General features: G+C 44.6%; 46 protein-coding genes (1 of these 46 cut by a window edge). 21 read left to right on the forward strand and 25 right to left on the reverse strand.

Features of this window, described 5'->3' with window-relative positions; all coding sequences use genetic code 11:
* Positions 1-53: the final stretch of a glutaredoxin domain-containing protein gene (locus tag AB6E85_RS12335; RefSeq protein ID WP_050620585.1), read on the forward strand. 565 nt of this gene lie to the left of the window's left edge; the window shows 53 of its 618 coding nt (coding positions 566-618); its start codon lies beyond the left edge, outside the window; it ends in the stop codon at positions 51-53.
* A 153-nt stretch (positions 54-206) separates the two neighbouring features.
* Here AB6E85_RS12335 and AB6E85_RS12340 read toward each other — a convergent pair whose 3' ends face one another.
* The 3 genes from AB6E85_RS12340 to AB6E85_RS12350 form a co-directional block, all read right to left on the reverse strand.
* Positions 207-341, reverse strand: a complete 135-nt coding sequence (locus tag AB6E85_RS12340) for a hypothetical protein (RefSeq protein WP_010431176.1) — start codon at positions 339-341, stop codon at positions 207-209.
* 285 nt (positions 342-626) lie between these two features.
* The gene (locus tag AB6E85_RS12345; RefSeq protein WP_017057980.1) at positions 627-977 is read right to left on the reverse strand and encodes a hypothetical protein; all 351 of its coding nucleotides are present in this window, start codon (positions 975-977) and stop codon (positions 627-629) included.
* A gap of 100 nt (positions 978-1,077) precedes the next feature.
* Entirely contained in the window at positions 1,078-2,283 is a 1,206-nt protein-coding gene (locus AB6E85_RS12350; RefSeq protein ID WP_372142850.1) for a multidrug effflux MFS transporter, read from the reverse strand.
* 108 nt (positions 2,284-2,391) lie between these two features.
* Between AB6E85_RS12350 and AB6E85_RS12355 the strand changes: the two genes are divergently transcribed.
* Both AB6E85_RS12355 and AB6E85_RS12360 read left to right on the forward strand, forming a co-directional pair.
* The gene (locus AB6E85_RS12355) at positions 2,392-3,288 is read left to right on the forward strand and encodes a LysR family transcriptional regulator (protein WP_017062741.1); all 897 of its coding nucleotides are present in this window, start codon (positions 2,392-2,394) and stop codon (positions 3,286-3,288) included.
* A 142-nt stretch (positions 3,289-3,430) separates the two neighbouring features.
* Positions 3,431-5,275 (forward strand): bifunctional diguanylate cyclase/phosphodiesterase, encoded by a 1,845-nt coding sequence (locus tag AB6E85_RS12360; RefSeq protein ID WP_248402047.1) that lies wholly within the window; start codon positions 3,431-3,433, stop codon positions 5,273-5,275.
* A gap of 132 nt (positions 5,276-5,407) precedes the next feature.
* Here AB6E85_RS12360 and AB6E85_RS12365 read toward each other — a convergent pair whose 3' ends face one another.
* The 3 genes from AB6E85_RS12365 to AB6E85_RS12375 all read right to left on the reverse strand — a co-directional run bounded on the left by AB6E85_RS12365 (position 5,408) and on the right by AB6E85_RS12375 (position 8,050).
* Complete coding sequence (locus AB6E85_RS12365; protein ID WP_372142852.1) at positions 5,408-6,697, reverse strand: peptidoglycan DD-metalloendopeptidase family protein; 1,290 nt, start codon at positions 6,695-6,697, stop codon at positions 5,408-5,410.
* Between the two features lie 275 nt (positions 6,698-6,972).
* Positions 6,973-7,272, reverse strand: coding sequence for an isoamylase early set domain-containing protein (locus tag AB6E85_RS12370; protein WP_009845720.1), 300 nt, complete (start codon positions 7,270-7,272; stop codon positions 6,973-6,975).
* 124 nt (positions 7,273-7,396) lie between these two features.
* Complete coding sequence (locus tag AB6E85_RS12375) at positions 7,397-8,050, reverse strand: hypothetical protein (protein WP_372142854.1); 654 nt, start codon at positions 8,048-8,050, stop codon at positions 7,397-7,399.
* Positions 8,051-8,082: 32 nt separating this feature from the next.
* Here AB6E85_RS12375 and AB6E85_RS12380 point away from each other — a divergent pair, with 32 nt between their 5' ends.
* The 4 genes from AB6E85_RS12380 (at position 8,083) to AB6E85_RS12395 (ending at position 13,321) form a co-directional block, all read left to right on the forward strand.
* Positions 8,083-8,565 carry a GFA family protein gene (locus tag AB6E85_RS12380; RefSeq protein WP_248365719.1) on the forward strand — a complete coding sequence of 161 codons (483 nt, stop codon included), beginning with the start codon at positions 8,083-8,085 and terminating at the stop codon, positions 8,563-8,565.
* A gap of 175 nt (positions 8,566-8,740) precedes the next feature.
* Positions 8,741-9,415: a YoaK family protein gene (locus tag AB6E85_RS12385; RefSeq protein ID WP_048610715.1), complete on the forward strand. Its 675-nt coding sequence runs from the start codon at positions 8,741-8,743 to the stop codon at positions 9,413-9,415.
* A 228-nt stretch (positions 9,416-9,643) separates the two neighbouring features.
* Positions 9,644-11,014, forward strand: a complete 1,371-nt coding sequence (locus AB6E85_RS12390; protein ID WP_048609722.1) for a YjiH family protein — start codon at positions 9,644-9,646, stop codon at positions 11,012-11,014.
* Between the two features lie 435 nt (positions 11,015-11,449).
* Entirely contained in the window at positions 11,450-13,321 is a 1,872-nt protein-coding gene (locus AB6E85_RS12395; RefSeq protein WP_372142856.1) for a methyl-accepting chemotaxis protein, read from the forward strand.
* Positions 13,322-13,446: 125 nt separating this feature from the next.
* Here AB6E85_RS12395 and AB6E85_RS12400 read toward each other — a convergent pair whose 3' ends face one another.
* The gene (locus AB6E85_RS12400; protein ID WP_372142858.1) at positions 13,447-14,853 is read right to left on the reverse strand and encodes an alpha-amylase family glycosyl hydrolase; all 1,407 of its coding nucleotides are present in this window, start codon (positions 14,851-14,853) and stop codon (positions 13,447-13,449) included.
* Positions 14,854-15,136: 283 nt separating this feature from the next.
* Positions 15,137-15,418: a peptidylprolyl isomerase PpiC gene (gene ppiC, locus AB6E85_RS12405; RefSeq protein ID WP_258185064.1), complete on the reverse strand. Its 282-nt coding sequence runs from the start codon at positions 15,416-15,418 to the stop codon at positions 15,137-15,139.
* Between the two features lie 280 nt (positions 15,419-15,698).
* Here ppiC and AB6E85_RS12410 point away from each other — a divergent pair, with 280 nt between their 5' ends.
* A complete protein-coding gene (locus AB6E85_RS12410) occupies positions 15,699-16,613 on the forward strand; it encodes a chemotaxis protein (protein ID WP_050632894.1) in 915 nt (304 codons plus the stop codon).
* Between the two features lie 93 nt (positions 16,614-16,706).
* On the opposite strand, the gene AB6E85_RS12415 is transcribed toward AB6E85_RS12410, so the two are convergent.
* The 4 genes from AB6E85_RS12415 to hutW all read right to left on the reverse strand — a co-directional run bounded on the left by AB6E85_RS12415 (position 16,707) and on the right by hutW (position 20,055).
* Positions 16,707-17,267 (reverse strand): ATP:cob(I)alamin adenosyltransferase, encoded by a 561-nt coding sequence (locus tag AB6E85_RS12415; RefSeq protein WP_372142859.1) that lies wholly within the window; start codon positions 17,265-17,267, stop codon positions 16,707-16,709.
* Between the two features lie 113 nt (positions 17,268-17,380).
* Positions 17,381-17,911 carry a heme utilization protein HutZ gene (gene hutZ / locus AB6E85_RS12420; protein ID WP_004731858.1) on the reverse strand — a complete coding sequence of 177 codons (531 nt, stop codon included), beginning with the start codon at positions 17,909-17,911 and terminating at the stop codon, positions 17,381-17,383.
* Between the two features lie 155 nt (positions 17,912-18,066).
* Positions 18,067-18,588, reverse strand: coding sequence for a heme utilization cystosolic carrier protein HutX (hutX, locus tag AB6E85_RS12425; protein ID WP_016784265.1), 522 nt, complete (start codon positions 18,586-18,588; stop codon positions 18,067-18,069).
* 57 nt (positions 18,589-18,645) lie between these two features.
* Positions 18,646-20,055 carry a heme anaerobic degradation radical SAM methyltransferase ChuW/HutW gene (gene hutW, locus AB6E85_RS12430; RefSeq protein ID WP_372142860.1) on the reverse strand — a complete coding sequence of 470 codons (1,410 nt, stop codon included), beginning with the start codon at positions 20,053-20,055 and terminating at the stop codon, positions 18,646-18,648.
* 161 nt (positions 20,056-20,216) lie between these two features.
* Here hutW and AB6E85_RS12435 point away from each other — a divergent pair, with 161 nt between their 5' ends.
* The 6 genes from AB6E85_RS12435 to AB6E85_RS12460 all read left to right on the forward strand — a co-directional run bounded on the left by AB6E85_RS12435 (position 20,217) and on the right by AB6E85_RS12460 (position 25,132).
* A complete protein-coding gene (locus tag AB6E85_RS12435; RefSeq protein ID WP_372142862.1) occupies positions 20,217-21,020 on the forward strand; it encodes a TonB family protein in 804 nt (267 codons plus the stop codon).
* A gap of 2 nt (positions 21,021-21,022) precedes the next feature.
* The gene (locus AB6E85_RS12440; RefSeq protein WP_017062755.1) at positions 21,023-21,724 is read left to right on the forward strand and encodes a MotA/TolQ/ExbB proton channel family protein; all 702 of its coding nucleotides are present in this window, start codon (positions 21,023-21,025) and stop codon (positions 21,722-21,724) included.
* Complete coding sequence (locus AB6E85_RS12445) at positions 21,721-22,134, forward strand: biopolymer transporter ExbD (RefSeq protein WP_017062756.1); 414 nt, start codon at positions 21,721-21,723, stop codon at positions 22,132-22,134. The genes AB6E85_RS12440 and AB6E85_RS12445 overlap by 4 nt, the downstream gene beginning before the upstream one ends.
* Positions 22,135-22,299: 165 nt before the next feature.
* The gene (locus AB6E85_RS12450; protein WP_061038026.1) at positions 22,300-23,187 is read left to right on the forward strand and encodes a hemin ABC transporter substrate-binding protein; all 888 of its coding nucleotides are present in this window, start codon (positions 22,300-22,302) and stop codon (positions 23,185-23,187) included.
* A gap of 125 nt (positions 23,188-23,312) precedes the next feature.
* Entirely contained in the window at positions 23,313-24,350 is a 1,038-nt protein-coding gene (locus AB6E85_RS12455) for an iron ABC transporter permease (protein ID WP_048609731.1), read from the forward strand.
* Complete coding sequence (locus tag AB6E85_RS12460) at positions 24,350-25,132, forward strand: heme ABC transporter ATP-binding protein (protein ID WP_050620596.1); 783 nt, start codon at positions 24,350-24,352, stop codon at positions 25,130-25,132. The genes AB6E85_RS12455 and AB6E85_RS12460 overlap by 1 nt, the downstream gene beginning before the upstream one ends.
* 384 nt (positions 25,133-25,516) lie before the next feature.
* Here the strand turns inward: AB6E85_RS12460 and AB6E85_RS12465 are convergent, their stop codons facing one another.
* The gene (locus AB6E85_RS12465) at positions 25,517-25,978 is read right to left on the reverse strand and encodes a TetR/AcrR family transcriptional regulator (protein WP_004731875.1); all 462 of its coding nucleotides are present in this window, start codon (positions 25,976-25,978) and stop codon (positions 25,517-25,519) included.
* Positions 25,979-26,510: 532 nt separating this feature from the next.
* Between AB6E85_RS12465 and AB6E85_RS12470 the strand changes: the two genes are divergently transcribed.
* Positions 26,511-26,810: a YfcZ/YiiS family protein gene (locus AB6E85_RS12470; RefSeq protein WP_372142864.1), complete on the forward strand. Its 300-nt coding sequence runs from the start codon at positions 26,511-26,513 to the stop codon at positions 26,808-26,810.
* Positions 26,811-26,846: 36 nt separating this feature from the next.
* On the opposite strand, the gene AB6E85_RS12475 is transcribed toward AB6E85_RS12470, so the two are convergent.
* Positions 26,847-27,143 (reverse strand): YnjH family protein, encoded by a 297-nt coding sequence (locus AB6E85_RS12475; RefSeq protein ID WP_050643300.1) that lies wholly within the window; start codon positions 27,141-27,143, stop codon positions 26,847-26,849.
* Between the two features lie 103 nt (positions 27,144-27,246).
* Here AB6E85_RS12475 and AB6E85_RS12480 point away from each other — a divergent pair, with 103 nt between their 5' ends.
* Positions 27,247-27,846 carry a hypothetical protein gene (locus AB6E85_RS12480; RefSeq protein WP_050643301.1) on the forward strand — a complete coding sequence of 200 codons (600 nt, stop codon included), beginning with the start codon at positions 27,247-27,249 and terminating at the stop codon, positions 27,844-27,846.
* A 173-nt stretch (positions 27,847-28,019) separates the two neighbouring features.
* Here AB6E85_RS12480 and AB6E85_RS12485 read toward each other — a convergent pair whose 3' ends face one another.
* Positions 28,020-29,126 (reverse strand): 1-acyl-sn-glycerol-3-phosphate acyltransferase, encoded by a 1,107-nt coding sequence (locus AB6E85_RS12485; RefSeq protein ID WP_017067956.1) that lies wholly within the window; start codon positions 29,124-29,126, stop codon positions 28,020-28,022.
* Between the two features lie 175 nt (positions 29,127-29,301).
* On the opposite strand from AB6E85_RS12485, the gene AB6E85_RS12490 reads away from it, so the two are divergent.
* The gene (locus tag AB6E85_RS12490) at positions 29,302-29,928 is read left to right on the forward strand and encodes a hypothetical protein (RefSeq protein ID WP_017067957.1); all 627 of its coding nucleotides are present in this window, start codon (positions 29,302-29,304) and stop codon (positions 29,926-29,928) included.
* Between the two features lie 133 nt (positions 29,929-30,061).
* Here AB6E85_RS12490 and AB6E85_RS12495 read toward each other — a convergent pair whose 3' ends face one another.
* Together AB6E85_RS12495 and AB6E85_RS12500 are read right to left on the reverse strand one after the other, a co-directional pair.
* Complete coding sequence (locus AB6E85_RS12495; protein WP_048609737.1) at positions 30,062-30,547, reverse strand: hypothetical protein; 486 nt, start codon at positions 30,545-30,547, stop codon at positions 30,062-30,064.
* A gap of 27 nt (positions 30,548-30,574) precedes the next feature.
* Positions 30,575-31,096, reverse strand: a complete 522-nt coding sequence (locus AB6E85_RS12500) for a nicotinate-nicotinamide nucleotide adenylyltransferase (protein ID WP_017067428.1) — start codon at positions 31,094-31,096, stop codon at positions 30,575-30,577.
* Between the two features lie 109 nt (positions 31,097-31,205).
* Here AB6E85_RS12500 and nadE point away from each other — a divergent pair, with 109 nt between their 5' ends.
* On the forward strand, positions 31,206-32,036 hold the full coding sequence (gene nadE, locus AB6E85_RS12505) for an ammonia-dependent NAD(+) synthetase (RefSeq protein ID WP_372142867.1): 831 nt from the start codon (positions 31,206-31,208) through the stop codon (positions 32,034-32,036).
* Positions 32,037-32,136: 100 nt separating this feature from the next.
* Here the strand turns inward: nadE and AB6E85_RS12510 are convergent, their stop codons facing one another.
* Entirely contained in the window at positions 32,137-33,993 is a 1,857-nt protein-coding gene (locus AB6E85_RS12510; RefSeq protein ID WP_372142869.1) for an MOSC N-terminal beta barrel domain-containing protein, read from the reverse strand.
* A gap of 218 nt (positions 33,994-34,211) precedes the next feature.
* Here AB6E85_RS12510 and AB6E85_RS12515 point away from each other — a divergent pair, with 218 nt between their 5' ends.
* Both AB6E85_RS12515 and pyrC read left to right on the forward strand, forming a co-directional pair.
* Positions 34,212-34,370 (forward strand): YqaE/Pmp3 family membrane protein, encoded by a 159-nt coding sequence (locus tag AB6E85_RS12515; protein ID WP_008215717.1) that lies wholly within the window; start codon positions 34,212-34,214, stop codon positions 34,368-34,370.
* Positions 34,371-34,562: 192 nt separating this feature from the next.
* Positions 34,563-35,591, forward strand: a complete 1,029-nt coding sequence (pyrC, locus tag AB6E85_RS12520; RefSeq protein ID WP_048609740.1) for a dihydroorotase — start codon at positions 34,563-34,565, stop codon at positions 35,589-35,591.
* Positions 35,592-35,744: 153 nt separating this feature from the next.
* On the opposite strand, the gene AB6E85_RS12525 is transcribed toward pyrC, so the two are convergent.
* Positions 35,745-36,650: a DUF808 domain-containing protein gene (locus tag AB6E85_RS12525; RefSeq protein ID WP_372142871.1), complete on the reverse strand. Its 906-nt coding sequence runs from the start codon at positions 36,648-36,650 to the stop codon at positions 35,745-35,747.
* A gap of 174 nt (positions 36,651-36,824) precedes the next feature.
* Here AB6E85_RS12525 and AB6E85_RS12530 point away from each other — a divergent pair, with 174 nt between their 5' ends.
* The gene (locus AB6E85_RS12530; protein ID WP_372142873.1) at positions 36,825-37,751 is read left to right on the forward strand and encodes a M14 family metallocarboxypeptidase; all 927 of its coding nucleotides are present in this window, start codon (positions 36,825-36,827) and stop codon (positions 37,749-37,751) included.
* 213 nt (positions 37,752-37,964) lie between these two features.
* Here the strand turns inward: AB6E85_RS12530 and AB6E85_RS12535 are convergent, their stop codons facing one another.
* The 6 genes from AB6E85_RS12535 to AB6E85_RS12560 form a co-directional block, all read right to left on the reverse strand.
* Positions 37,965-39,572: a BCCT family transporter gene (locus tag AB6E85_RS12535; protein ID WP_372142875.1), complete on the reverse strand. Its 1,608-nt coding sequence runs from the start codon at positions 39,570-39,572 to the stop codon at positions 37,965-37,967.
* 486 nt (positions 39,573-40,058) lie between these two features.
* Positions 40,059-40,631, reverse strand: a complete 573-nt coding sequence (locus AB6E85_RS12540; protein ID WP_017064292.1) for a malate synthase — start codon at positions 40,629-40,631, stop codon at positions 40,059-40,061.
* Positions 40,632-40,867: 236 nt separating this feature from the next.
* Positions 40,868-41,788, reverse strand: coding sequence for a cache domain-containing protein (locus AB6E85_RS12545; protein WP_372142877.1), 921 nt, complete (start codon positions 41,786-41,788; stop codon positions 40,868-40,870).
* 11 nt (positions 41,789-41,799) lie between these two features.
* Positions 41,800-43,140, reverse strand: a complete 1,341-nt coding sequence (locus AB6E85_RS12550; protein ID WP_017064290.1) for a TRAP transporter large permease — start codon at positions 43,138-43,140, stop codon at positions 41,800-41,802.
* A gap of 37 nt (positions 43,141-43,177) precedes the next feature.
* A complete protein-coding gene (locus AB6E85_RS12555; RefSeq protein ID WP_017097758.1) occupies positions 43,178-43,720 on the reverse strand; it encodes a TRAP transporter small permease in 543 nt (180 codons plus the stop codon).
* Between the two features lie 164 nt (positions 43,721-43,884).
* The gene (locus AB6E85_RS12560) at positions 43,885-44,886 is read right to left on the reverse strand and encodes a TRAP transporter substrate-binding protein (RefSeq protein ID WP_372142879.1); all 1,002 of its coding nucleotides are present in this window, start codon (positions 44,884-44,886) and stop codon (positions 43,885-43,887) included.
* Positions 44,887-45,119 lie beyond the last annotated feature (233 nt).

Here is a 45,119-nt window from a genome sequence, read left to right on the forward strand (position 1 = left end):
TAGATAGCATCCCTAATAATGTGGTCGACTTATCCAATCAATCTGCTGGCTGAGTTCATTAAAAGCCATTAGTCAGAAGCTTAATTAGTATTTTTTGTGTCCATCCACAACAAAACAAAGCGATAACTTTCACCAATCGCTAAAACGAAAAAGGCCTTAAACTTCATCGAGTTTAAGGCCTTTTAAAATTCCGTTTTTGAAAATGCTTATTTAGCCATTTTCTTCATCATTCGCTTAAAGAACGATGGTTTCTTTGGCTTTGAAGTGCCGTACAATGCTTCGTGCATCATGTTTTTTGCTGCCATTTGACCAAGGTATGCGTGGCCTAGTTCGTAATTCATGCTTATCTCCGCACATAATCAACTTTCTTTAGCGCGGATTTTACACTTAAAACGCCCAAAAACAAGATCTAAATCACACTTTAATGCAATGTTAAGTGTTCATTTGCAATTGGCCTAATTTTGTCTCTGTGCTAATCAGCATTGTATTTGTATATCAATGAGTTAACCTAAATTCTGGTTTGAGCTTGATGCTCCATTCCTAATAACAATCCAAAACATTGGTTTAGACACTGATAAAAAAAGCAGCTCAAGAGAGCTGCTTTCTAAAATACTTTACTGAGAAACCTAGCTGCGCTTCGGCTGTCTGTAAGTTTTACCGGCAATTTGGTATGTGTCTTTTTGCTTCAATTCAAACATCGTTTCAAAGAACCAAGCTGCAAATTTGATTAAGTCATCGCCTTCATTCATGACATGTTCGATGTACTCTTGCTCTTCGCCTTGTTCATTTTCTTGAAGCGTCACGTGGTAAATACGCTTTTCGCCTTCCACTTCAGCAAGTGCAAATTGACCAGTCAGTGATGCAGCAGCCTCAGCGACTTCTGTATCCTCATTGGATTTCAATAGCTCAAGCGCTTGAGGCAGGCCATCTAGTGCGCAGATAGCTTTTACCAGTACTTCAAATTCATTTTGCTGCATTTTGTTTTTACCTATTCAATGGACCGAAGCATTGTAGAAAACCATCAGCACAAATACAACGTATTAACGATGGTGCGTTAAACGATAGTGAATTTAGTGTTTAGCTATATTCCACTTCAACAGTATCGCCTTTGTTGTTCATTTTGGTTGAAGACCAAAGCACTCCGCCCATGGCTGCCCCAATAATGAGGTAGAACACGCCTAACTGTAGATGAGTCGTGACCCAACTTTCGACTAGATACCCACCCAATAAACCCGCTAAACACATCTGAATTGAGCCAGACAATGCCGATACTGCGCCCGCTTGTTTCTTATGAGGTTCTAACAACATGCTGATTGATAGTGGGAACGAGATGCCTTGTGCTATCGCCAACCAAGTAAACGCCCAAACTAAGTTAAAGATGGATAACTCATGAGTTAGAAGCCAAGTTCCCGACGCCAAGATAATCAAAATAGCTAGGCTCATCAATTGGGGCGTACTAAACCTACGATTGAGTAAGTTTAAAGCGACGCTACCTATCAGTAAGCCCGCCGAAGGAACAATCATCAATGAACCATACTCAGCGGCGGTCAGACCCAATTGCTCTTGCATTAAGAATGGAAACAACGACAGCGATACCAAACTCGCCATGTAGCTCATCCAGTTGTAACTGGCACTGGTCAACACTTGCCGATTGGTCAACAAGCGCCCGTAGTTCTTCACTACTTGGCACGCATCAAAGCGGCTCTTTCCGTATGGCAAAGTTTCATGTAGAACAAAGTAACCCAGCGTAAATATCGCTAATAGGTACAGTAAAACGAACAGGAACACCGCCTGCCAACCGAGGTGAAATGAAATCCAACCACCGAATACCGGCGCAATGATCGGCATAATCGAAGCAGTGATCGAGATATAAGACAGCGCTTTGGTAAGCTGAGAACCATCATAGCTATCGCGAAGCACGCTTCGCCCAAGAACCGAGGCACTACCCGCCCCTAAACCTTGCAGCAAGCGACCAACTTCTAGCGCCGTCATATTGTCAGAAAACACAACACAAACGACAGTACCAATCAAATAAACACCCTGACCTAACAAGAAGATAGGTCTTCTTCCCACCGCATCAAACATTGGTCCGTAAAATAGCTGAGACAAGCCAAAACCCACCAGAAACAGCGTGACGAGCAGCTGTACATCTACTTGAGTAGCACTTAAGTCAGAAGCAATTAACGGCAATGCTGGCAAGTAGATGCTCACACCCACCTGCCCCGTAGCAATAATCATCATTGCTAAGAGTAACGGCGTTTTTTTAAAGGTCGATTGGCTCAAAAAATTCCCTATTCGTTTGATATTTGTTCATTAGATGAGTTTACATTCAAAACCAATAATTGATAATTAGCTAAATTGGAATTTTATTAAGTCCCAACAGGAAATAATATGGATTGGATTCTTAACGTAAAAAGCTATGTCAGAGTAGTGGAAGAAGGCAGCTTCAATGGTGCAGCTCGAAAACTGAACACCACCAGCTCGGCGATCAGCAAAAGAGTGAACTGGTTAGAAGAGCGTATTGGCACTCAACTATTAAAGCGCACCACACGCTCAATTAGTCAAACCGAAGCCGGCGCGCTCTTTTACCTGCGAGCCAAGGATCAGCTCGACAATTGGCAGTCCATTATTGATGAGACTCGCTCGGTTAACCAAACCCCAGCAGGCCTGTTAAAGATAGGTGCAACGATTGCGGTTGGCTCTAAGTTTCTCGTGCAATATATGGACGACTTCTTAGAAAAGTATCCGGACATTAAGGTGCAGCTGATCACGACCACGCCAGGACAATTACCAGAGTTGGGCTTGGATCTAGTGATCAGCCGTGAACTGGAACAGCTCAACTCTTTAAGCTTCAAGAAAACACCGCTGTTTGAACACAAAGCCAGCTTCTATGCAGCGCCAAGCTATTTAGCTAAACATGGTTACCCCGCCAACGAGCAGGACTTAGAACAACACAACTCTTTAATTTGGGGAGAGCGCCCTACCCGAGAAGTCACACTCACCAAAGGGCAGCGCATCACTCTCAATGGTAACTTTGCTACCACCAATCCAGAGGCTTTGTTTCATGCTGCGAAGCGAGGAATGGGCGTACTGTTAACCATCAAAGCGATGATCAAAGAGGATCTAAAACAAGGGACATTAGTTCCAGTATTGCCAAATATTACTGCCGACGAAGTGATGGTTTACGCGTACTACCCTAAGCTTGATTACTCGCATACGCGAACCAAGCTCTTTTTGGACCATCTGAAAGATAGACTAGACAAAGAGCGTAGTACGCAAGCTCTGTGAAATAAGTCACATTTTAATTTGAAAAGTTATACAACACGGCCAATAATAAACTTGACGCATATAGATTATACAAGTTCGCACATATACAAGATAATACGTATACAGCTTACACAGTGAATCTGGTTAACTAGGGATGGTGACTATGACTCAACATACGCACAACAGCATGATAGACACAGAGCGCATTGGCCGTTTGCTGAAATTGGAAGGTATCGACCTTTTAGAATCAGCTGTGCTTACTTTACATCAGACCTTTGATACTCAATACACTAGCATCATTGAGAAGAAGCACTTCCCTGACCAAACCGTTCCTTTGGTGATCGCCCATTCTGACCATGTATTGCATGACAAAATCAATGCGCGCCATGGTCACATCTACCAACAAGCCGTCAATCAAAGACACCCAGATTGCTCGTTTGCTCAGTACGTCGTCCAGTCATTGCCGACATCGGCATTTAGGCAGGAAATCACCTCACAAAACTCCATCGCGATCCCGACTCGAACTCAAAGTGGCGAAGTGATGGGCGTGCTGTTTTCAACGTTCACCTCGCCTCTTAGCCCTGATCAGCAACAAGACGTGATAAAGCACCATCAATTGTTCGCCGACATTATCATCCACACCTTACGTGAAATGTGGTTTAACGATCGTTCCGAGCAACTGGTGAATCAACTCAGTTATGAGGTGTCACACGACAGCCTAACCGGGTTACTCAACCGAAGCTGTTTATCAGATACCTTAGAGTCGATTACTCAACAGAGCGTCACTCCGTTTACATTGGCTTTACTCGATATCAATAGCTTCAAAGCCATCAATGACATGCACGGCAATTATATTGGCGATAAAGTGCTTCAATTTGTCGCAGAAACTTTGCGTCGAACCTTACCCGAAAGCAACCTGACTTTCCGGACTGCAGGCAACGAGTTCGCCTTCATTACCTACCATTCCGATCCAATATCCGTTTGCGAACAAATATTGGCTAAGATTAAACAAGGTTACAGCAGTGTCGATATAAAGATCGATGTCAATCTCAGCATTGGTATTGCGCGCTCAGACGGAGACATCAAAGACATTGAGCAGATCATCTTCAACACCAGTTTAGCGCTTAAAGAGTGCAAACATAGCCAAGATACTCACATTCAATGTTATGACACCCATCTAAGGGTGCGCTACCAAAGAAAGGCTGAGTTAGTTGCCGCTTTACGAAATGAGCTTGAAAACCCAATTTCAAATAATTATGTACCTAGTGGCAATGGTATGTACGTGGTTGTGCAGCCAATTGTCAGTCAAGGTGACACACAGTGGGAATACTTCGAGGTACTGACTCGCTGGAAAACCGCCAGACACGGTGACATATCGCCTGTGGAGTTCATTCAAGTGGCTGAAGAGTCTGGGCTGATTGTCGAGCTAGGTGAGCGTATTATTGAGTTAGTGTGCCGCGCTAAAACCACCTTAGAACAAGGCTTAGGTTACAAGGTTAAGCTTGGAATAAACTGTTCTGCTCATGAGCTTACCGACTCGAAACGCTATATATCCTACCTCACTCGAACCATTGAAGAACATCACTTTAAAGCTGAAGAGTTTGTTATTGAGTTAACCGAAACGGTGTTGTTATCTCCAACCCAAGAGACCAAATCGGCACTTAACTTTTTGAGAGGGCAAGGCTTCACCATTGCGCTCGACGATTTCGGTACTGGATACTCCAGTTTGAACTACATTCACAGCTACCCCATCGACTGCATTAAAATTGATGCCACCTTTATCCGTAACTTGCTGACTAGCTCAACATCTGAGAGCGTCGTTTGGTTGATTGTTCAGCTTGCTCATAGGCTCGATGTGTCATTGGTTGCGGAAGGCGTAGAGAAGCGTGAGCAATTGGAAAAACTGCACGCAATGGGATGTGACAAGATACAAGGTTACCTCTACTCACCACCGATGCGACCAGAAGCTATCGTCAGCCATATCACACATTCGGAGCCCTTGGCTTAGACCGCTATCCTTGTTTAACCTAGGATCAAAAAACCGCGAGAACATGACTCTACTCGGAGTGATGCTGTCGCGGTTTTAGTTGGCTGTTTGGTGAGTAACAGCCTTATTCAGGGTTATCTCTAAACGATCTGGCTAGCTGTTATTAGCTTGGGCTAACGCGACCTTTAGCAACTTATCAGCTTCATCTCTTGCTGCTACAAACGTCGCTTTTTCCTTTTTAGGCACAGAATCTGCCATCGGGATATTTGCTGTCATTGCATTCACAGGACGACCACGTTCAATCAGCTCGTAGTGCAAGTGTGCGCCGGTCACTCGGCCAGTTTTTCCAGACAAACCAATACGCTGACCACGAGATACCGTTTGTCCTTTACGAACCAGGATCTTACTCAAATGTAGGTAACGTGTTTTGTACGTGCTGCCGTGCTGAATGACCACGTAGTTACCCGCGTATGGGTGCTTACGCGTCATAATCACTTTGCCGTCACCCGTTGCTTGAACCGGCGTACCAACTGGCGCCGCGAAATCTGTACCGTTGTGCGGTGATACTCGGCCTGTCACGGGGTGTAAGCGCTTAGGGTTAAACTGAGAACTTTGGCGCCAGCTACTGCTCACAGGGTAACGTTGGAAAGCACGTTGTAAGCTATCGCCATTAGCATCGTAATATTGTCCATCAGTGTGTAAGTACGCTGACACAACGCGGTTACGATTCATGATTTTAATCGCTTCAATTTCACGTTTGCCAGTTGCAACACCATCAACATATTGTGCTTTTTGAAGCACTTCAAACTGATCGCCAGCGCGTAGGTCTCGGCTAAAGTTCAGCTTGTCCTTAAGAAGAGTCACAATATGGTCAATCTCAAGACTGCTCAGGCCAACCTTGTTCGCCGACATAGAGAAGCTGCCTTGAATATCACCCACTAAAGGTTTTTGCTTCCATTCACCAGGAATAGAGATGTCTTCGAATTCGTAGCTGCCGTCATCCAGCAGTCGGTAAACCACTTTGTCTGCGACGCTAAATTGAAGTTCCATTTTAGAAAGGTCGCCGGTCGCTTCATCACGCCAAAAGCGTAATGTATTACCCGGACGAAGCGTATCTAAAGCAAGGAAGTTCAAATCGGTTTCCATCACGCTCATCATCGATTTATAAGAAAATCCAAGTTGCGTGAAGATGCTACTCAAGTTATCGCCAGATTGAATTTGATACTCAAATGTCGGCGGCTCAATAACGGTAACAGAAGATGGTGACAGAATAGACTCAATAACGGTTGAGTCTGGTAGATCAAGCTCGATCGTTTTTGTCAGATTTGATTGCGAAGATTGCAGAGCAACTCCAATCGCTGCAATAAGTGGCAGTCCTAAAATAGCTACTTTTTTTACAGGTGAAAGCTCGGCAAACGGAGAGGAAAATATTTTTGAATACACGGTAAACAGGTCTTTCTACGATATAAAGGCATAGGATATGCTTTTCAAACGCATAAATCATCAATGCATTGTCATAATATGATGTGAATCTGCCCAACTTAGCCTAAGTCATTGAGTTGCCGTAGATGAAGAGCCTCTAGATGAGAAATAAAATTAACCGCTAAATTTAAAAATAAAAAAGCAGAAACGGCTAGTTTCTGCTTTCTATTGGTTGACGTTATTCCGTTTCGAATAATTAATAAACGAAGCGAATTAGTCGCTGGTTTAAAAAAAGACTATGCGTTAACCGTCGATACTAGACAGTTGTCTTCACCAAACTCATTTGGGATATAACGGTCAGCGTTCGCATCGTTCACCCATTGTTGGTCATCAACTAGGTAGCGGAATTGAAACTCACCATCTTTAGGTAGGCGAGTTTTAAACTTGTAAACCTTCCCTTTGGCCAGTTTTTTCATTGGGGTGGCTTTCCAATCAAGAAAGTCAGCAACGATGGATACAGAGTTCGCTTCCTGAGCTTCTAGCTCGAAGGTCACTTCAACTTCATCTTTCGTCTTAAAAAAACGTTTATTAATCATTCGCAAGCTCCATTTGTAAAAATAAGCGGACACAAAGCTAAGTGTGTCTAAATTTCATTCATCTAACTAAGATAATATGTAATTTGGCTCACATAAACAACAGATCCTTACATTCACGAAAACGTTATTGCTTACCAATTGATTGCGTATCAAAAGAAAAACTCATTAACACCTTTTCAGAAGGGGGTTCTGCAAATGATTGTTCCGCAGAATGCTGAGTAAAGCCGATAAAACCTTCCCCAGTGAGTTTATTCTGTGATTGCGAATCTGGCTGCTGAGCGACCTCCAATGTCTGAATTTGTATACGATCACCCAGTAAAAGTTGGTCGACTAACACCACGCGGCTTCGTTGCTGGTCATGTTTAAACAGGCCAAGATAATAGAAAACACCGCTGCCTTGGTTAGATATCCACATCGGCGCGACAAAGAAACTCGCCTTGCCCAGCGTGACAGCTGAAAGATTATTGGTGTCTACCGCTACCACACCGCGCTCAACACCTGAGTCATAACGTCCAAACGCGATGGCTCTAGGCTCATCAACTTCATTGATAAACGCGTAGGCGTTAGTTTCAGGAACTTTAATTGTCCATGGGTTGGTCGTCTTCAAATCAAAAACGGCTTCTACGACTGGCTCATAACTCACTTGAGAAGAAGGAAACTTCGCCAAGATCTCTTCATCACTTAAGCTAAAGCGATAAATACCCGCTACTATCACCACAACCAGCATGACAATTGGAATCAGTAGAATCAGGGGAATAGGTAAGATTTTCTTTTTCATGGGCATTTATATTCTTTTGTTTTCATCCAGTTGTGCAGACCATAAAGGGCTTTAGTATAATTATCAATACAGGGTTAACCAGAAGTGGAGCATGGATGGATATCAATCATATTAAAGATAGAAATATCAGAAGTTGCGAATGCCGCTGTGGAGCAGTCAACCTAGTATGCCGAGGCGAACCTCAACGTACCTCTGTCTGCCATTGCTATGAGTGTCAGAAACGCACCGGAAGTGTGTTCGGCGTTCAGGCACGGTTCCCAATAGAACAAGTCACACTCAGCGGGGAAGTGACCTCTTTCTCACGCATCAGCGATACGGGTAATGAAGTCACCTATCAGTTTTGCCCCAAGTGTGGCACCACCATGCTTTTGCAGTCGGTTGCCGCCGCCGATTTTTATATCGTCCCGCTCGGATTATTTAAAGAGCAAGACTTCCCACTGCCGAGCTTTTCGGTTTATGAAGAACGCAAACACGGTTGGGTTAAGTTCGACCACCAAATGAGCCATTACAGCTAGTTTGTCATTGAGCGTTATCTTTACCTCGTTATTGACCGTTATCTTTATATCGCAACAGTATTAAAACAAACTGCAATACTGTTGCCTAAGATCAAATATCAACGCTCCACAGCGCTAGCGTATCTTTTGTCTAGCGTTATAATCTTGCTCCTCTATTTAACCCAGGGTGAACCACATGATTTCTAAGCTACCTCGCTGGGTTGAATACGGCGCCCTTTTGTTAGCTGGTCTTGCTGGCAGTGTTAATGCTATCGGCTTACTTGGCTTCCAACATCAAGCTATCTCCCATATCTCCGGCACCATGTCTTTGCTAGGCAGTAGCCTGCTTACACCGACCTCGGCTTCTGTTCACCTCCTATTGGTGATCATGAGCTTCATGTTAGGTGCGGCGTTCAGCGGGTTCTTTATTGAAAACCAAGCATTGAAGTTAGGACGCCGTTACGGTGTTGCGCTATGTATTGAGGGGGGATTGCTGTTTTTGGCGCTGTGGACACTGTTGCAAGGCTATACTTCAGGTCAGTATTTCGCTTCAGCCGCGTGTGGTTTGCAGAACGCGATGATCACCACTTACAGCGGGGCGATCATTAGAACAACACACATGAGTGGGATCATTACCGATCTGGGGATCATGATTGGTGCTCGCTTAAAGGGGATGCCTTTTGACCGCCGTAAAGCCAAACTACTGATGTTCATTGTGGTTGGCTTCCTGTTTGGCGGCTTAAGTGGCGCTTGTCTGTTCCAACGCTTCGAAATCTTGGCATTGGCTTTCCCAGCTTCTTTCGCCTTCATTATTGCGTTTAGCTACTGGTTATACTTGACCTATCGAACTGAAACCCCAGTCAATTTATAAATATCTGGCAATATAACCTCAAACTACGTAACATCCGCAACACTTTATTCTAAACTCTTAATACGTTGCAGAATAACCAGCATGAATATTTAGCGATATTTGATGAATAGTATTGCAAGCGATATTAATACTGGGTAATCTTGCACCCAATGAGAAAATACGGACGTTTAGTGAATAAAAATGCCAAGGATGTGGCTTTTTTACGTGTAGAAATTCGAGAACAATAACATGTCTAACAACACGAATACTGCTCAAACAGAGAAATCTAAAGGCAGTTTCTGGGTTTTCTTAATCCCATCATTGATTGGTTTATTCCTTTTCATGGCACCCATCAGCTATCAAGGCGATCTAACCATCCCTGTAGCTATCTTAGCCAAATCAATTCAAGCGGTTTTCGGTGAATATCTAGTCCCTATCATCACTGCGATCGTTGCCTTCATGTCTGTAGCTTCAGTTTTAAGCACCATTTTTAAGCCTACATTCATTACATCAAATTCATTTTTAAACGGCCTTTTCAACCCATCTCCATTGTGGTTGCTGGTTCGTTTAATTGGTGGTGCTGCAGCCGTTATGGCTTTCTTCCAAGTTGGCCCTGAGGTTATTTGGGAAGAAAACACCGGTGGTCTGGTTCTAGAAGGTCTGCTTCCGACACTGTTCTCAGTATTCATCTTTGCAGGTTTGCTACTGCCGCTTCTACTTAACTTTGGCCTACTAGAGCTGTTTGGCACGCTACTAAGTAAAATCATGCGCCCAATCTTCAACCTACCAGGTCGTAGTGCGATTGACTGTATGGCTTCTTGGTTAGGTGACGGCAGCGTTGGTATCCTGCTTACAAGCAAACAGTACGAGAAGAAATTCTACACTCAGCGTGAAGCTGCGGTTGTTGGTACGACTTTCTCAGCAGTATCTATCACATTCAGTCTTGTGGTTATTGCTCAGGTAGAACTAGAGCACCTATTCCTACCTTTCTACGCAGCAATCTGTTTAGCGGGTATTGTGGCAGCGGTAATCATCCCTCGCCTTCCACCACTAAGCATGAAAAAAGATACTTTCATTGATGGCAGCAAGCCTCACAAAGACGCTGACGCGATCCCAGCAGGTCACTCAACATTCTCTTGGGGCCTTGAGTTAGCAGTAAGCAAAGCATCGCAAGTAAAGTCGGCTAAATCAGTATTTGCTGAAGGCATCCGTAACGCAGTCGATATGGTATTTGGCGTACTGCCTGTTGTTATGGGCCTTGGTACGATGGCGCTGGTTATTGCGGAATACACTTCTGTATTCTCATTCCTAGGTCAGCCTTTCATTCCATTCCTAGAGCTACTTGGTGTTCCTGAAGCGGTTGCAGCATCTGAAACGATTGTTGTTGGTTTTGCGGACATGTTTATCCCAGCAATCCTTGCGGCTTCTATCGACAACGAGATGACTCGCTTTGTTATTGCAGCAATGTCGGTAACTCAGCTGATCTACATGTCTGAAGTGGGCGCTCTACTTCTAGGCAGTAAGATTCCAGTGAACATCTTAGAACTGTTTATTATCTTTATTCTGCGTACGTTAATTACGCTTCCAGTTATCGCTGGTGTAGCGCATCTAATATTCTAAATTAGATACTACTTATATAATTCAATAAAGATTCAGTTTATAAAGCCTCACTTTTGTGGGGCTTTTTATTTGCGAAAATATATACACAGTATTATTTAGAGTTCAATCAATTTATAAGTTCTGCAAATTATTCGATTTCATATCGTTTATTCACCCCGCCTCTTGCTAATAGAAAACTGAACGCATAACTATCAAATTAATACATTCTTAATCCCTCCTTAAACTCCGTCTAACCCCATTCCCCAACTCATTGAACCAAATACTAAAAGTAGCAAATATGTAATTTAGTGAATTTTGTATTGTTTAGGTTGTTGTATTTTTGTAGTCTATTTTGTGAAATTACATTCAAGTAAAATTCAATCTAGTCGATATATATAATTACAAAAACACGATTAACTTTAGTCTTCGCAAAGCCTGTGAGAAGGGGAAAACTCAATGAAATTTAGCCATAAGGTGGTTGCTGCATCATCAGCCTTGCTGCTAGTGACAGTATCATTGCTTTCAATACAACAACTGTACACTGTAAGAAGTGCAGTAGAAAACCACGTCAATGCGAGCCTGAAAGAGATGGTCTCGGGCGTGAAAAATACCGTCGTATCGGAGATGAACGCCAAGAAAGCGTTGGCTCAATCGACGACTGAAGTCATCGAGATCAACCCTGAAGATCGCGCTTACGTTAAAGAAATCCTAGAAAAGCCAAAGCTTAAAAACAGCTTCCTAGCGGTTGGTTTTGGTTATGAAGCAAACGGTTTCGTTATTGAAAATGATGATGGTTGGGATGCAGGTCCAGATTACGACCCGCGAATTCGTCCTTGGTACATTGATGCTAAATCCAAAAACAGTTTAGTTGTTACCGCGCCTTATGTGGATGCATCAAGTAAGAAAGTCATCATCTCTGTGGGGACGCCAGTTAAAGACAATGGACGCTTCACTGCAGGTATGTTCTACGACCTAGAATTGACGAACCTTGCTACCTTGGTCAACCAAGTGAACTTGTTTGATGCGGGTTACCTGTTCCTAGTCACTGCCGACGGCACCACGATTGCTCACCCAAATGCGGAAAACAACGGTGAAACGCTTTCAAGCTACATGCCACAAGCGACTATTCGTGAAGGCTCTCAAGAAATTGAAGTCGACGGCAAAATGTTCCTAGTTAACTTCACCCACATCCCAAGTGAAGATTGGTACATTGGTGCCATCCTGGATGAAGAGATCGCGTTCCAAACCGTTGAAGAGTTGAAGAACAGCTCAATGATCTACTCATTGATTGCGGTGATTCTCAGCATCATTGCTCTAACAGTTCTGATTCGCGTGTTAATGCGACCACTGGATGCACTTAACCAAGCCATTCAAGACGTAGCAAGCGGACAAGGTGACTTAACTAAGCGCCTAGATACCAACACAGACAAAGAGTTCTCTGACCTAGCGAAAGGCTTCAATACCTTTACCGAAAATCTGCAAAATCAGATCATTCAATCGAAAGCGATTGGTGTTGAGATTAAACGCGGTACTGAAATCACAGTGAAAGGTGCGGGCGAGTCAGCGAAAGCAATGAATACCCAGCTGCAAGAGCTTGAACAGTTAGCAACTGCAATGAACGAGATGGCGGTTACTGCAACTGAAGTTGCAAACAATGCTCAAGGTGCAGCAGCAGCAGCTCGTGAAGCAGACGAAGCAACGCTAGACGGCACATCTGTCGTAAGTGACACCACTCAAGCGATTGATAACCTTTCAGCTCGTATCGACCAAGCGGTTGCCGAAGTACAAGTACTTGAATCAGCAACGGCCAACATCGAAACGATTCTAAAAGTAATCAACGATATTGCAGACCAAACCAACCTACTGGCATTGAATGCGGCTATTGAAGCGGCGCGTGCTGGTGAGTCAGGCCGTGGTTTCGCAGTCGTTGCCGATGAAGTTCGCACTCTGGCACAACGTACTCAAGAATCGACCACTGAAATCCGCAACATGATCGAGCAGCTCCAAGCGGGTGCAAGCTCAGTATCGAACGCGATGAACCAAAGTAAAGACACAGCCACTGACGCCGTTGAACGCGCTCAGCAAGCGAACTCTTCACTTGACCGTATCCGTGACGCGATTCAACGTATCTCAGATATGAACATCCAGATTGCTTCAGCGGCAGAAGAGCAGAGCTTGGTAGCGGAAGAGATCAATAACAACACTGTTAAGATCAAAGACCTTTCAACACAAGTATCCAACGCAGCCCAAGAAGCGAACACAGCGATGCAGGTTCAAACGGACAATGTTCGCCAACAAGACGAGCTATTGAACAAGTTTACGGTTTAACCGCCTTACCGTTGAACTAACACTCTTGTTTAGTAACTAATAAACAGCTTCAAATAAAAAGCCCCGCTTACTGATTGCCAGTAGCGGGGCTTTCTTTTCAATATTGTCTTTCTAACCGATTGGGCTTAACTCATAACAGATTCGGTCGAGTTGGTCGTCAGCATCATGCACTGGTTAGGCTCAACCTTAATGGTTAACTCCTTTCCAACACAGTCGAACACTTCTCCAGACAACAAATCGGTCACTGCACCAGTCCAATTTAATGAGGCTGTTTTGCTTCGTTTCGACTTGTTGATCACCACAATGCCTTTATCGCCACGAACAAACACCAACAAATCATCATTCGCTTCAACAACACGCATCGCTTCGCCATGAACATGGTTATGGAATTGAATCATGTTTTTCATGTAAGGCGCTTGCCAGTCGTTAAGCCAACGAGGTTGACCGTTCTTGTCCAGAATACCGCTCGTACTCAGCTCACTGTAAACAAGCGGCACACCGCCGTCTCGACCAAGAATGAAAGCATGAGCCAATCGCTCATCCACTTCATCCATCACATGCTCCAAAAACACCTCGTTGTTTGGAATATCATGAGTGACCGCAAACGTGATCGCTCGCATATTCGACAGAGCTTGACCAAAACAGTAAGGGTTAATCAAAGACTTAAAGCTGCCCTGCTCTTCAAATGCTTTGAAGATGGTGTTGAACAGCGGGAAATCGTACGCTCCTAAGCGAGTGTGTTTAAGATATGGCTCGAGGAATAGCTCATACTCTTCTTCTGTCGCACCGCCATCGGTAATGATCTCACCGAAGATGTGCATTTCTTCGCAGATGTCATCCGTCCACACTTTGCGTAGGTGTGCCAGTGTCATGTGCTTTGCCGCATCAATGCGAAATCCCTTCACACCAATCTCTTTCAGTGCTTTTAGGTAGGCTCTTTGTTGTGCCACCACATTATCGTTGTCCAACAGCGTTGGTAGGCCAGGATCGCTCGCGCCACCGGTAATACGCCCGTTTTGCACTTCCCAAGTGTCTTTCCAGTTCTTGATACCAAACGCTTCCACGAAGTCGTTTTCATCAAATAGAGGTTCAGAAAGGTCACCAAATAAACGTATGGATTCATAATAGTCAGCATCTTTTTGATAAGACGCCATGTCTTGCTGATTGGGATACGTTAGATCACCGCGGATACCCGATTCGTTGGCCATATGGTTAAACACGACGTCTACATAGGTACGAAGCCCGTGTTGCTTTAACCTGTTCACCATCGCAGTGAAGTCTTGCGTGTCACCAAGTTGATTGTCGATCACACGATAATCTTGGGGCTGATAACGTTGCCACCATTGGGTGCAAGAATTTCGGTCGCAACCTTTAGGGCCGCGCAGCGATTTCATCGCCGGTGATACTAAAACAGATTTATAACCCAACTCTTGGATCAGTGGGGCGTTCTTCATTACGTCAGCGTAGCACCAGTCAAAAGCATGCAATATGACATCTGTCGCTGGGTTGCTTAACATAGCTGAACTCTCCATGTTGTTCTCCTACCAAACTCGTTTACAGCTTTCTAGATAAATACAAAGGCTAAAAGGCAAAGCTGCATAAATTTCCTTAAGAATGGTATTTATTATATGAGTTACTCATTAAAACCCCTCCTCCTCCTACCAATTAGTCACGGCGGATAGTTAAGGGCGTAGCGCCAATTATCGCATAACGTCTGGGATGAACACTCAACCATTGTGCTTTTAAATGCACCAAAAAGTGACAAAAAAGGAGCGTATATACGCTCCTTTTATTCAATCTAACACATATTTATAACTAAGTTCTGTAAAGAACCTTCACCACATGCCAGCCAAATTTTGTTTTCACAAGGTGGGGTACAAGCGTTTCGCCAGAGAAACAAACCTTATCAAACTGAGGCACCATTTGACCTTTTTTGAACTCACCTAGGTCGCCGCCCTTCTTACCAGATGGACAGGTTGAATGTTTCTTCGCTAGCGTTTGAAATTTAGCGCCCTTTTTAAGCTGCGTCATGATGTCTTCTGCTAGTTCTTTATGCTTCACCAAAATATGAAGCGCTGCTGCTGTTCTTGCCATGATAATTCTCAGTTTGTTGCTGCCAGTTTACTTACGACGATTGCTTAGAACATCGTGAATGCACTGACTGTTGTAAATCTGTTTGCCGCTAACGGCTTATCGACATAAATTCATCGACAGCCAGCGTTTAGCGTGATTTTAACCCAAGAACCGCTATTCTTCACTCTATAACCGAAAACAACTGCCTTAAAGCCATTAAAAACCGCATCGCGACTTGCTGCGGCTTCCATTTCCCTTTAAATTAATCCTTATAAATTAAGCGCGTATTAAGTAGGAGCCACTTATGGCCAAACCGATCAGTAAAGCGAGTCAGTCACAGGGAATGTTGATGTTCAAGTTATCCCTCACTCAAAGTTTTGCGATTGGCACGCTTAAGGTCAGAGAAATCGTCCCTTTTCAGCCGATGACTCAGATCCCCTACTCCCATCATCACGTGATTGGTACAGTGACTATCCGCGACCTTACAGTTCCTGTGATTGATATGTCCGCTGCGATTGGCTTCCGTCCGATAACACCCGCTGAATACCAAGATTGTGTACTCATCGTCACCGACTGTTTAAGAACAGTTGTGGCGTTCTTGGTTCGTTCGATTGATAAAATCATTGAATGCGACTGGAAGAGCATTGAATCTCCACCCACCAGTGTGGGTCGCAATGTGTTTGTTACCGGTATTACACGTTTCGAAGACCGTATTGTGCAAATGCTCGACGTGGAACTGCTGCTTTCTAAGATCTACCCAGCTTATGAGAATGCGCACATCCCAATGCTGACCGATGTAGAAAGGGAACGCCTCAAAGCGTTGAACATCTTATTGGTGGATGATTCCTTGATTGCGCGTAAACAGTTATCTGATGCCTTAGACAGCATCAACATCCCTTACAGCATATGTAACAACGGCTTAGATGCCATCGACCTAATGCGACGCCAAGCCAGCACTGGCAATGCCATTGATCTTCTGGTGAGTGATATCGAGATGCCGGGATTAGATGGTTACGAGCTTGCATTTGAAGTGCAAAACGACAGCGCTTTAAGTCACGCTTACTGTATTTTGCATACTTCACTATCCAGCGAGATCTGTGTTGACCGTGCCAATCAGGTGGGGGCGCATGAAGCGCTTGAGAAGTTCAACGCGGGTGAATTAATCGAAGCTATGCTACGCGGTGCAAAAGTCTTAAACGGCGCCTCTACGGCTGCTTAGGCTCTGTTTTAGAAGCTAAACCTAGCATAGTGCTCAATGGTTTAGCTTCTTAGTCTCTTCTTTCTTCAAATCTTATAAGAATAGAGCTAACCGTTAGTCTTTGTTTTCTGGCATAGACTTTTTCGGCATAGAGTAGCTCTTACTCACAAATTCCACTTCCTCGACTTCATTCACATGATTGGTAAAAGAGGCCAATGCATAGAGAGTGTTCGCGACTAGGTTTGCGTATTTAAAAAGAATCGGGTCTGGCGACTTTTTGCTTTCATGATGTTCAATACTCACCAAAGCTCGCACAACTTTTTTAGCCTGACAACGACACAAGTGAAGTTCACTAGACACTCGGTGCCCACCGGGTAAGACAAAGCCTTTAAAACCACCTTCAAGCTGCTCACGGATACGATGATAGTCTTGCTTGAGCTCGAGCAATTCAGACTCGGTGATGGCAAGCTTACCGCGCACAGAGCCATTCAAGTGATAGATGTTTGGCTGCAAGCGTTGCAGGATCTCACGAACCTGAGGCTCTAGCTCTAAAGACAACACCAATCCAACTCGACAACAAAGTTCATCCGACAAAATCTCAAAATCACAGATAGGACTGTCTTCATAGATAAATGGGTAACAGAACTCGTCCCAATCTCGACTTACTGGTTTCACGTACCGATCCTTACACATAAATAGTCATCAAACGCCAATATACCAAACTCTTTGATTTAGACATAAAAAAGCCCTCACATTGGAGGGCTCCTGAAGAAATAGGTTAAACGAGATTACTCATTAGATACTTTTTTGTGGCCTTCTTGTAGGTGAACGAAGTCCACCAGATCGTCGCCTGACACTTGGTATGCTTGACCAAAGCCTTTAACGAACAGGCCATTCTCTGCTTTAAGGTTGAACAGAGAGAAGTCTTGCAGTTGGCTCAAACCATCAATGATTTCACCAAAACGCTCTTGCATCTGGCCAATCACTTGAGTCCAAAGTTCCGTTTCACGCTCCACAACACTTGCTTGAGCATCAAACGTTAAACGCTTACGTGCGTAAAGCTGCTTCGAGCTCTCTTCGTCTTCGATCATCATCAAAGATACCTGAGGGTTCGCTTTCAAGTTACGAGCATGACGAGCAATATCAGAAATTAGAACAAAGTAACCTTCTTGGTTCTGAACGAAAGGTGCGTAACTTACGTTCGGGCGACCTTCTTCATCAACCGTTGCAAGTTGAAGGGTACGGCGCTCTTGGCGAAACTCTTTAATTTCTGGACCTAGGCGACCTTGTAGACGTTCTTGTTTTACTTGCTGTTCCATGGGTAATTCCTTTCTTCACTTTCTCTGATTTATTATTTTTGCCCGAGGTTGAGCGATCATTAGCGAACTAAACGATCCTCGAGCATTGATGTCTTATTTAAGCCAGTTGGCAACCCTATATAAGATTGCTGCTGATTGTTTACTGTAGATCGTACTTAAGCTTGTTCTTTTAGCGCTTTGAAGCGTTCTACTTGGTCGGCAATAAGCTCACGCTTTTCGTTGCGGCCTAGGTAAATCTTAAAAATGTTCTCACCGGTTTCACTGAAGAAGCCGAAGTAATGACTTTCACGACCCATGAACGCCTTGCTCACCAAACCGATATGTTTAACGTTATCCAGTTTTAGGTGGCCATGAAGCTCGCCCTCTTTGCCCATCAAATTGTAGTAACCACGCGCTACTTTACCTTTCGGGAATGGCGCTTTAACTTCAAAGATAGAACCAAACGAATGCACGATAGTGGTCACAGGGCCCCAACCCACTAAACCTTCTAGAATCTCTTGAGCACGGCTGCCATCTAGCATTACCGCCATGTCGTTTGGAAAAGCAGCAACCACTTCAACTTCTGAAACACCTAGCTTCTCAGCAATTGCTGTTGGCAGTAGTTTTGGCTCTTCTTCTAAAATTAGAGCTACGCGTTGTTCTAGAGTTTCTGTCATTTCTAATGTTGTATCTGTCATTGAATATGTTCCGTATAAACGAGTAATTTACGTAAGTTATAAACTAAAAATTCGATATTAAGCGTGCTTCAAACTTGCATGCGGGTGTACGCCCGAACCTGATGCTTTAGGCGTAGGGTGCATGGCTTGGTATTCAGCGTTAAGCACTTGAATCACACTCTGCGCTAGGCTTACCGCCCAAAAGCTGCCGGCAATAGTCAGGCTCAGATAATCTTCCGAAAGCTCAACTAAACCGTTCTTTTCCCAATGCGCGAACAAAGGCTTGAGGTAGTCGAACGTGTCTTGTCCCATAAAGCTCGGTAGCGTACTTCTTCTAACAACACCAGAATCGAAACCTGCCTTTAATGTTGAGAAGATAGGCTCTAATGAGCTTTGCTTAGTCATCATGGCAATAGGTAATTGACCTTGCTTTATAGACTCCATGTAGCTGTCTAAAGTTCGATGCTGCATCACACCATGGCCACCTATGTTGCCACCAGCGCCGCAACCAATGGGTAGAACTTCGGCATAAGTTTTCGCTAAGCTGTTGTAAATGCTGCGTTCGCGGTTATCACGAGTCCAGTGGTTTACGCTCAGTTGCTTGACCTTATTTTTTGCCATGAACTCCACACCCGCCAAATACATGCTCGCCTTATCTGGCGTATTCGCAGGCGGTGGGATTTTTCCTTTCTCAACAAGATTCAGCATAGGTGCATTGCCCGCAACAATCAGTTGGTAAAGGTCAATGCCGTGTGCGCCAGTAGACATGTAGTCTTCTAAATCTTGTTGGAACACTTCCATAGATTGGTGTGGCAATCCGTATAGCAGATCAAGAACGATTGGCGCTTGCTCGGTACGACTCAGTGAACTGATACGTTCTAGCACAACCTCTCGGTCATCAAGGCGCTTAGCACTACGTCGAACTTGAGTATTGAAACTTTGAATACCGAATGAGAAACGATTGAAGCCACCTTCAAGCGCACGATCAAATATCTCGTCACCAAATCGATTGATGCGCCCTTCCAATGTCATCTCAACATCGTTTGCTAGTGGGAAATATTGACGAATCGCTTTACCCAACTGTTCAACTTGCTGAGGTGACAAATCGGTGGGTGTTCCGCCACCAATATAGACGGCGTGAAATAGTCCAGACTGAGCCCAAGGCGTTTTGGCTTTCTGCTTTAGCTCGACCATCAGTGCATCGAAATACTCATCCACTAATTTACGGCTTGCGGCATTTTGGAAGAAATTGCAGAACGTACAACGCACACGACAGAAAGGAATGTGGATATACAAGCAACGCTTATCCTGTTTTTTCCCTTCACTCAGCATCAGTTCGTCAAAGAGTTCTAACTTCTTACTGGGGTCGACCGGAATTGAACTTCCTCCGGCATGTGCAGAATGCTTTTTCGCAAACGCAAAACGAAGCGGATCAGGGCTAGAAATGCCCAAGATTGATTCGTCAAATTTATAAATATTAAGACTCATATAATCTCTCTAAACACTTACATAGCAAAGTCTGGAAGACTATTCGCTAAAAACTGAGAGAATCATAAATACACGCAAATGATAATGCAATTGATAATTGATCTTATTTAGATTCTAAGCAATAATCCGATACAGAATTTTGATTTGGTAAAGGATTGATTGTGAACGTTCCTAGATATGTTATTGCAGGCGGTGCATCGTTAGTGATTCATGCAGCGTTGTTGTTTGTCGCTCAAGAATCCAAAGTATTTGCAATGCCTGCAGGTAGCCAATCAAACACGGTATCGATCAACTTCACTCCTAAGAGCGTTCCTTCACAAGCTCAGCAAAAAACAATCACAGAGCCAGTTGAACCAGAACCAGTAAAAGAAACCGTCTCACAAGCTGAACCTAAACCAGTCGAACCAAAAACAGTTGAGCCAAAGCAAGCTAAGCCAACCCCAAAGAAAAAAGCGATCACCAATAAACCTCAACCGAAGAAAGTAGAGAAAAAGGTTGTTGAAAAGAAAGTCGAGAAGAAGCCGGTTCAAAAGAAACCAGTCACTGAGAAAAAGGTGGTCAAGAAAGAACGCCCAGAACCAGCACCACAACCAGAGAAGCTAGCCGACAAGAAAGTCGATAAGAATATGGACGAATCTGCCAACCAGCCTCAGGAAGTAAACCAAGGCGTATCAAACCAAGAGCCAGTTTTGGTCACTAAACCTTCGTTCTCTGCGCGTCCTACCCCACCGAATTACCCTCGCCAAGCAAGACGCCGTGGCGTTGAAGGTGTCGCGACTTACGAGGTCTGGCTAGACGCTGAAGGTAAACAAATTAAACAAGCATTAGTAAATTCATCAGGCGCACTAATGCTCGATAACGCCGCATTAGATGCCATTAAACAATGGAAATTCTCACCTCACACTGTCAATGGTCGAGCGATTGCTCACCGAGTACAAATACCTGTTCGTTTTAGGTTGGATTAATCATGCAACAAATCAGTTACTTACAAGATCAACTTGGCTTAATGACTTGGCCTCTTCTTATCTGTTCAGCATTAACAGCAATGATCATCGCTGAACGTGTCTTCCAAGTCATGCTCAGCATTGGTGTGGGCAAACGTGCCATTCGTCGCGAGTTAAACCAAATCTCACCAACCAACAGTAAAGAGATTGAAGCGCTTGCTCAGTCGATTTCAGGTAAACGCCCGCTACTGTACAAGGGCGTGTCAATGTTGCTTGCTCACCACTCTTTCTCAAAAGGGTTACGAGAAGATGCCGCTGGGATCTGGCTACAAGAAAAACGCCACCAGCTTCATGCAGGTTTAAGACTGCTTGGTTTGATCGGCGTGATCAGCCCACTCATCGGCTTGCTTGGTACGGTACTTGGTCTTATTGAGATGTTTAAAGGCGTTGCCGCGACAACAGGCAGCATCACGCCTAATGACTTGGCAGACGGTCTTGGATTAGCAATGAGAACCACAGCTGCGGGTTTGATGATTGCACTTCCAGCTATTTCAGGTGCTCAGCTACTAGGGTTATGGGCCGATCGAGTGCTGGCTCAATTGGAGCATACATTGAACTATGTGAATGTGTGGCTAGAAGGCATGTCGATTCAAACCAATCAGTCTGATGATACTCAAGGCAAGCCTGTCAACAAAACCTCTATCGGTGATGTGAGCCAAGCATGATTAAAACGCCCCACTCATCTCACACACAGAGCCTAGCGCCGGACTTAACACCGCTGCTCGACATCATTTTTATCGTGATGGTTTTTCTATTGCTTACGGCATCAGTAAAGCTGGAATCGCTAGAAGTTGAGCTGCCAAGCTCGGATGTCAAAAACGTTTCTGAAGTCCACAAGGATTCGATTAGCGTCAATATTTTAGACCGTGAACCCTATTGGGCAATTAACGGCCAAGAATACATCGACTGGGAAAACTTCAAGATTGCCCTGTTAGAAGAGACTGGTTCAACGGATAAAAAACCGATCATCATTGGCGCAGATAAAGCCGCCAACGTTGAAAACCTAGTGAAGTTGCTTTCATTCCTTCAAGAAAACGGAATACCAGCGACTCAACTGCTCACGGACGATGGTTAGAACAATACTCAATTTTTATGAGGCCTAGAGTTTATGAAATTTGGCTCCTGATAGCTAAGAGCAAATAGACAGAACTAAGCCTCTCTATCGATTCGAACTCACAATGCGAACGGACTGCTCACTGAGTATCTTCGCGATACAAAAAGAAAATATAAAGAACTTATTATGAACAACTTAAACGTGCTCAATAAATTAAAGACCAAGACACATCTCCTTTCAGTTGCCGCTATGAGCTTGGCACTTAGCGCACCCGCAATGGCCAACGACACTGAACAACCTAGAATCATCAGTGCTGGCAGTGCCGTTACTGAATTGGTTTTGGCATTAGGTGCTGAAGAACAGCTAGTCGCGATTGATGTGACCAGCCACTTTCCTCAAGCAGAAAACCTACCAAAGATTGGTTATCACCGAAACCTGTCTGCGGAAGGTTTGCTTGCCCTAGAGCCAACCACTCTGATTGGCTCTGATGAAATGGGGCCAGACAACGCGATCTCTCAATTAAAATCGGCAGGCGTCGATGTAGAGATCGTGAACACTGAAGCAAACGTTGAAGGGCTGTTAAAGCGTATCGACCAAATCGCCAAGATTACCCATACCGAAGATCATTCGCAGCAAGTGAAAGCCGAAGTAAATCAGAAGATCGCTGCACTGAAAGCGAACCAAGTACCAAGCGACGAAGCGAAGAAGGTGCTTTTCTTATTGCTGCATGAAGGCCGTCCTGCGAACGTTGCTGGCGGTGAAACTTCGCCAAATGCAATCATCGAGTTAGCTGGCGGTGTGAACCCTGCAGCTCAAAGCCTAACGTCTTACAAGCCACTGTCGATGGAGTCACTGGTAGAAATGCAGCCAGATGTGATTCTAGTCAGTGGCCGTAGCTACCAAAAGATGGGCGGTGCTGATGCCATCCTGAAATCGCTACCTATGTTAGCAGCGACTCCTGCAGGTATGAACAAGCAAATCATTACCGTAAATGGCAGTGCTTTGGTTGGCGGGCTTGGCCTAGAAAGCCTTTCAGAAGCTAAGCGATTAAACGCACTTATCTATCCGCTATAACTTATCTACCCGCTATAACGCGACTACCCTATTTTTACTGTTGCTAGTTCAATGCCCGTCACCAGCCTACTTTCGCTAATGTTGGTAATGGATATTGAAGTTAGCAGTGGACATTGAGGCCCTTTATGTTGTTACGATCCGTCCCGCTGAAAACATCGATGTTAGGCCTAGGTGCTACCCTAGTCTTCGTCGCACTGTTTTCAATCACCGTTGGGCCAATGAACATTAGCTTGGCTGACAGCGCAGCGAGCTTACTCCAGCCAAACAATGATTTGGCACCCCACATCAACTTAGTGATTCAAGAGATTCGCTTACCTCGAACCATTTTGTGCATGTTGATTGGTGCGATTCTCGCGTTATGTGGTGCTGTTATGCAGGGCCTATTTCGAAACCCGCTTGCTGAGCCTGGGATCATCGGTGTATCTGCTGGGGCGGCGCTAGGTGCAGCACTGGCCATCGTACTTTTCTCTGAGCTATCGCTTCAATACCCTGCTTTCATGAACTTTGCTGCGGTTCCTGTGTTCGCTTTTCTTGGCGGCGCTTTAACCACACTGTTGGTGTATAAGCTAGGCACGGGTAAATTCGGCACCTCTGTCACCATCATGTTGTTGGCGGGTGTGGCGATCAGTGCGCTCTCTGGCGCTGGTATTGGCTTCTTGAATTTCATTGCTGATGACCAAATGCTACGCGATCTTTCATTGTGGTCGATGGGTTCATTGGCTGGCGCTAAGTGGTCAGGCATTTTGCTGGCTGCTGTCACGCTCGTTGGATTGTTTGTTGTTTTCTACCGCCAAGCGATGTCTCTAAATGCTCTATTACTGGGCGAGTCAGAAGCGCAACACCTTGGCATCCCAGTACAAAAGCTTAAACGAAAGCTGATTCTACTGACGGCTGCAGGCGTTGGTATCACGGTTAGCCTGTCTGGCATGATTGGTTTTATTGGTTTGGTGATCCCACATTTAGGTCGCATGTTAGCAGGCCCTGACCACCGAGTTCTGTTGCCACTATCAGCGGTACTAGGCGCACTACTGCTAACCGCCGCAGACATGTTCTCACGTGTGGTACTTGCTCCGGCAGAGCTACCTGTAGGTATTGTCACTGCGATTATCGGCGCTCCATTCTTCTTGTATCTACTATTTCAACAGAAAGGGAGAATCCTTTAATGTTTCCTTCAGCTTTAAAAGCGACCGATATCGAAGTGAAGTTCGGCAGTAAAGTGATATTAGATGGCGTTTCTATTGAGATTGAAGCGGGAAAGGTAACCACACTGCTTGGGCCAAATGGCGCAGGTAAAAGCACGCTGCTTAAAGCTTTGTGCCAAGAGATATCAAGCAACGGCGATATTCAATACTTTGGACATAGTAAAGACAAGTGGCCTTCTCACAAGTTAGCTAAGCACCTTGCTATGCTTCCTCAACACAGCACCTTGACCTTCCCATTCTTGGCACATGAAGTTGTCGAGCTTGGTGGGATTCCTCTGCAAGAATCCAACAAGAAGCTGACCAGCATTGCTAGCCAAAAAATGGATGTTGCTGATGTGACTCACTTGAGTGAAAGGCTTTATCCTTCACTATCAGGCGGTGAAAAGCAGCGAGTGCACTTGGCTCGAGTGTTAACTCAGCTTCACCACTCTGGTGACCAATGTATTTTGATGCTTGATGAACCAACCTCTGCACTGGATCTTGCCCACCAGCACAACACCTTAAAGATTGCGAGAGAATTAGCCGATAACCACAATGCCGCGGTTATCGTGGTTTTGCATGATCTCAACTTAGCCGCGCAGTATTCCGATCGATTGGTGGTATTGAAAGATGGCAATTTGGTGTGTGATGGCAAGCCTTGGGATGCACTGAAACCTTCGATGATAGAAGATGTGTATGGTTACAAAAGTATCGTAGAAAAACACCCTACCATGAGCTTCCCTCAGGTTCACCCCGCACAATAAGTCCGATTAAGGAGCGACTCGTTTTGAGTATTCGTTCTTGATAACAATGACGTAATCCTAAGCCTCGATTTGTTCGGGGCTTTTTATTGGCTCACAGCCACTCTCTCAGCTTAAACTCAATTTTATTAATAACCACAGCAGCAAACACCAAAACGACTCACCTTGAGCATTTGAGGCTCTAGAAATGAACACTACCCGTTAGGGTTACTTAGCTTTTAACACTGAAGAGGAAAACAAGTCACGGGCGTAAGCATATAAAAAGAAAAGAAATAACATCATTCAGCAAACAGCGACATCGGTGTGGGATTGAGAGAAAAACGCACAAGAAGTGAAACTGCAGGCACAAAAAAAGCCCCCGCAGGAGCTTCTTTTATTGAGTGCTGATTATTGGCTCATACGAATCAATGATTTACCAATCAACCACTCTAGTTCTTTACCGCTAGTATCGCCAAACTGAGTTTCAGTCAGCTTGTATAGACGATCAATACCGTTTGCAGCGAACTCATGCGCGCTCTCAGCAGTAACGATATGATGGAAAAGTAAACGTAAAATTGCTAGGAACTCAGCGTCTTCAAGTGCTGCAACCCAGCTAGCTGAAAATGCGTCAAGGCCATTTTCAAAGTCAATGTGTTCCATGAACATCTTGAAAATACGACCGTCTAGAGCAGCAGTAAAATCCGTTTTCTTTGGAAAGTGATGACTTATACCTGTACGAGAAACACCCGTTTGTTGACTCAACGTCGTGTATGACATCTTGTCGTAACCCAATCTTAGTAGCTGGTCTACAACGGCATCCATGATTTTCTGGATCGTGATTTCTGTATCTTCTTTACTACGCTTTGGCATATTCAGGCTCTTCTCTTTGTAAATCCATCTAACTCAATCAAATGAAGTCAGAATGAAAATCGTTATCAGCATTATGTGAGCAAGGTATTTTTTCGCAAGTATTTCCATTAAATACCAACAAATACTTTGTACGAACAATTTTACAGTGCTGCCTCTTTGGGCACTTTGTCTAATTATTCTTCGAAAGTCACCTTACCTCTCTAAGTGGTTAATCTAAAATAACAACTTAGAATATCAAATACCCAACAATAAATTCATTGTATAAATACCTATCAAGCAATAGATAGTCTTATAAAATTAGTTACGACGCAACTAACTGAATGATATTCTAACAAATTAATGACACTGCTTATCAACAAAACATGAGATAGATCACATACATATTTGGCGACGCGAATGTACACATTCATTTAACCCCTTCAACAAACAACATAGCATACCAGTACAAATTAGTTCAAAGATTTTAATTTTTGTAGATACAGTTCAAATTGCTCGTTAGAATAACCTCAGACTTTGTAAGAGGATTATTATTATGAGCCAAGATATTGGTAACAACGATGTATGTGAAGCTTGCGGCTGTGCAGGCGAAATCGGGTTCATCATTAAAGAAGGCGACGATGTTGCTGAAGTAACGGTTTACGGAAACTCAAAAGCACTTATTGAAGTTGAGTTTGCTAAGTACGTTGAACTTGCTAAACAAGTGTCTAGCAACGTTGAATTTGAAGCATCAGAAATGACTGAAGAAAGCACAGAATTGCACGCTCGCTTTAAATTTGAAGTTAGCGCTGAGAAGATTATTTTTGAACTTAAGACTCGCTCTCTAGCGCGTTAATATAAGCATTTATATTCTTATTGAAAGACGAGTGAATTACTCGTCTTTTTTTAATTGAACCCAAGCCAGTGAACCATTTTGCTCAAAATCGTTTTCTGCAGCGCACTGAATCACTACGCCCCCCACCTCTAACACCGCCCCAATGCTATAAGCCTTGTCATCATAATAACAAACTCGTTGCTGTTGACCGCCTTGTGTCACTACCACCGCAGCTTTACCGGGCGTTGAAATTACTTTGTTGGCACTCGCAGACATTGAGCCAAACATTGAAGCGGCTATCAGAAAAACCTTAACAATTCGTATATTTACTCTAATCATTGATTTACCTGCCATCTTTGTTCCATTCCTCGTTAATCTACCGCCAAATGGGTAAAACACTATGCGAGATTAATTTTTCCATTATAGTGTAAGCGTCTATTGTAATAAGAAGCCTGTTATGCTCAGAATAATTGCACTTATTATTGGTTCCTTAACCATAACAAATGTCAGTGCTGAACCACTCGATCACTATCAAATATTGAACCATCTCGATAATTACGGAAACTTATATCTACGAAATAAGCCTTATACATCACTTCCAACGGGCTTGGTGGTAGATGGTAATCTCAATATAGAGAATACTGCGATCACACGCCTACCCAAAGGGTTAGAAGTGAACGGCAGCCTAAAAGGCTCTAACAGCCAACTCGCTCGAGTCCCGAGCGGGGTTAAGATAAAAGGTTACGTCGACTTGATTGGCAGCCAAATCACTAGTTGGCCAAGAGGTGTAAGAGTGGGCGGCTTTATCAACCTCACCGATACTCCACTGGAAAGGCTACCGAATGGCTTTAGAGTGAAAGGCGATCTGAGCGTGATCCGCACTCCTTTGACTGAGCTACCCAACGGGATCGTGGTTGATGGCGACTTATATATAGGCGGTTCTGGGATTACAACATTCCCCGAGACCATGACAGTCAAAGGCAACATCTATCTGGGCGGCAACACTGTAACCACATGGCCAACCAATCTAGAGCTTGGTGGTGCAGTCGCTCGCTAATTCAGGCTGAAGCTCTAATGCTCTAATGCTCTAATGCTCTAATGCTCTAATGCTCTAATACGTTAATGCTCGATCGCAGCAACAAGTAGCCATTCAGAAACAAAAAAGGAGCCCAAGGCTCCTTTTTCAATTAAATCAAGTTGCTAATCAACTAGCAAGCTAACTAACGCTCGTTAACCAATGTTCTTCACTGGGTTCGCGTAGCTATCGATCAAGTACTGACGCGCGCCTTGTGGCAAGCTCGATAGTTTAGCTTCAAACTCTTGCTTAACGGCCGCTGTAATCGACTCGTCTTCTTTTTCTGCTGCCAGTAAGTTTACTGGAAACAGTTTATAGTTATCGTGGATCTGACGATCGATCTCTTCAGCAAGCGCTTCTGGGGTATCAAAATCTTGGTCGATAACCTGACCGAAGCCAACGTGAACGCGTCCTTTATTACCGATGATGCCTTGAATGATACTTTCGATGTCTTCAAACTCACCCTTTTCGTAACTGCCGTTTACGTCTTTCTCGAAAAGCTCTATCGCTTTAGCTGTGTCACATGGGTCGTTCTCGTAAGAAATAGCCACAGGAACAATCTTCAATGACTTCACGTATTCAGGGAAAGCAATTTTTTGCTTACGTCCTTCAACGTGAAACATTTTCAAAATTGCTGGCTCAGTAAAATCGTTACCGTCTTTCGCACGACCTTCCTTTTGAGCGATCCAGATTGAGTTGCCTGTTTCTAGAGAGTGCTTAATGTAAGAAGACAACTGCCCTAGCGCTTTCATCATCTCACGCGGTCCTTTCAGAGAACGCTTTACGATGAAGCTCTTGTTTAAACGCATCAATTCAGTCGCACATGGCTTTTTCAACAGGTTGTCACCGATAGCGATACGACAAGTCTGATGATTATTTTGATGCAAAGCGTAATTTACCAACGCAGGGTCCATAGCAATGTCACGATGGTTTGATACAAACAGATAAGCTTGGTTCGCATCCAGTGACTCGATACCCGTGTACGTCACACCGTTAGTGGTTTTCGCTAACGTGTCGCGTAAGTACTTTTTCACTTCAATCTGAATGGATTCAACGCTAGTCAGCTTGCTCCACTTCATTTTTAAGTACACACGCAAAATCGGGCTCATTAATGCTTTGAACCAAGAAGCATGGTTTGAAAAACGGTAGTGCAAGATTGCACTGATAAATTCTTCATCATTAATAAGACGGTTTAGTGCCGCTGGAATTTCATCATCGCCGTAAGGACGAATATCAACATATGGATCGGTTGGAGAGGTCATTTTTTAATTCATATAATAAAAAGCTGGCTCATTCTACGCGTTGTTTTGACTTCTCGCAGCTACAGAGCCCATACTTTTGACAAGGTCAGACCAGAAACATTGAAAATCCCCTGTTATTGTTGGCATTCTTTAAGATTAACGGTAATCTTGACGCCCCAAAATTAAGGTACTATCTATGAACTTCGCTATTGAATATACATCGGCTTACTTTTCACACTTGGTGATCACACCACGCAAGAAAGTACTTAAACATAGCCTTGTATCGGTTCAAAGTGGCTTGGTTTTGATTAAGTTAGGCAAACAAGAGTATGCCGTTGAACCAGGACAAAGCGTCTGGATTCCGCACGACTGCCTAACGTCACTGACCTACTTTCCAAACACTCAGGTTAACCGCGTCGACTTTTCTGTTCGTTTGACGGATTCATTCCCAAGACAAGCGGGTTACATCACGCAAACTAACCTCTCTTCGGCACTACTAGAAAAGCTAGAGCAAACCAAAGCTCGAGCTTCCAATGCCAATAATACGGAACAAGCGTTTAAAGATATGCTTTCTGTCTTGAAGCAAGAAGTGTTGTCGTTTAAACCACTGCTTTGCGAAAGTGCTCTTTCTCAGCGATTCAATCAATGGAACATTGATGACTCAAACCTGCCACAAGAGCACACTCTGGTGATGGTGATGCGAGAAGCGAAGAAACGCATGCAGTCAGGCCAGAAACGTTCACTTGTGATTGATGACCTGTTCTCAGGCAAAGAAGAAGAGTTCGAACAACTGTGTATGCTTGTTTTTGGTGAAGATTTATAGCTTGGCAGTAAGTGAGTGCTGGTATTTAAACTAGCAAGCCAGATACTAAAAAGCCGCAAAAACTGAGTTTTTGCGGCTTTTTTCATTCTTGCTATTTAGACGCAGATAGCAATCTATCTATGTCACTACCTGTCTAGAATGGCAACTCAACCTGCATCATTAGGTCGGCGTCACGTGAGTCATGCCAACGATAATCAAAGCGCATACGCGGCTGCCCTTCTACTTTCTCGCCAAAACCGATGCTGAGTTGAAGACCATGATTCATCAACCACTCTTCAGTCGACATATCATACTGCTCGTCTTCAAGGTCTTCTGGAAACCACATACCCAAGCCAACATAGTTTGACTCAATGCTTTGTGTCAGCAATGGTGAGTCTTTACTTTGAAGAACCCAGTCGGACCAATAGTCCGGTGTGCTTTCAGGCTCATCATCGCTCAGTCCGCTGATTTCCATCATACGTTGGCCAAAAGACTCGATGCTGGTCGAGAAATCTAGACAATTGTCATCTTCATCAGAAGTCAGCATGATTGAATCTAGGCTAAAAAAATCACACTCAGCATACGCTGGCATACTGCATGCTGCCATGATCAACGTCGCTGGTATCGCGCTCTTTAGCATAGTCCTCTGACCTCTTGATTAGTGAACTTACATTATCTGATACAGTCCACTATCTTGCAACATCTTTGTAACTGACTTTGTACTCAGTTTTGCCACATCGCTTCCACTTATCAGTGCATTACGTATGTCTGTGCTGCGAATTTTCACTTTTTCAGGGCAAGCCATTACAGACCACTGCTCGGTAATCTCATCTGATTTATAGAAAGATGAGAACTTAAAGAAGTTATCTGGGCCAATAACAAATGTCAGTTCAGCGTCACGATGTAACTTTTGAAGTTCACTGAGCACGGCATAAGTCGTGACGCTTTCACCTGGGGTAAATAGGCTCTTTTCGATCAAAGAAAGCTCCACTTGATCCAGTGAAAGATCGCTAATAAATGCGTTAACTAACTGACATCTCGTATCAAAGTCTAGCATCTCTTTTCCCCAAGCATGGGCAATACTTGGAACGAGTAGAATTTTGTCAAAGTGAGCCAACGAATCAATCACACTTTTGTGCCCTAAGCTCGGTGGATTAAACGCACTACCGAAAATGGCTATTTTTTCCATTATTAATTACTGCCTTCTCTTTCTAAGCTTGTGCAAAGAGGTTTTTAAATCGGATGATTTAGGTATGATAACACTAGATTTTTAATTTGCTTGCAGGAAAGGAATACGAATGGAACAGTTAATTCGTGACGAAATGCGCGTACTACCTTCAATTGACCCTCACTTCGAAGTGACTCGTCGTGTGGACTTTATCAAAACGAAACTTCAGCAGTCAGGCTGCAAGTCTCTGATCCTTGGTATCAGTGGCGGTGTGGATTCGACAACTTGTGGCCGCTTAGCACAAATGGCCGTTGATAGCCTAAATGAAAGCGCTGGTAGCAAAGACTACCAATTCATCGCGGTTCGCCTGCCTTACGGTGAACAAAAAGATGAAGACGAAGCGCAACTTGCGCTGTCTTTCATTCAGCCTTCTCAATCTGTTTCTGTAAATATTAAAGCGGGTGTTGATGGGCTTCACGCTGCATCTCACGTTGCTTTAGAAGGCACAGGCTTGCTACCAACAGATTCAGCAAAAATCGACTTTGTGAAAGGCAATGTGAAAGCTCGCGCTCGCATGATCGCACAATACGAAATTGCAGGTTACGTTGGCGGTCTTGTAATCGGTACTGACCACTCAGCGGAAAACATCACTGGCTTCTACACCAAGCACGGTGACGGCGCATGTGATTTAGCACCTCTGTTCGGCCTGAACAAGCGTCAAGTTCGTGAACTAGCAGCAACACTAGGCGCTCCAGAGCTACTGGTTAAGAAAGTGCCAACCGCTGATCTAGAAGAGCTTGACCCACAGAAAGCCGATGAAGCAGCATTGAACCTTTCTTACGATCAGATCGATGATTTCCTTGAAGGCAAAGCCGTTTCTCAAGACGTATCCGATCGCTTAGTGAGCATCTACAAAGCAACACAGCACAAGCGTCAACCAATCCCAACGATCTACGATTAATTCGTTTTTGAATTAGTCTCAGGATCAAAAAGGCCGGAAGCTCATTCACGAACTTCCGGCCTTTTCTATTTAGTGCTTTTCCTTTTGACCGAACGCGTCGTTAATCAACAACTTCGATATCGGTTTGAGGCACACTGCAACACGCCAGTATCTGACCCATATTGCGTTCATGTTCTTGCAATGCAGGCACATCCGGTTGGTGAACTTGCCCTGACTCAAGGGTCACTTTACAAGCGCCACAGAAACCAGCACGGCAACTTGAAGCGATAGACACACCCGCCGATTCAGCTTGCTCTAGCAGGGTTGATTGGTTATTACCTTCGAACAAGTAGCCATTAACACTTAACTGCAGTTGCTTCACCGCCTCTTCAGTAGACTGAGCCACACCAAACGCTTCTTGATGATAATGTTGAGGGTTAAGCCCCATTTGAATCAGCAGTTTCTTGGCATTATCCATAAAGCCGTCAGGACCACATACGAATGCTTGACGCTTATGTAGCTCTTCAATTTTAGCGACATGAGACACGCTCAAACGGCCTGATAAACCATCCCACTCTTTCGTTGGTTGGCTTAGTGAGTAAATCACATGTAAGCCTGGATGTTCATTGGCAATTTGATCGATCTCTGCTTGATAAGGGATATCTTCTTCGCTGCTGCATTGGTGATAGAACACCACATCATCAATCTGGCCATGGTCGGCTAAATAACGAAGCATCGACAACATCGGCGTAATACCGCTACCCGCAGACAAAAGCAGTAGTGGGTGCTTAGGGTTTTGTTCTAAATAGAAAGCACCATCTGGGTTTTGAGCAACAAGCGTATCACCGACTTGGAAGTGATCATTGAGCCAGTTTGAGATTTGACCATCGTCCACTCGCTTTACAGAAATCGCTAAACGACCCGCACGTGAAGGACTAGAAGATAGCGTGTAACGACGAGACACTTTTTCGCCATCAATCACCATCTCAATCGGTAAATGTTGCCCCGGCTGATAGCTTGGTAATGAATGGTTCTCTTTCGCTGGCTCTAGCCAAAACGTCGTGAAGTCGCGAGCGATCTCTTCACGCTCGACGCAAGTTAAGTGCAGTGACTCTACCCAAGTGTCTTCGTAGTGTTCTTTCTCTTTGGTTTCAAGTACCTCAACCACGTCACCCGCTTTCACCAGACCTTCATTTTTTGCCACAAGGTTCTGACCAAAGAAAACACCACCACGCTCGTTGGCTCTGAATGTAGAGAAGGTATTAAGAGGCTCTTTTGTCGCTCTGAATTCGCCGCTCTCAACATCGACTGTCGTCAGAATACAACGCTCACAAGGCTTCACCGCTTCGAATTCAACCTCACCAATTCGGATACGCTTCCAACCGTCTTCGGCAAAGGCTTCTGTATTTGAAACAACAAAGTTGGTGCGGAACTGATCCATTGAATGGGTTTCAGGGCTGCGGCGATTGAGCTCATCTAGAGAGGCTTGGCTGATCACCAACATTGGATAGCCGTCAGCGAAACTGACATTCTGACCAAGCTTTTCTCGAACACGATTGGATTGCTCACCACAGAACAACAGTTCTACGCGAACACCAAGCACATCGCTGAACCAATCATCCGCCTCGTCGTTGGTGGTATACGCGGTGAAGCTGTCTTTCCACACTGTTGCAGGCGCTTCTTGCATCTTGAAGTTTGCATACTTGAGGCGCAGCGGCTCTTTACCTTCATAAGTAAAAATCAAACCGTCTGGCTGCAAGCTTGAAGACACCTTGACCATTTTAGGGTACTTACGCGCCGTCACCATTGAGCCGTCAGCCAACGCCAACATAAAACGTCGGTCGAAGGTAAGGCCTTGTTTTTCGACCCAAGCAGAAGAGAGTGCAATCCCGCCTACTGATTTAACCGGAAACACGTTGATTTGAGATAAGGAAGGAGCTTGCTCTGAAGCCTTTCGATCTATAGGTGACTGCGACATAACGATTCCAATGTTTTGTTGTTTGTCCCAATGCTAACAAATGGTTATAAATAGATAAACTGGCAGGCATTAAACACTTGATACTAAGCTAATATCTTGAGATGTTTAAATCACTGCCTTGTATACATTAAGACAGCAATGCATTAACACTCTCCATACGTTCTATAATGTGAACACGGTTATCGCATTGAACTTTCATTGAATAAAAAGGATTTATCATGAACAAACTCGTCATTATCATTTTATGTGTACTGCTTCCGCCTGTTGGTGTGTTCTTCGCTCGTGGTGCAGGTAAAGATTTGCTGATTAACATCGTCCTGACCTTCTTCTTCTGGGTTCCAGGAATGATTCACGGACTCTGGGTGGCGACTCGCTAACCCGTATCCAAAAATAAATACCGAATTAAAAACCCATAAAAACAAGCTCCTAGCCCTGAAGAGTTAAAAATAGGATGAAATCAAAGTGCTTTTCCACTATCATCCTGTCGCCTAAACGTAAGCGATTGCTTTCACAGATTTCGCCGAGTTTAGGCTCCAACTACATAACACTTCAAATGGTGGGAGCCTTCAATGACACAACTTACGATTACTCGTCCTGACGACTGGCACGTTCATCTACGCGATGGCGAAGTATTAAAAGATACAGTGCGCGATATCAGCCGCTACAATGGTCGAGCGTTAATCATGCCAAACACCATCCCACCGGTAACCGATACCGAAATGGCTTTAGCTTACCGTGAACGCATCATGGCAGAGCAGCCAAGCGAGCAATTCCAGCCTCTAATGGCACTTTACCTGACAGACAACACAACACCTGAAGAAATTCGCAAAGCAAAAGAGTCTGGTGCAGTAGTGGCAGCAAAGCTTTACCCAGCGGGCGCGACGACTAACTCTGATTCAGGTGTAACGTCAGCACAAAAGATTTACCACGTGTTAGAAGCAATGCAAGAAGTGGATATGTTGCTGCTGGTTCATGGTGAAGTTACCACTCACGATGTTGATATCTTCGACCGCGAGAAGCAGTTCCTAGACACAGTGCTAGCACCGATTGTGAACGACTTCCCTAACCTAAAGATTGTTCTTGAGCACATCACAACCGCTGATGCAGCAAACTTCGTGAAGAACGCGAATGACAACGTAGCGGCAACCATCACCGCTCACCACCTGCTTTACAACCGCAACCACATGTTGGTTGGCGGCATTAAGCCACACTTCTACTGCCTTCCAATTCTGAAGCGCAACACTCACCAATTAGCGCTTATCGAAGCTGCAACAAGCGGCAGCAAGAAGTTCTTCTTGGGTACAGACTCAGCACCACACGCAAAAGGTGCAAAAGAGTCAGCATGCGGTTGTGCAGGTTCTTACACAGCGCACGCTGCCGTTGAACTGTACGCAGAAGTGTTCGACTTAGAAGGTAAGATTGAGAACCTAGAAGCGTTTGCAAGCCACAACGGCCCTGACTTCTACGGTATTCCACGTAACACGGACACCATCACTCTTGTTAAAGAAGAGTGGAACGTTGCTGAGACCATGCCTTTCGGTTCAGACATCGTTGTGCCAATCCGTGGCGGCGAGACGATCGCTTGGTCTGTAAAGTAAACGCTTAGTCGGTAAATAAGCGCTCATATTAAAAAATAAGAGCGTGGTGTTAATTAAACACGACTCATTAGATTAAAAGGGGCACCATAATGATTATGGTGCCCCTTTTTCGTTTCGTGGAGAGATGGTTTTATTAAAATCAATAATGCGCGATTACTTACCGCGAATTTTTCCAATCACCGTCCAAACTGCAACGACGATCAGTCCAGCTAAGACACCGATAACACCGTTCAACAGAGTTGGAACCACCGCCGTCGCTATCGTATGTCCACGAAAGTCCATAATAATCGGCTCAATTAAGTGATGAATTGCAGGAACGTTGTGCACCACAATACCGCCACCAACCAAGAACATCGCGGCTGTGCCGACCACAGCAAGTGTCTTCATTAACTTGGGCGCAAACGCGACTAGCCCATTACCCAATTGGGTTTTAATAGCACTGCCATTCGATGTTCGTTGCAGATAGAAACCTAAGTCGTCCAACTTAACGATCCCTGCTACTAAGCCATAAACACCAATCGTCATCACAACCGCAATCAAACTCACGACAAGAATCTGAGTAACGATGCTTGTACCTGTCACGGTGCCCAGTGCTATCACGATGATTTCCGCAGATAATATAAAGTCGGTACGAATCGCGCCTGCGACCTTTCTCTTCTCATATTCCTCTATGGATTCACCAGTACTTGTGTCCTCTCCCTTTTCAGCCTCTTGATGAGCATGAGGAAAGAGCTTCTCTAAGATTTTCTCGGCACCTTCAAAACAAAGAAACAAGCCACCAATCAAAAGCAAAGGCATGATCAGCCAAGGAATAAAGGCACTGATCAATAATGCCGCGGGCACCAAAATCAGCTTGTTTTTAAATGAACCTTTGGCAACCGCCCACACCACTGGGATTTCTCGTTCAGCAGAAACACCAGATACCTGCTGAGCGTTAAGCGCTAAATCATCCCCCAACACACCAGCGGTTTTTTTCGCTGCGACCTTAGACATCAGTGCGACATCATCTAACACGGTTGCAATGTCATCCAGTAGCGTTAATAAACTTGCTCCAGCCATTTTATGGTCTCTTTTAAGGGATTAAACAATTGATAAAATGTAACACCATCAATCCACTCATCAAAGTTATGAGTCTGTAAAAAATAGAGTCACAAGTTGTGTTTTCTATTGCCGTCTCTGCTAGACAGGACTAGTCTGTCTTCATCTTTCGCGAACATAAAAGAAGAAGTATAGATGAAAAGTGAATACTCCTACCCAATTGGTGAGCCAGGACAAAAATGGCAAGAAGCAGAACGTCAAGCATGGTTAGCTCAAAGAACCGTTAAGCGTGAATACCAGCAAGAAGTCGTGCCAAAAATCCAAGCATTGGCAGACCGCTTTGACATCGAGCAATACGGCGCACTGAGCTACGATGAAGCTCGCTTCCCGCTTTTTGCAATCAAAAGCAAAAACTGGGACGCATCAAAACCAACGATCCTTGTAACAGGTGGTGTTCACGGTTACGAAACCAGTGGTGTGCATGGCGCGATCAAGTTCGCCGCAACTCAAGCAGAACAATACTCAGCGCACTTCAACATTGTTGTTGCGCCTTGTGTGAGCCCTTGGGGTTATGAAGTGATCAACCGTTGGAACCCAAATGCTGTCGATCCAAACCGCTCTTTCTACGACGGTACGCCAGCAGAAGAATCAGCAAACCTACGTGCATTAGTCGCTTCTTTACCAGAAGTGTTGGTTCACGTTGATCTACATGAAACAACAGATTCTGATGAGACAGAATTCCGCCCTGCACTTGCTGCTCGTGATGGCATTGAGTACATCGAAGGCATGATCCCAGACGGTTTCTACACGGTTGGCGATACAGAAAATCCACAGTCGGAATTCCAAGCGGCTGTCATCGCTTCAGTTGAAAAAGTAACGCACATTGCGCCAGCAGATGCAGACGGCAAGATCATTGGTTCTGAAGTTACCCAACATGGTGTGATTAACTACCCAATGAAGAAGCTTGGGTTATGTGGCGGTGTGACTGATTGTAAGTACGGTACAACCACAGAGGTTTACCCGGACAGCGACAAAGTGACAGACGAAGAGTGTAATGACGCTCAGGTTGCTGCGGTAGTCGGTGCTTTGGATTACGTAATTCAACACGAATTAAACGCGTAAGCTAGTACCTAGTTCGCTAGAGCGAACTCCTAAAAACTAAAAAGAGCCACAAGTGACGATTCGCTTGTGGCTCTTTTTTTGTCTCTTTCTCTTACCTGCCATTTCTTCTCAGGCATAAAAAAGCTCCCTTGCAGTACAAGAGAGCTTTGAAATAACACTTCCTCTGGAATAAGTCGTTAATTACCTAAAGACTTACTCAGCGGCTTAGTGACTTTATTTCGCTGTTTCGCTAACGCTTGTTTGTCCTTTATCTACTTCAGTGAGTAGACCTTTCAACAAGCTGAAACAACCAATCAGAAGAATGATCGTAAACGGCAGTGCAGCAATGATAGTGATCGATTGCAGTGCTTGGATAGATTGAGTACCACCAATCCACAGCATTACCATTGCGATAGCACCTGAGATAACCGCCCAAACCACTTTCTGTTTAACAGGAACTTCAAGCTTACCACCCGCCGTCATGCCATCGATAACGATAGAGCCTGAGTCTAGCGTTGTAACGAAGAACACAATGATCAGTGCGACAGCGAGAACTGACAGAATGCTACCGAACGAGTAAGCATCTAGCATGTAGAACAAGCTCAGAGATACGTCTGTAATGCCTTGGTCGAGGCCAAGTTGTCCCACATGGTTAATTACTTGCTCGATAGCCACGCCACCGAAGATCGACATCCAAGCCGACGTTACCAAGGTTGGGATAATCAGTACGCAAAGTAGGAACTCACGAACCGTACGGCCCTTAGAAATACGCGCTACGAACATACCGAAGAATGGTGCATACGCAACCCACCATGCCCAGTAGAACACCGTCCAGCCATGCAGCCATGTTGTGTCTTCACGGCCAGAGCTTTGGCTCAGTGCAATGATGTTTTTTGCATAGCCCGTCACAGCAGTCGCGACAGAATCAAGCACAGTTGTGAAGTTCAGAACAGCGATCAGACCAAGGAATACGAACGCAATAACCATGTTCAGGTTACTTAGGAATTTAACACCACCGTCCATACCACGTAGTACAGAGATGATCGCTAAGCCCATGATCAGAACGATGATAGATTGCTGAAGGAAGATGTTGTTGTCCAAGCCAAACACGTGGCTGATACCACTTGCTGCTTGTGTACCACCTAAGCCTAGTGAAGTCGCAAGACCAAACAGAGTAACGAGTACCGTTAGTACATCGATTACATCACCCGTTTTGCCCCATACTCGCTCACCCAAAATTGGGTAGAACACAGAACGCATTGATAGCGGTAAGCCTTTGTTGTAAACAAAATACGCAAGGCAAAGTGCCGTCATGCCATAGATAGCCCAAGCATGGAAGCCCCAGTGGAATACGGTCGCACCGAGTGCCAGTTCACGGCCAGCTGCTGTGAACGGTTCTGCATCGAGTGGCGTTCCGAACCAATTCGTAAAGAACGCGGTTGGCTCTGCAACACCCCAGAAAATAAGTCCAATACCCATACCTGCTGCGAATAACATCGCAATCCAAGATGACATTGAATAGTCCGCAGTCGCGTCTTCGCCACCTAAACGAACTTTACCCAAAGGTGAGAATGCAAGAATAACGGCAAAAACTAACATGATGTTGGCTCCCCACATAAAGAGGAAGTCAAACTTTGATAAAACAGCACCCTTGATAGAATCAATCGCAGCTTTGGCATCTGCAGGAGGAAGAGCAAGAAGAGTGATGATGAAGAGAAGAGATAAGCCTACTGAGGCTACGAAGACTGTGTTATGGACATCCATGCCCCATTTACTGACGTTATCTTGACCGACTTGATAGTCAGTAGAATCAATACTGTATTTTTTTGATTTAAAACTCATAAATTATGATGTTCGCATATCCGAATCAACGAATATAAGGACGCTCTCCGTATCCAATTACTACTTGATTGGCTCGCCGAACCGCCTAAATAAAAGGCAATAAAAATCACAATAGTTAGTGACAAATGGACTTACTGGCTCAATCCCAAGGCGCGTATTATAGCACAGCTCAAAGCATTTTGACTGAGTTTTAGCTCAATAGTCACCCAAATCACCGCTGATAGTGATAGTTAACCCAATAAAAACAGAATAAAATAAAAGAATAAAAACCATCAAATACAACAATTTAAATTAAAATGACGCACCGTAAAATCACATCCAAACTTTTTGCAGATAATTTTAATAATCACCCAATTTACTTATAGCTCTAATAAAAAAGCCCCGCTATAGGGGCGGGGAAAGTTACCAAAGGTAAAAGAGAAATCAGTGTTCAAATGTCAGTGCTGCGTCTCACAGATCAGCACTGCACATTTCAAAGACAGTACATTAGATTGCGAAGCAAAAACCTAGGTTATAGTCTTCACCATTTTTCGCCGTGAACTCTTTGTCTTCACTTGATGCATTCGGGCGGCCACTTTCATCGCCTTTTACTAAGCTCACCCAGTGACGGATGCCAGAAGAACGGCTCGCCTCAGTTTGACCAAACGTAGTGCACGTCTCTAATTGGATATCTTGAATATCAACCAACTCCAGACGGCCTGTGCCTTTACGAGCGCCGATTGTCACTTCAACGTGCGTACCGCTTTCATCACGGAATAGGATTGCTGAAGGCTTAGATTTATCACCTGTGTAAGCCACAAAGTGTTTAGCGCGTTTCAGTCCAGTATGTTCACCATTCTTGAAGTAAACCTGAACGTGTCGGTAATCGATCTCGTAGCTCACTACATCTTCATGTGAACCCGTCTCGAGAGGAAATAGAGTATCAAGCAACTGTTTCGCCATTTTTTGTTTTTCGAGTTGCTTGTCTGCTTTCACCATTTCGACGGCAAAGACAGCTTCAGCAATAAATGTTGAATGGTTTCTGTGAAGTTCTGTTTTGTCTAGTGTCAGCATATTCATAGTCTATCCCTCGTACGGCTTTAAATTTCATTTAGGTCAAACATCCCAATAGACCCTTTTCAAAATTGTTCTTTACTGTGTGGTTTCCATGTTTTTCATACTACTGTTATTTTTGAAACAATTTCACAACAAAAATTACACAGTGTGAATTTTACTAAATTGCTTTTTTACACAAACCGGCGTTTTGAGCCCCCAGCCCTTTATTTAACTGGGTTGAGGGTTTCGTAGAAACGCGTTTACGTGTTGTTTGAATTTGTGTAATAACCCACCCCAACCAACTTATTGTCGATAACTCGATAGTAAGTGTGCTTAGTTTCCACTTTGCTCGACAGCGGATTTAACCATCGATAGGTGTAAACGCCACGGCCATTTTTTTTGGCTAGGTTTAACATCTCAGTGAGAATCGGCTTATCGTCAGGACTTAGAATTTCGTTGTGTGAACGCCCGACAAGCTCAGGAGACACCCCGTGCGCGAGCAGTTTTCCAGAGCTCATATCCATCACAAACACATACAGGTCCCCTTCGACAAAGCGGCCTTCGGTATCATTAAATTCAGTAATGCTGTCTTGCTCAGACTCCACTATTGCGGTCATGGCTCTCGCCAATAATCGCTTAGCTTCTGCAGCACTGGAACGTTCTGGGTAATACCCCACCGCCACGATTACATCGCCGACACGCTCGAAGAAGGTGGTTTTCGGCTCACCCATGCGATCAGTTGGGTTGGTCCAGTGATACTTCACTTCACCAAAACCGTTGTGTACCGCTTTGGTGATCATTTCACGGAAAAAAGGATTGCCATAAACGTCTTGGGTATCCAACACACTGTCGCCCACCAGCACCATGGAAGAGCCGCCACTGGCAAGGAATTGGCCATCAATACCAAGAGCAAACACATAGAGCTCACCGTCTATATATTCGGCATCACTCATGAAGTCTTTCACGCTGTCGTCACCTTCTTTTTGAACGTGCACCACCGCTTTCGCCAACAAGGTTTTGGCTCTTCTTTCAGCGTCACTGACCACATGTGGCTCAGAAATATCGAGCACATTGACTGGCTTAGTTTCTTTCTCGACTTCCGAATGCTCGGCACGCAATCCAATGCCGCTAACCACAGCAAACAAGGCGCAGCCAATAAGGATTATTCTGGATAGATTCATCGTTGTGTCTCCTAATAGCCGACTAAGGATGGTAGCCAAAGCGTGATTTGTGGGAAGAAAGCGATAACGAAAACGCCCACGACAGATGCAAGTACAAAGGGATGGATCTTCGCGGTGATCTGCTCGACCGTAGAGCCACCGATCCCCGAAGCGACAAAGATATTTTCACCGAGCGGTGGTGTGGCAAAACCTATCGAGAGCGTACACACCACCACGATACCAACATGGGTAGGATCGGCGCCCAACATGTACATGATTGGCAGTAGCACTGGCACAATGATCATGATCGCCGCCAAGGTTTCCATGAACATGCCGATGAACAGCAGCAAGGTAATCGTTAGTGCCCACACCATGTACATGTTGTCGGTAAAACTGAGTAGCGATTCCGCCACAACAACTGGAATTTTTTGCTCAATCAACAAGCGTCCGAACACGGTGGCAGCAAAGAGGATTAACAATACGCGTCCGGTGATCCATGTGGTGGTCGACAAAGATTTCATCACGCTTTTGAACGACAACTCGCGGTGAATAAACACACCCACGAACAGCGAATAGAAAATCGCCACAACTGCAGACTCTGTTGGTGTGAACATACCGCTGTAGATACCACCAAGAATCAGGAATGGCGCTAATATCGACCATAAACCGCGACGCAAGTAATGCCTTACATCACCAAACGACCATGTTTCGGTAAGCCCTTTATAGCCTTCACGCTTAGCTATGAAATAGTTAGTGACCACTAGCGTCGACGCCATAATGAAACCCGGCACAACCCCAGCAACAAACAGTTTTGGAATAGACAAAGAAGCAAACTGCCCATGCTGAGCAATGGCTTCTGGCGGTGCCATTAATCCCATCGCAGAAATGCCGAAAATAACCAAAGGAATGGACGGCGGAATGATGATGCCCAAGCCACCTGATGCAGCCGTTACTGCCGATGCGTAGCTCTTATCGTAGTCTCGCTTAACCATCGCGGGCACCATCAACATACCTACCGCTGCGGTTGTTGCAGGGCCTGAACCCGAGATAGCACCAAAGAAAAGACACGCCATTACCGTTGCTGCGCCAAGGCCGCCTGTTACGGGCCCTGCTAAGCTTTCGGCGATATCCACCAAACGTTTGGAGATCCCCGCCGCCTCCATTAACGCGCCAGCAAGAACAAAGGCTGGCAGCGCCATTAATGGGAAGTTACCCACCGAAGTAAACGCAATTTGTACCAAAGCGATGGGATTTTTGTCGAGCAACATATAGGCCGCCATTGAAGCGCCGGCCAGTGATACTGTGATTGGTGCACCTAGAATTAACAGGGTTAAGAAGCCACCAAATAAAATTAGAGTTAAATAGGATTCCATTATTACATCTCTCTATTACGACTATTCTCTGTGATGACTACTGCGCTGACTTTTGTGCCGTCATTTTTCGCAGCTCTTTGACTTCTGGATCTTCGTTGGTTGCGCCTTTGAATAAACGCTCGTAGTTGTTCCAGATAATTCGAATCATCATTAGGGAAAACGCGATAGGTAAAATCATGTAGAAATACTTCATCGGGATGCCTGTGGTTTGAGATTTCCAAAACAGGTTCATTTTGTTAAACACGAAGTCGTAACTGAGGTAAACAAAGTAACCGTTGAAGCAGAGCCATAAGAAGTCAGCTATGGTTTCACTGACGGTTTGTACGATTGGCGGAAAGAATTTGAAGTGAAAGCTCACTCGGTTGTGAGCCGACATTTTGGCCGCTACAACAGCTCCCAAGTAAGCAAACCAAACGAACATGTAAGTGGCTACTTCATCACCCCAAGGTATGGAGTAATCAAAGAACTGACGAGTAATGATTTGTGTGAACAGCAATAGGACAAAGCTTGCGAGCAGCAGACAACAGGTATATTCCTCAATGTTGTTTAGGTGCTTTTTTATTGTTTTAGCGACTGACATATAACCTCCAATGTTGATTTCCACATGACAACCAGTCGCTCACGGTCCTAAAAAGATCAGGTACAGAACAGATCAACGAGTACAGCCATGTAAATGCCCTATCTCACTGTTCTATCGCTAGGTGATTAAGTAGCGGAGAACAGCAGATAGGGCGAATCTAATCGTTACTTTCTACCTAGTAACTCAAGAACGTCGTCTAGCTTGTCTTTGCCCCCAATGCTTGAATAGAACTTAGGCCAAACTGACTTAGTCACCTTGCTGATCCACTCTTGCTCGTTATCTGCTGGATCGGTGAATACCATGCCTTTCGCTTGTAGTTCTTCACGGATTTTGTTTTCCGTATTTTCTAGATAAGCAAAGCTGTGCTCTGTCGCTTCCTGACCCGCTTCAAGAATGATCTTTTGCATCTCTGGAGTCTGTTGTTGGAAGACTGTTTCACTGACGATTAGCGGCTCAAGCGAGAAGATGTAGCGAATGTTGGTCACGTACTTTTGTACTTCATTGAACTTCATCGCATGCACAGTGATGTAAGGGTTATCTTGACCATCAACCACGCCTTGTTGCAGGCCGGTAAAGGTCTCAGACCATGCCATTGGTGTTGGGTTTACACCCCATGCTTGGTAAGAAGCAATCATGATTTCGTTACGAGGAACACGAATCACCAACCCTTTAAGATCCTCTGGCGAAGCGACTGGCTTTTTCGAGTTAGTCAAAACCCTAAAGCCTGAATAAGCCCAACCAACGATGCGAACACCAGCATCACGAATCGTGTTATCGACGAGGTCTTGGCCGACTTGGCCTTGAGTCAGTAGAACCGCTTCTTCTGCGCTTTGAATCACGTAAGGCATGGTCAGTAGACCAACAGTTGGAGAGAAAGGGGTTACGTTGTTGATCGCCAGTACAGAGAAGTCGAGAAGACCGATTGCCGCATCGTTGACGGTGTCTTGCTCATTGCCTAATTGACCATTCGGGAACAGATCGATTTTCACTTTACCGTCTGTTTTTTGCTCCATCAGTTCAGAAAATGATGTCGCCAATTCCCACTGCGTACCACCAGCAGCATCGCCGATAGCCATTTTAAAATTCGCTGCTGCCGCGGTATGAGATAACACCGCTGTTGCTACAATGGTGACACCAGCAATAATTTTATTTTTAACAAATTTCATAGTCTTAACCTTTCCTATCGTACAGACTTCCTGCCTGTACTTTGCTCACAAGGTGACCTGGTACAACTTTCCCGGTCGTAGTTCTATTTCCCTATTTTGGAAACAATGTTCGAGTCGCGATTACAGCTTTTCATCCTTTAACGAATACCACTGATAAAGGAACCGCTGCCCCATTCTGTATATGGAATCCACGTATTTACAAAGTGATTTTGGCAATAAAAGTTAAGATGCGG

Source organism: Vibrio sp. 10N.247.311.51 (assembly GCF_041467855.1).
GTDB lineage: Bacteria > Pseudomonadota > Gammaproteobacteria > Enterobacterales > Vibrionaceae > Vibrio > Vibrio coralliirubri.

What these genes read in the sequence shown, in the direction of transcription:
- AB6E85_RS12465 (WP_004731875.1), bottom strand. Translation starts at nt 25,978, where the DNA reads ATGCCAAAGCGTAGTAAAGAAGATACAGAAATCACGATCCAGAAAATC.
- AB6E85_RS12490 (WP_017067957.1), top strand. Translation starts at nt 29,302, where the DNA reads ATGAACTTCGCTATTGAATATACATCGGCTTACTTTTCACACTTGGTG.
- AB6E85_RS12480 (WP_050643301.1), top strand. Translation starts at nt 27,247, where the DNA reads ATGCTCAGAATAATTGCACTTATTATTGGTTCCTTAACCATAACAAAT.
- AB6E85_RS12375 (WP_372142854.1), bottom strand. Translation starts at nt 8,050, where the DNA reads ATGAAAAAGAAAATCTTACCTATTCCCCTGATTCTACTGATTCCAATT.
- AB6E85_RS12535 (WP_372142875.1), bottom strand. Translation starts at nt 39,572, where the DNA reads ATGAGTTTTAAATCAAAAAAATACAGTATTGATTCTACTGACTATCAA.
- AB6E85_RS12395 (WP_372142856.1), top strand. Translation starts at nt 11,450, where the DNA reads ATGAAATTTAGCCATAAGGTGGTTGCTGCATCATCAGCCTTGCTGCTA.
- AB6E85_RS12540 (WP_017064292.1), bottom strand. Translation starts at nt 40,631, where the DNA reads ATGAATATGCTGACACTAGACAAAACAGAACTTCACAGAAACCATTCA.
- AB6E85_RS12495 (WP_048609737.1), bottom strand. Translation starts at nt 30,547, where the DNA reads ATGCTAAAGAGCGCGATACCAGCGACGTTGATCATGGCAGCATGCAGT.
- AB6E85_RS12390 (WP_048609722.1), top strand. Translation starts at nt 9,644, where the DNA reads ATGTCTAACAACACGAATACTGCTCAAACAGAGAAATCTAAAGGCAGT.
- AB6E85_RS12555 (WP_017097758.1), bottom strand. Translation starts at nt 43,720, where the DNA reads ATGTCAGTCGCTAAAACAATAAAAAAGCACCTAAACAACATTGAGGAA.
- AB6E85_RS12370 (WP_009845720.1), bottom strand. Translation starts at nt 7,272, where the DNA reads ATGATTAATAAACGTTTTTTTAAGACGAAAGATGAAGTTGAAGTGACC.
- AB6E85_RS12440 (WP_017062755.1), top strand. Translation starts at nt 21,023, where the DNA reads ATGCAACAAATCAGTTACTTACAAGATCAACTTGGCTTAATGACTTGG.
- AB6E85_RS12345 (WP_017057980.1), bottom strand. Translation starts at nt 977, where the DNA reads ATGCAGCAAAATGAATTTGAAGTACTGGTAAAAGCTATCTGCGCACTA.
- AB6E85_RS12545 (WP_372142877.1), bottom strand. Translation starts at nt 41,788, where the DNA reads ATGAATCTATCCAGAATAATCCTTATTGGCTGCGCCTTGTTTGCTGTG.
- AB6E85_RS12530 (WP_372142873.1), top strand. Translation starts at nt 36,825, where the DNA reads ATGAAAAGTGAATACTCCTACCCAATTGGTGAGCCAGGACAAAAATGG.
- AB6E85_RS12485 (WP_017067956.1), bottom strand. Translation starts at nt 29,126, where the DNA reads ATGACCTCTCCAACCGATCCATATGTTGATATTCGTCCTTACGGCGAT.
- AB6E85_RS12385 (WP_048610715.1), top strand. Translation starts at nt 8,741, where the DNA reads ATGATTTCTAAGCTACCTCGCTGGGTTGAATACGGCGCCCTTTTGTTA.
- AB6E85_RS12510 (WP_372142869.1), bottom strand. Translation starts at nt 33,993, where the DNA reads ATGTCGCAGTCACCTATAGATCGAAAGGCTTCAGAGCAAGCTCCTTCC.
- AB6E85_RS12400 (WP_372142858.1), bottom strand. Translation starts at nt 14,853, where the DNA reads ATGGAGAGTTCAGCTATGTTAAGCAACCCAGCGACAGATGTCATATTG.
- pyrC (WP_048609740.1), top strand. Translation starts at nt 34,563, where the DNA reads ATGACACAACTTACGATTACTCGTCCTGACGACTGGCACGTTCATCTA.
- AB6E85_RS12355 (WP_017062741.1), top strand. Translation starts at nt 2,392, where the DNA reads ATGGATTGGATTCTTAACGTAAAAAGCTATGTCAGAGTAGTGGAAGAA.
- AB6E85_RS12455 (WP_048609731.1), top strand. Translation starts at nt 23,313, where the DNA reads ATGTTGTTACGATCCGTCCCGCTGAAAACATCGATGTTAGGCCTAGGT.
- nadE (WP_372142867.1), top strand. Translation starts at nt 31,206, where the DNA reads ATGGAACAGTTAATTCGTGACGAAATGCGCGTACTACCTTCAATTGAC.
- AB6E85_RS12475 (WP_050643300.1), bottom strand. Translation starts at nt 27,143, where the DNA reads ATGGCAGGTAAATCAATGATTAGAGTAAATATACGAATTGTTAAGGTT.
- AB6E85_RS12550 (WP_017064290.1), bottom strand. Translation starts at nt 43,140, where the DNA reads ATGGAATCCTATTTAACTCTAATTTTATTTGGTGGCTTCTTAACCCTG.
- AB6E85_RS12525 (WP_372142871.1), bottom strand. Translation starts at nt 36,650, where the DNA reads ATGGCTGGAGCAAGTTTATTAACGCTACTGGATGACATTGCAACCGTG.
- AB6E85_RS12460 (WP_050620596.1), top strand. Translation starts at nt 24,350, where the DNA reads ATGTTTCCTTCAGCTTTAAAAGCGACCGATATCGAAGTGAAGTTCGGC.
- hutW (WP_372142860.1), bottom strand. Translation starts at nt 20,055, where the DNA reads ATGAGTCTTAATATTTATAAATTTGACGAATCAATCTTGGGCATTTCT.
- hutZ (WP_004731858.1), bottom strand. Translation starts at nt 17,911, where the DNA reads ATGGAACAGCAAGTAAAACAAGAACGTCTACAAGGTCGCCTAGGTCCA.
- AB6E85_RS12445 (WP_017062756.1), top strand. Translation starts at nt 21,721, where the DNA reads ATGATTAAAACGCCCCACTCATCTCACACACAGAGCCTAGCGCCGGAC.
- AB6E85_RS12560 (WP_372142879.1), bottom strand. Translation starts at nt 44,886, where the DNA reads ATGAAATTTGTTAAAAATAAAATTATTGCTGGTGTCACCATTGTAGCA.
- AB6E85_RS12500 (WP_017067428.1), bottom strand. Translation starts at nt 31,096, where the DNA reads ATGGAAAAAATAGCCATTTTCGGTAGTGCGTTTAATCCACCGAGCTTA.
- AB6E85_RS12515 (WP_008215717.1), top strand. Translation starts at nt 34,212, where the DNA reads ATGAACAAACTCGTCATTATCATTTTATGTGTACTGCTTCCGCCTGTT.
- AB6E85_RS12410 (WP_050632894.1), top strand. Translation starts at nt 15,699, where the DNA reads ATGGCCAAACCGATCAGTAAAGCGAGTCAGTCACAGGGAATGTTGATG.
- AB6E85_RS12470 (WP_372142864.1), top strand. Translation starts at nt 26,511, where the DNA reads ATGAGCCAAGATATTGGTAACAACGATGTATGTGAAGCTTGCGGCTGT.
- AB6E85_RS12450 (WP_061038026.1), top strand. Translation starts at nt 22,300, where the DNA reads ATGAACAACTTAAACGTGCTCAATAAATTAAAGACCAAGACACATCTC.
- AB6E85_RS12360 (WP_248402047.1), top strand. Translation starts at nt 3,431, where the DNA reads ATGACTCAACATACGCACAACAGCATGATAGACACAGAGCGCATTGGC.
- AB6E85_RS12340 (WP_010431176.1), bottom strand. Translation starts at nt 341, where the DNA reads ATGAATTACGAACTAGGCCACGCATACCTTGGTCAAATGGCAGCAAAA.
- hutX (WP_016784265.1), bottom strand. Translation starts at nt 18,588, where the DNA reads ATGACAGATACAACATTAGAAATGACAGAAACTCTAGAACAACGCGTA.